This window comes from Geomonas sp. Red32, assembly GCF_023652955.1.
GTDB lineage: Bacteria > Desulfobacterota > Desulfuromonadia > Geobacterales > Geobacteraceae > Geomonas.
In genome coordinates, this window is the sequence record NZ_JAKLOY010000006.1 from 115344 (window position 1) to 173014 (window position 57671).

A 57671-nucleotide genomic window follows, 5' to 3' on the forward strand; every position below is an offset into this window, starting at 1 on the left:
GCCGCGGTGACGGCGTCGTCGGCTTCCTGCTGGGAGATGATGCCATCTCTCAACAGGGAAAGCTCCCTTTTGGCGAAGTTCCTCTTGTTGACCGCGTCGGCCAGCACCGACCGGTACTGGCTAACCAGCTCCGGCGATTCCAGCTTGGCGAGGAGGTCCCCTTTAACGACCTTGTCACCTTTGTCCACCGGGATTTCTTTCAGGTAGCCGCTTACCTTGGCATACATGGTTGCCGTTGCATAGGGGCGTGCTTCGCCGGTAAAGGTGAGGGTACGCTGGGAAGGTCCCTTGTTGGCCAGTGCAACCTGCACCCGGGCGCCCGACGAGATCCCGGCCGCCCTCGCTTTTTCCTCTTTATTCACATCGTGCCGCCTGACCAGCAGAAGGATCACGACGGTCACCAGGCAGACCACCACCGCCGATACGCCGAGGATGTGGATCAGCCTGACCTTGGATTCTTCATTATTCTTTTCCGCCATGATCACCTCCGCCAGCGTGCCCCGCCTGCAGCTCCTTTTCCAATCTCTCGTCCAGCGTGTGTTTCACCGGAAGCTTGGTCCGTACCAGCGAATAGATCACCGGCACCACGAAAAGCGTCACTACGGTGGCCACCAGGAGGCCGCCGATTACCGCTCTGCCTAAGGGGGCATTCTGCTCACCGGCCTCACCAAGAGCCAGCGCCATCGGGAGCATCCCGATTATCATCGCCAGCGCCGTCATCAAGACCGGTCTCAGCCTGGTTTTACCGGCCTCCAGTGCCGCCTCCGCCGGTGAGACGTTCTTTTCTACCCGCAGGTCGTTGGCGAAACTCACCATCAGGATGGAGTTGGAGGTGGCAATGCCGACTGCCATGATCGAGCCCATCAAGGATTCCACGTTGATAGTCGTGCCGGTGAGGGCCAGCATCCAGAGGATCCCGAGCAGGGCCCCCGGCACCGCCATCATGATGATGAAGGGATCGAGCCAGGACTGGAAGAGGACCACCATGAGGAAGTAATCCAGGAGGATGGCGAGCATCAGGCCGAGGGCGAGGCTTTTGAACGATTCGGTCATCACCTCATTCTGCCCCCGCAGGGTTATCTTCATCCCGGCCGGGAGCCGCCCCAGCTTCGTTATCGCCTTCCTTATCTCCTTGGCCACCGATCCGAGGTCCCGCCCCTCCACGCTCCCTTCCACATCCAGCACGCGTTGCACCGTGTAGTGGGTGATGTTTTCGGCACTGACCCGGTGGGTTACCTCGGCGAGGTTTCCGAGCGGCTGGGCCGGGGCCTGCGGCGGGGCCGAGAGATCCGGCGTGGGAAGCGGCTGCAGGACTGCGGTTTGGGACGGGGTCACCGGCATTCCGAGCAGCGACTCCATGCTGTTCAGGTATTGGCGGGGAACCTGGACCGCCACCGTGTAGTTGACGTTGTTGGCGGGGTTGAGGAAGAAGGAGGGGGCGAAGAGGACGCTGGTGGAGAGGGAGACGAGGGCGCTGGTAGCCACGTCCCGCTCGCTCATGCCGAGTTGGGCGGCCCGGGCGCGGTCGACATTCACCTGGAGGGTCGGGTAGTCGAGGACCTGGTTGATATGAACGTCGGCCATCCCGGCGATGCTCTTCATGGCGTCGCGCAGCTTCACCGCGTACGGATACGAGCGGGAAAGATCGGCCCCTTCGATCTGCACGTCGATGGGGGCGGCGAGGCCGAAGTTGAGCACCTGGGTCACGATGTCGGCACTCTGGAAATAGAAACGGGAGCCGGGGAATTCGCCGGGAAGGGTGCGCCTGATTTTGTTGCGATACTCGGAGGTTGGGGCGTGGCCCTTCTTGAGGGAGATGAGGATTTCCGCGTCCATCCCGCCGATGTTTTCCGTCTGCACGAAGACGAGGTTGTAGAAGGTCGGGACCCCGATCATGTCGTTGATGGTGTCGATCTCGTCGGCCGGTATCAGCTGGCGGATCCGTTGCTCGACCTGCTCGACCAGCACCTCGGTTTCCTCAATCCTGGTCCCCGAGGGGGCGCGCAGGTGGAGTTTCATGATGCCCGCGTCGACATCGGGGAAGAAGTCGGTGCCGACCACGAAGAGAAGGCCGGAGCTGATGAGGCCGATCAGGAGGGCGATGAGGATGGTGAAGCATCGATGATGCAGGACGGCGGCCAGCAGGGCGGCATAGCCGTCACGGAAGCGGTCGAAGCCGCGTTCGCGTTTCTCGTTGGCTCGGCGGATGAAACGGGCGGCCTTTGACTTGGTGCGGGACCAGCGTCTACCCCCATCCTCACCCTGTCCCTCCCCTTGAAGGGGAGGGGACCCTACTCGAGACGGCGTCGGCTCGATTCGAGAGGGAACGGGCTCATGTTGAGAGGAAGCGGGTTCGGGGTGCGTCATCTCCTCTGGCGTGTGAGTGTCGTCGTCGAGGGCGTGAACCTGCTCGCTCGGGGTATGGTCCGGCTCTTCACGATGGCCAGGCTCCGGCGCCCCGTTGCGCCCTTTCTCGTGCTCGCCGGCCAGCAGCATGCGCGCGAGCACGGGGACCAGGGTGCGGGAGAGGAGGTAGGAGGCGAGCATGGCGGCTACCACGGCGAAGGCGAGCGGGGTGAAGAGATAGCGCGACGGCCCGTAGAGAAGGACCACCGGAAAGAAGACGATGCAGATGGAAAGGGTGGCGACGATAGCCGGGACGGCAATCTGCTGGGCGGAATCCATCACCGCCAGCGTGGTCGGCTTGTTCATCGCGAAGTTCCGGTGGATGTTTTCCACCTCGACCGTGGCGTCATCCACCAGCATCCCGATGGCGAGCGCGAGCCCCCCGAGCGTCATGATGTTGATGGACTGCCCCGCCAGGTTCAGCGCGATCACCGCGAAGAATATGGCCAGCGGGATCGAGCTCGCGACTACGATCATCGACCGCCAGCTCCCCAGGAAGAAGAGGATCATCAGCGAAACCAGTATGGAGGCGAGGAGGGCTTCCCTGATGACGTTGGTCACCGCCCCCCGCACGAATACCGACTGGTCGAAGTCGAGCTTCAGTTCCAACCCTTGCGGGGCGGCCTGCCGGATGGAAGGGAGAGCTGCGCGGGTGGCGTCGACCACGGCAAGCGTCGAGGCGTCGGCGTGCTTCAGGATGGCCAGGTAGGTCGCGCGCCGGCCGTTGCCCCGCACCACGTTGATCTGCTCGGCGAAACTGTCGGAGACCTTGGCCACGTCCCCGATGTACACCGGTGCGTTGCCGACGACCTTGATCGGTATCGAGGCGAACTGTTCCACCAGTCTCGGGCTGGAGTTGAGGGTGACGTTGTATTCGAGCCCACCCATGCGGGCGGTGCCGGCCGGGATGATGACGTTGGAGGACTGGAGCGCGCTGACCACGTCGGCGGGTGAGAGCCCCCGGGCAGAGAGCGCGGCGGGGTTGACGTCGATCATGATCTGGCGGCTTTTCCCCCCGAACGGGGCCGGCGTCGACAGTCCCGGGATGGTGAAGAGCCGTACCCTGATGAAGTTGAGCCCGTAGTCGAATATCTTCTCTTCCGGAAGTGTCTTGCTGTAGGCGGTGAGCTGGGCCACCGGGACGTTGGAGGCGTTGTACTGGACGATGACCGGCGGCTGCATTCCGGGCGGGGCGATGCGTAGAAGGGTGTTGGATACTGAGGCGATCTGGGAGATGGCGGCCCCGATTTCGGTTCCCGGCTGGAAGTAGATCTTCAGCATCCCGATGCCGGGGATCGATTCGGACTCGATGCGCGAGATGCCGTTGACCGTGGTGGAATAGGCGCGCTCGCTGATGAGCACCACCCGCCGTTCCATGTCTTCCGGGGAAAGCCCGGGATAGTTCCAGGCGACGGCAACCACCGGGATATCGATCACCGGAAAGATGTCGATGATCATACGGCTGGCGGAAAGCGCGCCCAGAACCAGGATCAACAGTGCCATCACGGCAACGGTGTACGGGCGCCGAAGCGCCAGGCGCACTATCCACATCCCAGGACTCTCCAGATAAGGTAAGTTCAATCAGGGCACGAAAAAAGCTTACCATACCGGTGCCGGCGCGTTGCCCCATTCTTGACTACGGCGGCTGGAGTGTTAAAAGGTTTTAAATTGGCAATCCGGCGAAAAGAAAGGGGAAATGCTGGATGCGGGCGAGAGCGATCCGGTCAGCGTTCCACAGGGGTAGAAGGAATACCGGCACACCCCGGCAGGATAGAGTCTTGCCTTGGATGGGCACCAGGACCAGGCAGCCGTCCCGGCGGTGGCCGATCAGGTTCCGCTGGCACCGGAGGATGGTGCGGGCGGGGAAAAGGAGATACGTCAACATGATAACCCAGGAGATCAAACAGTTCGCCGAGTCGGCCGGTCATGCCTTTGTCGCCACTTCCGACGCCCGCGGCAATCCCCACCTCGCGGCCGGCCGGGACGTCACGGTTCCGGCACCCAACCGGCTGGTTTTCGAGGATTGGTTCTGCCCGATGACCATGCAGAATCTCCAGGAGAACCCGAAGATCGCGGTGGCGATCGTCGACCCGGCGACCGGCAACGGGTTCCAATTCGTGGGGCGGGTGGAGAAGACCGAGGAGACCGCCGTGCTGGATGGGTTTCTCCCCGGGACCGAGCCTCCGGGGCTGCCCCAGGTGCAGTGGAGGCTCGAAATCTGGGTGGAGAGCGTGCTTTCCTTTACCGCTGAGGGGCACTCCGACCGGCCACTTGGGTAGCCCGGAAGGTCGTGTCCGGTTTGCCGATCAATTCATGGGCCTTGGGGATGTCCTCCTCGGCCACCTCTATCTCGCCGGCGAAACCGGAGCCTGACTTGGCGGCGGTGACGAAAAATTCGATACCTCCCTTTCTCAATATCTCCTCAACGCGGGCAAGATCCCGTTCATCCTTCGGATCGTAGAACCGTGACATGATTTTTCCTCCCTGCTTCGTATATTCCCTCATGACTGGATGCTTCCTTTCAGGGTGTTGAACAACAACCTCTACCCTATAAGTTTGCCAAAAAATGCCCGCTCCGTTCCATGGTATTTTCACCAATGAGAGGGTACGGATGCTGGTCAGAGGCAGTGGCCGGCAATCACCAGGAGGAAGATAAGTAGCAGGTAAGCGATGGACATCCTGAAAGGGGCGGGCGAAACAGGGCCAACTGAGAGGACGCGGTAGCAAACGAGGTAGTAGAAGAGGGTGACTGCGAAGGAAGCGGTCAGGAAGGAGAGACTGAAAGCGCCGCTTTTGTAAAGGATGAAAAGGGCGGGGAAGAGTGCGGCAACTCCGAGATAGATACAGCCTGCGGTAAAGGGGATCCCTTTTGCAACAGGGAGGACGGGAATGCGGGCGGTGCGGTACTGGTCGAGGTGCGCGAGGGAAAGAAGCCAGAAATGCGGAGGTTGCCAGACCACCATAACCAGGAAGAGTGCCAAGGCGGCGGAATTGATGGCAGGCGAAACCGCGCTCTGGCCGATGAGGACCGGCAGCGCCCCGGGAACGATACCAAAAAGGGCTCCCCACGGGGTTCTCCGCTTCAGAAACACCGTGTAATGAAAGGCGTAACCGGCCGAGGCTGCGACGAGGAGTAGCGTGGTGAGAGGATTCAGGGTGGCGGCGGAGATGGCTATCGCTGTCAGGGCCAGGGCGAAGGCCCAGGAGAGCGCTCTGCCGCTACCTACGCACCTGAGCGCCTCGCTCCTTTTGGAGACCCGCTCCATCTCTTCGTCCATAGCGCGATCGAGGACATTGTTGACGACGGCAGCGGCGGTGGACATGAGGAACAGGCTCGTCAGGCAGGATACGGCAATCTCCCCCTGCGGCGGCCCGTGGGCAGCGGTCACCATGCCGGTGAATCCGGCGAGGGTCAGCGCCGCCGCAATCGCGGGCTTCCCCACCCGCAGCAGGGCGAGCAACAAGGCGGCGGGCGCGGCCTCCTTTACGGGGATGCCGTTATGCTCCGCCGCCTTTATCACGGAAGGGGCTCGACCTGGTCCCGGATCTGGAGGAGCCAGGCCCGCAGTCCCAGGCCGATGATCGTCATGGTCATGGCGAGATGGAGGGCTGTTACCGGGTAGCTGAGGCCGGAGAGGACGGTGGCAGCACCCAGGCCGATCTGGATGGCCACCAGGATGGTCAGCGTGAGGAGGGTGCCGCGTCTTGCTTTCAGCGCCCGTTCCTTCAAGGAGTAGAGGTAGAGGGTAAAGACGGTCAGGAAGGTGGCGGCTGCGACCACGCGGTGGGTGAAGTGGGTCGCGACCGGCCGGTCCCAGACGACCGGAATCAAGGTCCCCTGGCAGGTGGGGAAGTCGGGGCAGGCGAGCCCCGAAGCGGAGTGCCTGAGGTAGGCGCCCAATGACGCCTGGGCGTAGACGAGAATCAGCAAGGAGAAGAGAGCCCCAGCGTAGCCGCTCAATGACATCTCGACGGGAGCCCCATCGCCGTCACAGATGGCCATGAAGAGGACCAGCATGAAGATGGCCAGCCCGATCATGAAGTGGACGGTAGTCACCTGGACGGGAAGCCCCAGGCCGACCACCAGGGCGCCCAAGAGGATCTCCAGCGCGATGAGCCCCACCGCGGTGATCGGTATCGCCTTGGTGAACCCGTGGTAACTCGACATGCGCTGGCGGGCCAGGATCACCAGCGTGACGGTAGCCAGTGCGGCGATCACGCGGTGCAGAAACTCCATCCATACGTCCACCCGCAGGGGAGGGAGGAACTTCCCTTGGCAAAGCGGCCAGTCCGGGCACGCCAATCCCGCCTGCATCCCGGCCACCAGGTTTCCCCAGATGAGCAGAAGGAAGAAAAGTCCGGCCGTCACTCTACCAAGCATGTGGCACCTCCGTCGGTGGCTTTAAGATGGTTTCTCCCTCGCCCCATCAGGGGGGAGAGGGCCCGGGTGACATTCTAGAGCCTGGCCCTTAACTCGTTTCTTTCGATCCGGCAGTCGATGATCCGGTCGATCGACCATTTGCCCGCGCCACCGATCAGGATGGCGAGACTCATGGCGATGACCAGCAGGTGGTACTCGAACCCTTCGCCGGCCTGCTTGCCGCCCCAGTTCATGAAAAAGCCGTTGGGCCAGTGGACGAGGATGATCGCGCCTACCATGTCGCAGAGGATCCCGAAGGCGGCGATCCTGCTCAAAAAGCCCACGATGAGCCCGATGGCCCCCAGCGATTCGGCCAGTATCACCAGCACCGCCAGGGCGGCCGGGATGTGCATCTGGGTCGTGAACATGGCGAGCGCTTTGGAGAAGCCAGGCCCCCCAAACCACCCGAGAACCTTCTGGGCTCCGTGGGGAAAGAAGACCAGCCCGAGGCCGATCCGCACGATGAACTTTGCCAGGCAGTCGTCCGTTGCAAAGATCCGGTTCATGGCGTTCCCCTTAGCAGTTAACGGGTCATGGTGTCGCTCAAGGTGCCGATGATGATTAGCGCCAGGAACAGCAGGGGAAACAGCGCGAAACCGATCACCAGCTTGATCTCGTGGCGAAGATGCATGAAGTAAAGCCCCACCAGGGTTGCCTTGGTGGAGGCTATGACGAGCGCAACGGCCGCATTCCAGAGACCGAGGTTCAGGAAGGAGACGCCAACGGTGGCTCCGGTCAGCACGATGAGCGCTATCCAGACCATCACGTAACTTTTGTAGTAAGCCATAGTCACCTCACCCGATCAGATAGAGCAGCGGGAACAGGTAGATCCAGACCAGGTCGACGAAGTGCCAGTACAGCCCGGTTATCTCGACCGGAGTATGATAGTCGGCGGAAAAGCGGTTGCGCTGCCCCTGCACCACCAGATACAGCATCACGCACATCCCGAAAATGACATGGAGGCCATGGAGGCCGGTCATGACGAAGTAGAGGCCGAAAAAGAGGTTGCTGCCCGGATAGAGGCCGCGGGCGAAGTCCTCGGTCCACTCCATGTATTTGATCGCGAGAAAGGCGGCCGCCAGCACCAGGGTGAGGACGATCCCCGCCTGCATAAGCCGCTTCTTCCCCTGCCTGATGGCTGCGATGGCCACCGCCATGCTGAGCGAGCTCGTCAAGAGGACCACCGTGTTGAGCGCTCCCAGGAGCCGGTTAAGCTTCAGGTGCTCCTGGTGAAAGAGGTCCGGATAGGTGATCCTGAACACCGTGTAGGCCGTGAAGAGGCCGCCGAACAGGAGGAGTTCGGTCGCCAGGAAGGTCCAGATCCCCAGCCGTGCCGCTACCGGCGCGCCTTTGCCCGCCTTTTCCTTACTTGCCACGAGTATCCCCCGTTTCTTTTCCGTAGCTGTAGGGCCAGTCGGTCACCGTCGGGATCACCTCGAAATTCTCCTCGGGAGGAGGGGAGGGGACCTGCCACTCCAGGGTCAGAGCCTCCCACGGATTGGCCGGAGCGATCGCCCCGCGGTTGAGCGACCGGATGAAGTTGGCGAACATGATGACGATCCCCACCGCGAGGAGCCAGGAGCCGACGGTCGCCAGCACGTTGAGGGAGTGGTATTTGGCGGGGTACTCGGCGTAGCGCCTGGGCATTCCCTGCATCCCGAGGATGAACATCGGGAAGAAGGTGACGTTGAACCCCACCACGATCATCCACCAGGCGTGCTTGGCCCACCGCTCGTCGAGCATCCTCCCGGTGATCTTCGGGTACCAGTAGTGAAGCCCAGAGAAGAGCCCCATCACGGTCCCCCCCATCATCGTGTAGTGGAAATGGGCCACCAGGAAGTAGGTGTCGTGGACGTGGACGTCGGTGGCGAGCGAGCCGAGGAAAAGGCCGGTGAGCCCGCCGATGATGAAGAGGAAGATGAAGGTGAGCGCCCAGAGCATGGGGGAGTCGAGCGAGATGGAACCCTTGTAGAGGGTGGCGATCCAGTTGAAGATCTTCATCCCGGTGGGGACCGCCACGAAGAAGGTCAAAAAGGAGAAGATCACCCCGGCGGTGGTGGACATGCCGCTTACGAACATGTGGTGCCCCCAGACCAGGAAGCTGATGAAGGCGATGGCCAGTGCCGAGTAGGCGATTGCCTTGTAGCCGAAGATCGGTTTCCTGGCGAAGCAGGGGATGACCTCGGAGATGATCCCCATGGCGGGGAGGATCATCACGTAGACCACCGGGTGCGAGTAGAACCAGAAGAAATGCTGGAACAGCAGCGGATCGCCCCCCTTGGCCGGGTCGAAGAAGCCGACGCCGAAAAGCCGTTCGGCCACCAGCAGCAAGAAGGTGATCCCGATCACCGGGGTGGAAAGGACCTGGATGACGCTCGTGCCGTACATCCCCCAGATGAAAAGCGGCAGGCGGTACCAGGTCATTCCCGGGGCGCGCAGGGTGTGGATGGTGACGATGAAGTTGAGGCCGGTGAGGATCGACGACATCCCCACCAGGAAGAGCCCGAAGGAGACGGTGGTTACCGCGGCGCTGTTCTCTGCCGAGAAGGGGGTGTAGAAGGTCCAGCCGGTGTCGATCGGCTGCACGAGCGAGATGAGGATGACCAGGATCCCGGAGACGAAGAGGTAGTAGCTGAAGAGGTTCAGCTTGGGGAAGGCGACGTCCCGGGCGCCGATCAGGAGCGGGATGAAGAAGTTCCCGAGCGAGGACGGGATGGCCGGGATGATAAAGAGGAAGATCATCATCGCCCCGTGCATGGTGAAGAGGACGTCATAGGTATGGGCGCTGAAAAGGGCGGGGCCGGGGGAGAGGAGCTTCAGCCGCAGCAGCAGGGCGAGGAAGCCGCCGATCAGGAAGAAAAGGTGGGTGGTGACGAGGTACATGACCCCGATCCTCTTGTGGTCCATGGTCAGCGCCCAGGACTTAAAGCCTTTATGGGCAAGGTAGCTTTCGGTTTGGCTCATGAGTTACCTCGTCGGAATCACTTAAGCGTCTTGATATAGGCGATGATCGCGGCGATGTCGTCGTCCTTCAAGGTGCTCTTGAAGGTCGGCATGATCGGCTGGAACCCCTTGACCACCTGCTCGTTCGGTTCGGTGATCGACTCCCGCAGGTACTCCTCGTCGGCCTTCACCTGCTTACCATCGGCGAGGGTGACGGTACTGCCGAAGACCCCTTTGAGCGTTGGGCCGACCTTGGCGCTCCCGTCGATGCTGTGGCAGCCGCCGCAGCCGCTGCTGTCGAAGAGCGCCTTCCCTTTGGCCTTCGGCGAGGCCCCGGCCGACTGCTGCTTCTGCTTTTCGCTCTGTTCCCAGGCGAGGTAATCGTTTTGCCCCATGACGGTGAGGGTGGCCCGCATGAGAGAGTGGCCGGTGCCGCAGTACTGGGAGCAGTAGATGTCGAAGGTCCCGATTCTTTTGGGGAGGAGCCACAGGTAGGTGTAGCGCCCGGGGAGGACGTCCTGCTTTTGGCGGTAGTCGGGGATGAAGAGGCCATGGATCACGTCGCGCGAGGTCATGATGAGTTTGACCGGCTTGCCCACCGCCAGGTGGAGCTCGTTTGAGTAGGTGCGGCCGTCGGGGTACTTGAAGCTCCACTGGAACTGGGAGGCGGTCACCTGGACGTCGGTGGCTCCCGGGATTGGCGTCCGCATCTTGACGAAGATGATGACGCCGTAAGCGAAGATACCCACCAGCAGGAGGGAAGGGAGGACGATCCACACCACTTCCAGCCACTGCTTGCCGGTGATGTACGGCGTCTTGGCAGGCGGTTCCCCTTTCTTTCTCCGGTAGCGGACGGCGAAATAGATGAGGAGCCCCTGGGTCAGCACGAAGAAGAACGCGGCGATGACCAGGATGAAGATGAAAACGGCATCCACATCGTGGCTTGCCAGCGAGGCCTCCGTTCCTTGCAGGGCGGTTAGGTCCGGCATGATGTACCTCTTAGTGGCAGTTTCACGTTACCCTCTTCCGCGCCTCTCTCTTCCAGAGAAGCCCCAGCACCGTTACGGTCAGTATAAATACCAGCGTCATGGCCGCCGTCATCACCCGGGAAGCGATCAGCACGTACCGTTTGCCCACCGGGTCGTAGTGGAAGCAGTAGAGAAGGGCCTGGTTGATGAGGGGGCTTCCCCCGATCTTCCCCTTCGATGCCTCCACCAGGCCGAGCCTCAGGTCCTGGGGCGACGGCTCGATTCCGTAGAGGTAGCGGGAAACGATCCCGTCGGCGGTGACGATGACGATGACGTTGGGATGGGCGATCTCCCCGCCGGGAAGCTTCGTGTACCGGACTCCCATGCTGGAGGCCAGGTGCCCGATGGTCTCCTTGCTGCCGAAGAGAAAGGGCCAGGCGGTATCGAGGCCCGCCACCTTCCCGATGATTCCGTAGGCCTCCTGCGCCTTGCCGGCTGCCCGCGCCACCGTCTCCTCCGGGTCCAGGCTGACCGTCACCACCTTGAAGTCCTTCCCCACCGCCAGGTTCCCCGCCTTGCTGATGGCGCTGGCGAGGTTCCTGATGAGAACGGGGCAGAGGGTAGGGCACGAGAAGTAGTTCAGGCTGACGATCACCGGCTGTCCGGTGAAATAGCTACCCAGGGTGACCCGGCGCCCCCGCTGGTCGAAGAGGGGGGAGTCGAGCGGAAGCCGTGCCCCGAGTTTTTCGTCGACCCCCACTTGGGCCAGCACCAGGTCCGCCGGGTCGTGGGCCAGTGCCGGAACCGGCCTGGAGGCGAGCGGGACGAGCACGGCCAGGGCCGTGACCAAGGTCGCTATGGCACTAACAGATAATAGTCGCATGGGATTTGGGGGGCTGTTCTCCGGGCTCCGTTTGATGATTTCGCCCCCGCGGTAATGGTGCGGAAGGGGAAACGAGAAAACTTAAAACATTCTAATTCGAGGCACGATAAAAGCAAGGAGGTGATGGCCGCGGTTGCCGTGGCCGCCTTGGCTATATAACGGAGGTCCGGTGATTTCACTGCTGCAAAACACGTAGTTAGGCCGGTGGGGCGGCGAGGTGGCGGGCCACGGCGAGGGGGGAGCGGGGAGGGGAGAAATAGCCCCGTTCCGTAAACAGTAATGATTAGCGATGTTTAGTAAAGCGCTCGGCTGCCATTGCTAGGGGCGCGAGGCGAAAGTTGCCGGTGGGGAGGGTTTGGGCACGATTTAGGCAGTGTAAAGAGACATGTAGCGAGTTAGCCTCCTCGTCTTATCCTGTTTGAGATGTGTCGTTGTCATGCAATGAGGGGCCTTGATGAAGCGCAAAGTTATGATCGTTGACGACGTGGCCGACATCAGGGTGATGCTCCGCTACATACTGGAGAAGGAGGACTATACCATAGTGGCGGAGGCCGCCAACGGTGTCGAAGCAGTCGAGAAATACCGCGAGCACCTTCCCGACATCACCATTATGGATATAGACATGCCGTACATGACCGGTGTCGAAGCTGCCCAGGAGATCCGTGAGATGGCGAGCGATGCCAGGATCATCTTCTGCAGCGCCGGGAATTCCAAGTACGAGGAGATCCTCCGCGGGATCCCCGCCAAGACGATAATCAAGAAACCTTTTATGCCTGCGCAGCTTTATCAGGCAATGGCGATGTGATGAATTCTTTTGATGCGGTGTCATGTAATCTGTTTATGTAATGGGTCCTGTAACTGCACTGATGTAACTTTTTGTAATGCTGTGATGTTCTGTAATGGATTTTCGATGTTGTTATGATGCAAGACCCGATTTTATTGATCTGCGGAACTTGGATGAACATTTAATTTAATTTTATTGCCGCAGTATCAGGGGGAGCCTTAGGCTCCCCTTTTTTATTCCCAACGCCCGGCTTTCCCTCGACCGCAATCGCCCGGCGGGAGGAACGACGGTTCCTAAAATTGGTGGTCTTACGCTGCTTGCTGTGGTAGGGTATCAGACCGTGCGCCCCCGGCGGACCCGGCTTCACGCCGCCGGCGGCAGAACGGTAGTACCAGAGAAGACTTCGGATAGGGACGATGACCACAGCTACCAAACTTCAAAATGTGAACCTTTGCCTGGACCGTTTGTTCGGTTTCGCCTACTTCAAGCCGAGCGGCGCGTTGAAGGCCCGCCTGACCGAAGAAGCGCTCAGGACCCTGGAGGAGGCCCCTTCCGCCGGCGAGCTCGTTATCGAGGCGAGCATCGGCAAACCCGAGAAGGAGGGGGAGGCGACTTTGAGCTTCAGAGTTGCCCATGACGACCAGACAAGCGACCTCGCTATCGACCTCGCCCGGCTGACTGACGCCGAACTGGACGACCTCGTCTCGCTGCTTGACTCGTTTCTCAACCGGCAGGAGACCGGCGGGGCGGTTGCCGCAGGCCCCTCCGGACCGCTCGATGCCCCCGAGGGGGATCATCACGACCACGCCGCCGCCGCGGCCCGGCTCAAGGTCTCCCCGGAATGGCTGAAAAGCGTGGTTCCGTGCAGCGATTACACGTACGAAGAGATCGAAGGGAAAAAGTACATCCGGGATTACTTCTGGTCCAAGGAGCTCATCGAGCGACTGGTCAAGATCAAGTCCAGCAAGACCACCCCGGAGGATCTGCAGTTCGTGGCAAGCGAATGCTGCTACGGCGATACCGACTGGGCCAAGGACCTGATCGCCCGGTTGAAGTCCCCCAACCGTCCCGAGGCGGCCCCCAAGGAGCAGAAGGTCGATACCCGGTTCTCCAATGCCAAAGTTGCCACCCCGAAGGCGGGGCGTCCCGGGCCCCAGAAAGGCGGGACGCCTGCCGCGCCCCAAGGCGGCGGCCAGCCCAAGGGCGGGCAGAATCGCGGTGGCGCCGAGAAGGAAGGGCAGGAGGCAAAAGGCGGGCAGCCGGCTCCCGGCGGGGCCAATGCCGCTAATCCCGGACAGAAGGAGCGGGGACGGCGATCCCGGCACCGGAGGCGGTTTCGCCACGGCAAGGGAGAGGGAGCCAAGCAGGAATCCGGCGAGTCCAAACCGAAAGAATAAAAAAAGGCCGTCCCCATCAGTGAGGACGGCCTTTTTGCGTCTGGGTGGCGGGCGCTATTTCCCTTGTTGCCGGAGGTAAGACGCGAACGCCATGTCGGTTTTCCTGATGTGCTGAACGAGCCAGGCGGCCAGCGTCTTGTTGGTCATGATCACCAGCGAAAGGGTTACCCCCTCGCTTTTGAATTCGTTGGTGAGTTTCGCCACGTCGGTAACGAAGCGGGTGTGCTCGGCACGGTGCGAGGTGTAGTCTGGGTAGGCGCTTCGCATCTGTAGCTTCTCCTCGGCTGCGAAGTGCTCCTTCACGTAATCCTCGAGGAAGATGAGGAGCTGAAGAACCTCCTCCTTCCCTTTTCCTTGGCCGCAGGCGGCAAACAGGCGGTCGAACCTCCTGAAAATCTCTTTGTGCTGGTCATCGATGTCATACACGCCGGTTGCCAGGTCGTCACTCCATGTCACGTCCATCCACGTTTCTCCTGTCTGATTTTAAGATGCCGGTGATACTACTCCTATTTTTTGCCAGATAAAAGGACAAATTAAGTCGTCATGGTGTCCATATCGTTTATGTTTCCCCTTCCAGGTAGCCGGTGGTGGCGAAAGGAACCGGGTGGGAGCGCCGGTGCTCCTTGAGGTAGGCCTGCGGTTTCATCATGCGCTGGGTGCGCCAGAGCACCCGGGCGATGTAGGGGATCTGCCCGGGACGCACCTGGCGGATCCACTCGAGGAGACTCTTGTCGCCCGAGGTGTTGAGGATGGAGCGCCGCCAGGTTTCCGCGTAGAGCTCGAAGAAGCGATCCACCCCGAGGTACGGCTCCCAGAGCAGATGATGCATGTCGAAGTTCCCCCACGGCTGGTCCGGGATGATGGGGGCCTTTTGACGGTAGAATTCGGTGCCGGGGAGCGGGGTGAGGATGGTGAATCCGGCCCGCTGCAGCCCGTAGCGCTCCACGAACTCCCAGAGCTCCCTGAAATTCTCCTCGCTCCAGTCGTGACCGACGACGAAGTTGCCGTTGATGCCGTAGCGCAGTTCGCGGGCGATACGGACCGCCTCGATACTCTCCCCGATGCCGGAATCCTTGGTGATCCCGGAGAGCGCCTGGTCGCTCGCCCCCTCGAGGCCCAGGAAGATGTCGAAGTCCTTGGCGAGGGGGCGCCAAGCCTCCATGAGGGAAGCGCTCTTGCAGATGAGGTCGGTCCTCGTCTGCACCAGGATCCACCGCTTGAAGACCCTGCGCCTTTTTAGCGCCTCTGCCAGCGCGAGGCTTCGTTCCTCGTTATACCAGAAGAGGTCGTCCGCTACGAAGACGGCGTCGCCGGAGGAGGCGAAATCCTCCACCACCGCCTCGATGCTCCGCTCGCGGCAGCTTCGGCCATAGAGTTGCCAGACCGAGCAGAACGAGCAGCGGTGCGGGCAGCCGCGGGCGGTCTCCACCAGCCAGACCGGTTTGAACAGCAGGCAGTGGTAACCGTTCCGGTGACGGGCCACCAGGTGACGTGCCGGGAGCGGGACGCTGTCCAGTTCCGGACGCTCTCCACCGGCCTCCGAAAAGAACCATCCATCCCTGCCGCGCAGTCTCAGCCCCCCGACCCGTTGGAGATGCTCGCCCCTCTCCAGCGTCCTGGCCAGGAGGGGGACCAACTCCTCGCCGTCCTCCAGGCAGATGGCATCGATCTCGGGGACCTCCAGGGGCTCCGGGAAGGCGGCCGCCGCATGTCCCCCCACCACGATGAAGGCCTCCGGTGCCGCCTGCCGGAGCTCGCGGGCGAGCCGCACGACCTGGTCGTACTCGAGCGCGTGGAGGCAGGAGATGGCGATCAGCCGGGGGCGGGTACGGCGGACCCAGGTGGCGGCGCCGGGGCGGAAGCGGAGGTCGGCTATGGTCACCTCGTGCCCTTCGGCCAGCAGGGCGGCACCGATGTACTCCAGCCCAAGCGGTTCAACCCTGAAAAAGGGCCCGAGTCCGAAGCAGTCATTTCCTGGATGCGGGCGGAGGAGAAGGACCTTCATGTGGCACCTCGCGAAAGGCAGCAAGTACCGACGTTGACGGTGGAATGGGTGATCCGGATCCGCTACATGGGTGAAACGTCTGCAGAGATCTCACAGAAGCACCTCCCGGCTGGGTGAGCCCGGGAGGTGCTGTCAGTGACGAAAAGTTATACCTGACTCTTAGAGATAATCAAGGAAGGTAGATATGGCGGGTCCTGCTACAGCCGGCTCATTACCGAGCGGAGATCCTGAACGAGGAGTGCTATGTCGTCCGTCCTGGTCTCCCATGAGCACATGAACCTGGCCCCGCCGGAACCGATGAAGGTATAGAAGTGCCAGCCGGCGGCGCGGAGCCCCTCCAGGGCGGCGGGGGGAAGTTCCAGGAAGACCGAGTTGGCCTGGCTGGGGAACATGATTTTTACACCGGGGATTTTGACGGCCTCGCTTTCCAGAAGGCGGGCGCAGCTGTTGGCCTGGGCCGCGTTCTTGAGCCAGGCGCCGCTCTCCAGCATGCCGATCCAGGGGGCGGTGAGAAAGCGCATCTTGGAGGCGAGCTGGCCGGCCTGTTTGCAGCGGTAGTCGAATTCGAAGGCGAGCTCCTTATTGAAGAAGACCACCGCCTCGCCGACCGCGAAGCCGTTCTTGGTGCCGCCGAAGGTGAGGACGTCCACCCCGGCCTGCCAGCTGATCTCCTTGGGTTCCACGCCGAGAGCGGCCACCGCGTTGGCGAAGCGGGCACCGTCCACGTGGAGGTGGAGGGAGTGTTTGCGGGCCATCTCGCCGGCCGCCTGCATCTCGGCTACCGAGTAGAGGGTGCCGACCTCCGTTGCCTGGGTAATGCTGAGCGCGCGCGGCTTCGGGTAGTGGATGTCGCTGCGTTTGAGCACCGTCTGCTCCACGGCGTCCAGGTCGACCTTGCCGTTTTCGCCCGGGACCAGGAGGACCTTGGTGCCGTTGGAGAAGAATTCGGAAGCGCCGCACTCGTCGGTTTCGATGTGGGCCATCTCGTGGCAGATGATCGAATGGTAGGACTTGCAGAGGGAGGCTAACGCGAGCGAGTTGGCCGCCGTGCCGTTGAAGACGAAGAACACCTCGCAGTCGGTCTCGAAGAGGTCGCGGATGGATTCGCAGGCCTTGCCGGTCCAGGCGTCGTCCCCGTAGGAGCAGGCGTAGCCGCGGTTGGCCTCCTCCATGGCTGCCCAGGCCTCCGGGCAGACGCCGGAGTAGTTATCGCTGGCGAAGTTGTATTTAGTATTGGGGCTTTTGCTGGTAGAGCTCATGACGGTCCTTTCTGCTGGTGGGGTTACTGCTGTTTGATGTGGTCGAACTTACCCAGCAAGGGGTGGGGATGTCAATGTAAATTGCGGGATATCCCCCGTGGCTGGGGCCGGTCGCGCAGAAAGGGGTGTGGTTGCCGCGGGGGAGGTGCCGGGCTATGATTGCTGGAAACATAAGGGGGCTCTTATGAACCAGTCCGGCGGTCTGATACCTCCTCACGGTGGATACCGGAAGCTGCGGAGTTTCGCGGTTGCGCTCGCCGCCTATGATGGGACGGTGATCTTCTGCAACCGGTTCGTCGACCGTCGGTCCCGGACCCATGACCAGATGGTGCAGGCGGCAAGAAGTGGAGTACAGAACATTGCTGAAGGCTCCATGGCCTCGGCGACCTCGAAGAAGACCGAGCTGAAACTGACCAACGTGGCTAGGGCCAGCCTCGAAGAGCTCATCCGCGACTACCTGGACTACCTGCGGCAAAATGGCATGGTGGCCTGGGACAAGGACTCGCCGCGGATGCGCGAGTTGCGGGCCAAGCTGGCAGGGCAGGGGGCTCACCCGGCGCAGCCGGACAGGTCGGACAGGTCGGACAGGTCGGACAGGTCGGACAGGTCGGACAGGTCGGACAGGTCGGACAGGTCGGACAGGTCGGACAGGTCGGACAGGTCGGACAGGTCGGACAGGTCGGACAGGTCTGGCGCCTCCGACTGGGATAAGAGTGACCGCACCGAGGTTCTCGACCCAGCACTGCTGTCCGCCCTGGCGACCCTGAGGACTGCGCCGCCACCGCTTTGCGCGAACCTCCTGCTGAGCCTTGCCAACCAAGCCAGCTATCTCCTCCGCCGCCAGCTCGAGCGCCTGGAAAGAGACTTCATCGAAAACGGCGGCTTCACCGAACGTCTCTACCATTACCGTGTGGAGCATCGCGACGCCGCCCGCGTCAAAGAGCCGCCCAATCCGTCCGACCAGTCCGACCATGACTGAGCGCTTTTCCTCCAATGAGAAAAATTCACTTCCAATGAATAAAACTGTTGACTTCTTTTTCCCGAATTGGTAAAAAGTTCGAGTTCCACGGCAGTACAAAACAGGCGCGTAGCTCAGGGGTAGAGCACTAGCTCGACACGCTAGGGGTCGGCGGTTCGAAACCGCCCGCGCCTACCAATTAAACAGACCTTTTTACGAGGTTCGACAGAGGCATCGGGTTTCGATGCCTCTTTCTGTTTGTGCAAAAGGGGCCCACGATGAACGAGATTATCGTCAAGTTACCGGATGGTTCGGAAAGGATCCTTAAGGAAGGCGCCAGCATCTACGACCTGGCCGCCTCCATCGGCACCGGTCTCGCCAAGGCTGCCATCGCCGGCAAGATCGATGGCCACCTGGTCGACCTGAATGCCAAGCTGAAAAACGGCGCCACCGCCGAGATCGTCACCGAGAAGAGCCCGGAGGCGCTGGAGATCATCCGCCACTCCACCTCGCACCTCATGGCCCAGGCCGTGAAGGCGCTCTTCCCGCAGGCTAAAGTAACCATCGGTCCCGCCATCGAGACCGGTTTCTACTACGACTTCGACCTCGACCGCGCCTTCACTCCGGAAGACCTGGAGAAGATCGAAGCGAAGATGCGCGAGCTGGCCAAGGCCAACCTGAAGATCGAGCGCCAGGAGCTTTCCAGCACCGACGCCATCGCTCTCTTCAAGAAGATGGGCGAGGACTACAAGGTCGAGCTCATCGAGGATCTGGGCGCCGATTCGGTTTCTCTCTACACCCAGGGAGATTTCACCGACCTCTGCCGCGGCCCGCATCTTCCGAGCACTTCCTACTGCAAGGCCTTCAAGCTCACCTCCATCGCCGGCGCCTACTGGCGCGGTGACGAGAAGCGCGCCATGCTGCAGCGCGTCTACGGCACCGCCTTCGGCGACAAGAAGGAGCTGGACGCTTACCTCGCCCGCATCGAGGAAGCCAAGAAGCGCGACCACCGTAAGCTCGGCCGCGAGCTCGACCTCTTCTCCTTCTCGGACGAAGTCGGCGCGGGCCTGGTCATCTGGCACCCGAAAGGTGGGATGCTCCGCACCGTCCTCGAAGACTTCGAGCGCAAAGAGCACATCAAGCGCGGTTACGACATCGTGCTCGGGCCCCAGATCCTGAAGACCGAGCTCTGGCAGCGTTCCGGCCACTACGAGAACTACCGCGAGAACATGTACTTCACCACCGTGGACGAGCAGGGGTACGGCGTCAAGCCGATGAACTGCCTCTCCCACATGATGATCTACAAGTCGCAGCTGAGAAGCTACCGCGACCTGCCGCTCAGGTTCTTCGAGCTCGGCATGGTGCACCGCCACGAGCGGGCGGGCGTCCTTCACGGACTCCTCAGGGTCCGCGGCTTCACCCAGGACGATGCCCACATCCTCTGCACCCCTGACCAGCTGGATGCGGAGATCAAGGGTGTCCTCTCCTTCGTGAAGGACGTCATGGGGATCTTCGGCTTCGACTACGAGATGGAGCTTTCCACCCGTCCGGAGAAGTCGATCGGCTCCGACGAGGCCTGGGAGATGGCCACCAGCGCTCTCCTCTCCGCCCTCAAAGACTCCGGCCGCGACTTCGAGATCAACGAGGGTGACGGCGCCTTCTACGGGCCGAAGATCGACATCAAGCTCCGCGACGCGCTTGACAGGCGTTGGCAGTGTGCTACAATCCAGTGCGATTTTACCCTCCCCGAGCGTTTCGACCTTACTTACGTCGATGCGGACGGCGAAAGAAAGCGCCCTGTCATGGTGCACAGGGTCATTCTCGGCGCCATCGAGCGGTTTATCGGCGTCCTCATAGAGCATTTCGCTGGGAATTTCCCGACCTGGCTCTCCCCGGTGCAGGCCATCGTGCTTACCGTCACCGACAACCAGATTCCGTACGCGCAGGCGGCTTTCGATACCCTGCGGGCGGCGGGCATTCGGGTGCAGAAAGATTTCAGGAACGAGAAGCTTGGGTTCAAGATCCGCGAGGCCCAGCTGCAGAAGGTACCGTATATGCTGGTGGTGGGCGACAAAGAGGTCGAAAGCGGCCTGCTGGCTCCCCGTTACCGCGATGGCAAAAATCTCGAAGGGATGACTCCTGAGCAGTTCGTCTCCTTCATCGAATCGGAAGTTAAAGCCTTTAGATAGGAGGTGGCGTCATAGCTAAACCTACAGTTAACATCAATCAGTCCATCAGGGCCAAAGAAGTAAGGGTCGTTGGTGCCGAAAGCGAGCAGCTTGGAATTCTTCCGCTTCGCGAGGCCCTGGCGCTGGCAGAGAGTCAGCAGTTGGACCTGGTAGAGGTTTCGCCGACCGCCGTCCCGCCGGTCTGCCGTATCATGGATTACGGCAAGTTCAAGTATCAGCAGAGCAAGAAGCAGCAGGAGGCTCGCAAGAAGCAGGTGCAGGTCGAGCTGAAGGAAGTGAAGCTCCGTCCCAAGACGGACACCCACGACCTCGAGTTCAAGATCAAGCACGTGCGCCGCTTCCTGGAAGAGGGTAACAAGGCCAAGATCACCGTGGTCTTCCGCGGCCGCGAGATCACCCATCAGGAGCTTGGCATGGCCGTCCTCGAGAAGATATCCACCGACCTTGCGGATATCGCCAACGTGGAAGTCCGGCAGAAGATGGAAGGGCGCAGCATGTTCATGATCGTTGCCCCCAAAGTCAAAGCCACCAAATAAAGAAAAATCACCCAAAGGAGTAGTAAAACAATGCCTAAAATGAAGACCCATAGGGGCGCCGCCAAGCGTTTTAGCAAGACCGGCACAGGCAAAATCAAGAGAAGCCACGCCTTCACCAGCCACATCCTGACCACCAAGACCAGGAAAAACAAGCGTAACCTCCGCAAGGGTGCCATCGTGGCTGCTTCCGACCACAGGGCCATTTCCCAGCTGATTCCCTATAAATAAACCGGCCTTAGCGCAGGGTGAGAGGTGAAGGGATCGATCCTTCCAAGGGTCTCCTTTTGCCTCGCGCCGTTTGCACCGACCGGTTATAGCAAAGTCCGAGAACCGTGAGGAAACGTCTCCCCTTGCGGATCCGGCAAATAAAAACCACAAGGAGTATGGTATGCCAAGAGTAAAGCGCGGTTTTAAAGCGAGACAGAGAAGAAACAAGGTGCTGAAACTTGCCAAGGGTTACCGGGGCGCACGCTCCAAACTCTTCCGGTCCGCCACCGAGGCGGTGGATCGCGCCCTTAACTACGCGTTCAGGGACAGAAGGGTCAAGAAGCGGGACTTCAGGGCGCTCTGGATCACCAGGATCAACGCCGCCGCCAGGCTGAACGGCCTGTCCTACAGCAAGCTGATCCACGGTCTGAAGCTTGCCAACGTTGAAATCGACCGGAAAGTGATGGCCGACCTGGCCGTCTCCGATCCGAAAGGTTTCACCGCCATCGCCGACGCCGCTAAAGCAAAGTTTTAACACATACCGCGGGCATAAAAGAGAAATGGAATAGCGATATTCCATTTCTTTTTTTTTCCTAAAAGGGTTTATGTCATGAAGGAACAACTCGAAGCACTTTTAAACGATGCGCTGGCCGAATTCGCGAAGGCCTCCACCGAGGCCGAGCTGCAGGATCTCAGGGTCAAGTACCTCGGCAAGAAGGGTCTGGTGACCACCTCCATGAAAGGGCTCGGGGCACTCTCCCCGGAAGAGCGTCCGGCCATGGGGCAGGTGGTGAATACCGTCAAGGCCAAGCTGGAAGAGGTCCTGGAAACCCGTGGCGCCGAGGTTCGCGAGGCCTCCAAGGCCGTCCGGCTCGCCGCCGAAAAGGTTGACGTGACCCTTCCCGGCCGCCGCCGTCCGCTCGGCTCCAAGCACCCGATCACCCTGGTGACCGAGGAGATCTGCAGCATCTTCGGCGCGCTCGGCTTCGCCGTCGCCGAAGGTCCCGAGGTCGAGCACGACTTCTACAATTTCGAGGCGCTGAACTTCCCGAAGGACCATCCCGCGCGCGACATGCAGGATACCTTCTTCGTGGGAGACAACGTCCTCTTGAGGACCCATACCTCGCCGGTCCAGATCCGCACCATGCTGAAGCAGCAGCCGCCGGTCCGCATCATCGCGCCGGGCACCGTCTACCGCTGCGACTCCGACGCCACCCACTCCCCGATGTTCCACCAGATCGAGGGGCTCATGGTGGACAAGGGGATCACCTTCGGCGACCTGAAAGGTATCCTCACCCTGTTCATCAACCAGCTCTTCGGAAAAGACATCGGCGTGCGGCTGCGTCCCTCCTTCTTCCCCTTCACCGAGCCGTCCGCCGAGGTGGACATCGCCTGCGTGATCTGCCGGGGCAAGGGGTGCCGCGTCTGCAAGGAGACCGGCTGGCTGGAGATCCTGGGCGCCGGCATGGTCGATCCCGCCGTCTACGGCCACGTGGGGTACGACGCCGAGCAGTACACCGGCTTCGCCTTCGGGATGGGGATCGAGCGTATCGCCATGCTTAAGTACGGCATCGCCGACATGCGGCTTCTCTTCGAGAACGACCTGCGGTTCCTCAAGCAGTTCTAGCGAGCGGCATTATCCTTCTTCCTCCCCCCTTTGAAAAAGGGGGGGGCGGGGGGGGATTTGATTCTGGCCGGACCAAAGCAAATCCCCCTAAATCCCCCTTTTTCAAAGGGGGACTTTGGAAACCTTAAACCGATAAAAGAGTGGAATAGACCATGATAGTTACCTACAACTGGCTCAAGGAATTCGTCGATTGCGATCTCGCGCCTGAAGAACTCTCCCACCTCCTCACCATGCTCGGCCTGGAAGTCGAGCGGATGGAGACCATCGGTGGCGGGATGGACGATGTGGTGGTGGCCCAGGTCCTCGAGAGGAACCAGCACCCCAACGCCGACAAGCTCTCCCTCTGCAAGGTAGACAGCGGCAAGGAGATCCTCTCCATCGTCTGCGGCGCCCAGAACTTCAAGGCAGGCGACAAGGTGGCCCTGGCCCAGATCGGCGCCACCCTGCCGGGCGACTTCAAGATCAAGCGCTCCAAGATCCGCGGCGAGGAGTCCTTCGGGATGCTCTGCTCCGAGCGTGAACTGGCGCTATCCGACGAGTCCTCCGGCATCATGATCCTTCCCGAAGATTTCCAGGTCGGCACTCCGCTCTTCGACGCGCTGGGGACCAAGGACACCGTCTTCGAGATCGGCCTGACCCCGAACCGCGCGGACTGCCTGAGTGTTGTCGGCGTGGCCCGCGAGATCGCCGCCAAGCTCGGCAAGAAGGTCCACTATCCTGGCCACGAAGTGCAAGAGAAGGGCGCCGCCATCGAGACCATCGCCTCGGTGGCCATTAACGCCCCCGACCTCTGCCCGCGCTACACCGCGCGCCACATCACCGGCTGCAAGCTCGCTCCCTCGCCGGCCTGGATGGTGGAGAGGCTGAACGCCGCCGGCATCCGCTCGATCAACAACATCGTCGACGTGACCAACTACGTCCTCCTCGAGTACGGCCATCCGCTGCACGCCTTCGACTTCAAGCTCGTCGCCGGGGGCAAGATCGTGGTCGCCGCGGCAGGGGAGGGGGAGACCTTCACCACCCTGGACGGCCAGGAGAGAAAGCTCACCGCGAGCGACCTGACCATCCGCGACGGCGAGAAGGCCGTGGCGCTGGCCGGTATCATGGGGGGCGGCAACTCCGAGATCGGCGACGGCACCACCGAGGTCCTCCTCGAAAGCGCCTACTTCAACCCCTCCGCCGTCCGCAAGACCTCCAAGCGGCTTGGGATTCACACCGAGTCCTCGCACCGCTTCGAGCGCGGCACCGACGTGGCCGGGCTCGTGCGTGCCCTTGACCGCGCCGCCCAGCTGATCGCCGAACTCTCCGGCGGCGTGGTGGCCAAGGGGATGATTGACGCCTACCCGCAGCCGATCGAGCCGCGGGTGATCACCGCCCGGCTCTCCCGGATCAACCTGGTCTGCGGCCTGTCGCTTTCCGCCGCCGCCGTGAAGGATATCTTCGAGCGCCTCGAGTTCGAGATCATCGAGGAGAAAGACGACGTCTTCAAGGTCCGCGTGCCGCTCTTCAGGGTCGACCTGGAGCGCGAGATCGACCTCGTAGAAGAGGTGGTCCGCCTGAACGGCTTCGAGAAGGTACAGGCGACCCTGCCGACCGCCTCGGTCTTCTCGGATCTCCCTTCCGACGAGCAGCGCCTCACCAGCCGCATCAAGGACCTGCTGGTTTCCCAGGGGTTCTCCGAGGTGATCAACTACAGCTTCGTGGCGCCCGCTTCCTGCGAAAAGGTGCTGCTCCCCGAGGACGACTTCCGCGTCAAAGGGGTGAAGCTCCTGAATCCGCTCTCCGACGAGCTCTCCGTCATGCGCACCACGCTCTTGCCGGGGCTTCTCGACACCGCGGTGAAGAACATCAGCTTCCGCACCCTTAACCTCCGCATCTTCGAGATGCGCCGGGTCTACCTCCCGGTCCCCGAGCAGGATCTCCTCGACGAGCCGCTCTACGTTGGCGCCCTCCTGACCGGCAACCGCGAGGCGGAGGGGTGGAACCAGGCCAAGGGGGAGATCGACTTCTTCGACGTGAAGGGGATCCTCGAGAACCTCCTGGCCGACCTGAACGTCCCCGGCGTGAGCTACTCGACCGACAACCTGGATCCGTACTTTCACCCCGGAAAGGCTTGCCAGGTCAAGATCGGTAACCGCGTGCTCGGCTCCCTCGGCGAGCTGCACCCGACCGTCCAGGAGAATTACGGCATCGCCACCCCGGTCTACTACCTGGAACTGAACTTCCAGGCACTGGTCAACGCCAGGAAACCCAAAGGGAGCGCCCAGGTCCCCTCTCGCTTCCCGTCCACCTTCCGCGACATCGCCATGCTCCTTCCGCTGGAGGTCGCCGCCGAAGAGGTCGTCAGGTGCGTTAAAGGGGTGAAGGCGCCCGAACTGGAAGGGGTGGAGATCTTCGACCTCTACACCGGCGGCAACATCCCGCAGGGTCAGAAGAGCCTCGCCATCCGTGTCCGTTACGGCTCCAAGGAGCGTACTCTCACCGACGACGAGGTGACCCGTCTCCACCAGCGTGTGGTCGATGGTCTGCAGAAAAAATTAAATGTTTCCTTTAGATAAAAAGGGGTTGCGAAATTCAAAACCCTATGGTAAATAACTAAGCCGCTGTTGAGAACGGCACACCACTGAAATGTTGAAGCTGTTGAGGGGGTTATGACCAAAGCGGACATCGTAGAGAGAATTTATGAGAAGGTCGGGTTTTCCAAGAAAGAGTCTGCTGAACTGGTGGAGACTGTATTCGACCTGATCAAGTCCACTCTGGAAGATGGCGACAAAATCAAGATCGCCGGCTTTGGGAACTTCGTCGTCAAGGAGAAATCCGACCGCCGGGGCCGCAATCCCCAGACTGGCGAAGAGATCACCATCGTCGCCCGCAAGATCCTGACCTTTAAACCGAGCCAGGTACTGAAGAGCGCGATCAACAGCCAGAGCTGATGAATCACAACATCCCGGATAAGCTTTACCTGAGGATCGGCGAGGTCTCCAGCATCACTGGACTTCCCGCCTCGGTACTGCGCTACTGGGAGTCGGAGTTTACCTCGCTGTCGCCCAAGAAAAGCTCCACCGGGCAACGGTTGTACACCAAGAAGGACATCGAGCAGGTCGAAGAAATAAAAAAGCTGCTGTACGCCGAGAAGTTGACCATCGAAGGTGCCAGGAAACGCCTTCAGATGAAGAAGAGACAGCAAAAGCCCGAACAGTCGACGGAAACGCTGGCTGCCATTCTCGAAGATGTGAGAGTGGAACTGAGGAACCTCCGGGATCAGCTGTAATATTTGTAAAACGGTGCGTAGCGCAGCCTGGTAGCGCACTAGACTGGGGGTCTAGTGGTCGCTGGTTCGAATCCAGTCGCACCGACCATAAAACGAGCACTTACGGAAACGTAGGTGCTCTTTTTTTTGTCCGCACTGCCGTCGGGTTGACAGTGTTCACCGCGGGAGGTATACCTAGTCCATTAAACCGATGGAGTAATAAATGATCTCCAAGAAGACGAAATACGGACTGAAGGCCCTCATTTACCTGGCGCGCCAGTACGACCGCGGTCCCATCCTGATCGCGGACCTGGCCCGTGACGAGAACATACCGAAGAAGTTTCTCGAGGCGATCCTGCTGACCCTCAAAAACAGCGGCATCCTGCAGAGCAAGAAAGGGAAGGGCGGGGGATACTACCTCGGCAAGCACCCCAAAGACGTCACCTTCGGCCAGGCGATCCGCGTCATGGAAGGGCCGCTCGCGCCGGTCCCCTGCGTCAGCGAAACCTCCTACGCCAAGTGCGGCGAGTGCGGCAACGAATCAACCTGCGGCATACGCCTGGTCATGAAGGATGTCCGGGACGCCATGGCAACCATCCTCGACAGCACCACCCTCGCCGACGTCCTCGAGCGGATCGACCGGGCCGAGGAGGCCCAGCAGGGAGTCCTGAACTTCTGCATCTAGCCGCTCTTTTGGAGCCCGCATCAGGAGGGAAGCGATGAAGTACACGTTGATCGGTGCCCTGCTCGTTACCCTGTCGCTGTCCCTCCCCCTGGAGTCCTTCGCCGCCCAGGAGCTTCTCAACGTCTCTTACGATCCCACCCGGGAACTGTACCAGCAGTACAACATGCTTTTCGCCAAAAGGTGGAGGCAGCCGGTCACCTTCAAGCAGTCCCACGGCGGCTCGGGAAAGCAGGCTAGGGCGGTGATCGACGGGCTGGAAGCGGACGTGGTCACCCTGGCGCTCGCCTACGACATCGACGAGATCCAGCAGAGGGGAAGGCTCATTGCCGAGAGCTGGCAACGTCGCCTGCCGTACAACAGCTCCCCCTACACCTCCACCATCGTCTTCCTGGTCCGGAAGGGAAACCCCAAGGGAATCCGGGACTGGAACGACCTGATCAAACCGGGTGTGCAGGTGATCACCCCCAACCCGAAGACCTCCGGCGGGGCCCGCTGGAACTACCTCGCGGCCTGGGCCTACGCGCTGAAGCGCCCCGGCGGCAACGAGGCGGGCGCCAGGGCGTTCGTCACCGCGCTCTTCAGGCACGTCCCCGTGCTCGACTCCGGGGCCCGCGGCGCCACCACCACCTTCGTGCAGAGGCGGCAGGGCGACGTGCTCCTCGCCTGGGAGAACGAGGCCTTCCTGGCCGTCAACGAGCTCGGCCGCGACAAGTTCGAGATCGTCGCCCCCTCGGTCAGCATCCTCGCCGAGCCGCCGGTGGCGGTGGTCGACAAGGTGGTCGACCGGAAGGGGACCCGCAAGCTCGCCGAGGAGTACGTGAGGTACCTCTACTCCCCCGAGGCGCAGGAGCTGGCCGCCAGGCACTACTACCGCCCCCGCGACCCGAAGGTGGCGTCCCGCTACGCGAAATTCTTTCCCCGGCTCAAGCTGGTGACCATCGACGGCACCTTCGGCGGGTGGCGTAAGGCCCAGAAGACCCATTTCGCCGACGGCGGCATTTTCGACCAGCTCTACGCCGGCGGCAGATAGCTTTACCGGGCAAAGCCGTTGCAAAGGGTACCCGGACGAGACCGCCGCCGGTTTGCCTATCACGGCGGCGGTTTACCTTATAACCAGCGGGTTTTCCTGGATAATTTTAAAACGCTGTGGTATCATTAGAGAATTGAAACTGCCGGTCGGCCATTCCGCCGACCGTTGTTGTGAGGACCCCCAGCCGATGGCGACCGAGCCGGTAAAACTGATTGCCTGTCATGACTGCGACCTGCTGCAGCGGGAGATCGACCTGAAGCCGGGTTGCACCGCGACCTGCAGACGCTGCGGCTCCGTTCTTTACCGCCGCGCCACCGACAGTATCAACCGGACGCTCGCCTTCACCGTCGCCGCCTCCGTCTTCTTCCTGATCGCCAACATCTTCCCCATCTTCGCCATCCGCGCCCAAGGGGACTACAGCGCCATCACCCTTTTCGAGTCGGTGCAGTCGCTCTGGAACCAGGGGATGAAGCCGGTCTCCACCGTGGTGTTCCTGACCGCCATGGTGGCGCCCGCCGTCGAGCTGGCCTCCATGGGATATCTCCTCGTCCCGATCAAGCTCGGACGGCTCCCGCGCCGCTACGTCTTCCTCATGCAGACCCTCCGCTACGTCCAGCCGTGGGGGATGATCGAGGTCCTCATGCTCGGCGTGCTGGTATCCATCGTGAAGCTTACCCAGAACTTCAAGGTGATCCCGGGAGTCGCCCTCTGGTCGTTCGGGATCCTTACCCTCCTGCTGGCCGCCGTTGCCGCCTGCTTCAGTCCCCGCGACGTCTGGGAGCGCCTGGATGAGGGAGAGCGGGCGAAAAACGCAGCCGCCTCCGGACGCCAGCTCCAGCCCGGGGAAAAGACGAGGGCCGCCCATGGCTGACGGCAAGCCCACCAGCGCAGCAGGAATGGGTCTCTATTCCTGCCATGTCTGCAGCAAGGTCTCCCGGGCCCCCTCCTTTTCGCGCCCTGCCCATTGCCCCCGCTGCGGAACTCTGCTACATTTCCGCAAGCCGCGCAGCATCGCCCGCTGCTGGGCGTTTCTTCTGGCCGGCTACATCCTGTATATCCCGGCCAACGTGCTGACCATGATGGAAACCGGGTCGCTGATCAGCTACCGCAAGGACACCATCATAAGCGGAGTGATCCACCTCTGGAATAACGGCAACAAGGTGATCGCCCTGATCGTCTTTATCGCCAGCATCACCATCCCGCTATTGAAGCTCATTTCGCTCACGCTGCTGCTCGTCACCGTCCAGCGCCGCTCGACCTGGCAGCCCAGGCAGCGCACCCGCCTGTACCGGATGGTCGAGCTGATCGGCCGCTGGTCGATGCTGGACGTCTACGTGGTCACCCTGCTGGCCGCCCTGGTGCAACTCGGGAACATGGCGGTAGTCAAGGCAGGCCCGGCCGCGGTGGCCTTCGGCGCCGTCGTCGTCCTGACCATGCTGGCGTCGATGGAATTCGACCCGCGCCTGATCTGGGACCCAATTCAGAAAGAGGAAGTGCATGACTGACCAATCCGAACAGCCTACCATACCCGATATCCCCGAGGCGGTAAGCGAACCCAAGAGGCGCTTCTCGATCCAGCTCGTCTGGATCATCCCCATCCTGGCCGCCCTCATCGGCCTCTCCCTGGCTGCCAAGGCCTACCTCGAGCGCGGGGAGATCATCACCATCACCTTCAACACGGGCGAGGGGATGGAGGCCGGCAAGACCAAGATCAAGTACAAGGACGTCGAGATCGGCGAGGTCAAGGGACTGGCCCTTTCCCAGGACCGCTCCCACGTCATCGTGACCGCCGAGATATCCAAGAACGCCAAGGGATTGCTGGTGAAAGACACCCGCTTCTGGGTGGTGCGGGCCAGGATCTCCGGCGGTAACGTCTCCGGCCTCGGGACCCTGCTGGGAGGGACCTACATCGGGGTGGACGCAGGCTCCTCGCAGGAGTCGCGCGAGGATTTCACCGGGCTGGAGGCGCCGCCCCCCGTGTCGCTCAACATGCCCGGGCGCTACTTCGTGCTCCATGCCCCCGAGGTCGGTTCCCTCGACCCCGGCGCTCCCATCTTCTTCAGGAAGATCCAGGTAGGGCAGGTGACCTCCACCGAGCTCGACCGCGACGGCAACGGCGTCACCATCAAGACCTTCGTCCGCGCCCCCTACGACAGCTATGTCCGCACCAACACCGTCTTCTGGCAGGCCAGCGGCGTCGACGTCACCGTCAACACCAGCGGCATCAAGGTGAACACCGAATCGATGGCCGCCATGTTGCTGGGAGGTCTCGCCTTCCAGAGCCCCGACGGCACCACCTACCCGCAGGCCCCCCCCAACGCCGGCTTCGTCCTCTATGGCACTCGCGACGAGGCACTCAAGCATGCCGAGCCGACCCAGGCGTTCCTGCTCATGTTCCGCGAGCCGGTGAGGGGGCTTTCGGTCGGTGCACCGGTCGACCTGCGCGGAGTGACCGTCGGCGAGGTGACCAAGATATCGATCACCCTCGATCCCAAGCGGACGAGCTTCGCCATACCGGTCGAGGTCGTCCTCTTCCCGGAACGCCTCCGCGCCCTCAGAAACGGCAGCAAGGATGTCGAATTCCACGCCCTGATGGACGACCTGGTCGCCCATGGCCTGCGCGCCGACATCAGGAACGGGAGCCTTTTGACCGGCCAGCTCTACATCGGGCTCGACTTCAACCAGAAGGCAAAGTCCGCCCGGATCGACTGGAACACGAAGATCCCCACCTTCCCGACCGTGCCCGGTTCCATGCAGGAGCTGCAGAGAAAGCTCATGCACATCGTCGAGAAGATCGAGTCGCTCCCGATGGAGGAGATCGCGGGCGATGCGCGCAAGACCCTGAAGAACCTCGACGACACCGTCAAGAGCGCCGACAAACTCCTCAACAGCGTCAACGGTTCGATGCCCGAGGTGCGCGGCGTGCTGGGCGATGCCCGCCAGTCGCTGGACGAGCTCCGTAAAACGCTCGGCGAGGCACGGAAGAGCCTCGATGGCGCCAACCGTACCCTGGCCCCCGACGCACCGCTGCAGGTCGACCTGCGCGACACCCTGAGGGAAGTCTCGCGGGCGGCACAGTCCCTGCGTGTCCTCGGCGAGTACCTCGAGCAGCACCCCGAATCGATCATCCGGGGAAAGAAGGAGGACGTTAAATGAGAGGCTCCATCCGCCACCCGCTCTCCATGCTGGTCCTGGTCCTGTTGGCCTTCTCCGCCGGCTGCGTCAGGTCTCCCCAGGTGAGCTTCTATACGCTCGATTCCTTCGCCGCCGCGCCGGTCCCGCAGGGTCCGGCAGGCCGGAGCGTGGCCATCGGCCCCATCACCCTTCCCGAACTGGTCGACCGCCCGCAGCTCGTGGTCCGGACCGGGGCGAACCGCGTCGAGATCCTGGAGACCGAGCGGTGGGCGGAGCCCCTCAAGAGCGAGATGCCGGGCTTTCTGGCCGGGCAGGTCGCCCGCGAGCTCGGCTCCGATCATGTCTTCTCCTACCGTCACGTCGCCGGAGCGTCGGCTGAGTATCGCGTCGCGGTAGACGTGGTCCGGCTGGACGCGGTGGCCGGGGATGCGGTGACCCTCGAGGCCAACTGGTCGGTGCGCCACACCGGCCCCGCCGGAAAGAACCGCCACTCCCTGGTCCGTGAAACGGTGCAGGGCCCGGGCTACGATGCCGTCGTCGCCGCCTACAGCCGCGCCTTAGCCTCGCTTGCCCGGGAAATTGCCGCCGCGCTGCGTGAAGAAGGCGCCCTCCAGCCCCCGCAGTAATCCTTCGTTCCACTATCCTCCCCTCGCGTCCAAAGGCGCGGGGGGAGCTGACGATAATCCCCTCGCCTCCATAGGGGAGAGGGCCGTCTCCCCGCACTCCCCGGTTGCAAAGCCCATCCCGGACGATACACTGTCTGCGTCGTCCCCTTTCCCAATGTATCCATAAAAACAACATCTCTTTCCGGCGCCGAAACCCGCCGTCCCCTGCCGAAGGTCTCCCATTCGCCGCGGGCCAACGGACCGTTTCGTCGTGCAGACGGTGGAGGCATCAATGCAGATCACCCTGGAAGGGAAGCGTGCGCTGGTGACCGGCGGCAACACCGGCATCGGCCGCGCCATCACGCGGAGCCTGGTCGAAGCCGGTGCCAAGGTGGCCATCAACTACCTCACCCATCCCGAGACGGCGTCCATGCTCCTCGACGAGACAACCGAACGCGGCGGTACGGCGATCTCCATCCAGGCCGACGTCTCCGATCCCACCTCGGTGGCAGCGATGTTCCGCAAGCTCGACGAAACCTGGGGAGGGATCGACCTGCTGGTCAACAATGCCGGCATCGACGGCGTCCGGTCCGCTACCTGGGAGAGCGAAGTGGCCGACTGGCGCAAGGTCCTGGAGGTCAACCTCTTCGGCGCCTACTACTGCGCCCGGGAGGCGCTGCGCAGGATGGTTCCCCAGAAAGGGGGCGTGGTAATGAACATAACCTCCGTCCACGAGGAGATCGCCTGGTCGGGGTACAGCGCCTACACCGCCTCCAAAGCGGCCCTCGGCATGCTCACCAAGAACATCGCCCAGGAAGGAGCCCCCTACGGCATCCGTGCCGTTGCCGTGGCCCCCGGGGCGGTAGAATCCGACATCAACCGCTCGGTCTGGTCGGATCCCAAGGGAAAGCAGGACCTGCTGGACAAGATCCCCCTGCGGCGGCTCGGCTCCCCGGAAGAGATCGCTTCCCTCGTGGTCGTCCTCCTCTCGGACCAGGCCTCCTACCTCACCGGCCGTACCGTCTACATCGACGGCGGGATGACCGACTTCCCCGACTTTACCCACGGCGGCTAAGCCGCCTCCAGGAGTTTCAGATGGATCAAGAAGAGCGTCGAGCCCCGGGATGGCCGGGAATCCCCGGCCGGTGGACATCCAGTGCCAAATCGGCGGTAGGTACCTCGCAAAGCCCCTTGAGTACCGTTTGGTTTACCTTGAGCCACGGGATCTTCAACGAGATCTATTTTCCGAGGATCGACCAGGCATGCGTGAGGGACATGGGGCTTCTCGTGACCGGGCCGGAAGGGTTCTGCTCGGAGGAGAAACGCGATGCCGACCACCGGACCAGCTGGGTCGACGACGGCGTCCCCGCCTTCCGGGTGATCACTGAGTGCCGCCAAGGCCGTTACCGGATCGAAAAGGTCGTCCTGACCGATCCCGCCCGCGAAACCGTACTCCAGCAGACCATCTTCACCCCTCTCCAGGGGGAACTCTCCGACTATCGGCTCTACGTCCTGCTGGCCCCGCATCTCGCCAACCATGGCGCGGGCAACAACGGCTGGGTCGGCGACTACAAGGGCGAGCCGATGCTCTTCGCCGAGCGCGACGGGGCGGCCCTGGCGCTCGGCTGTTCCGCTCCCTGGCTCAAGCGGAGCGTCGGGTACGTCGGCACCTCCGACGGCTGGCAGGACATCATGAACCACGGCGAGATGCAGTGGGAATACCTGACCGCGCCCGACGGCAACATCGCCCTGGCCGGCGAGATCGATCTGGTGAGCTGCGGCGGAAAGTTCCTGCTCGCCCTCGGCTTCGGCCACCGTGCCACCGAGGCCGGCAACCGGGCCCGCGCCAGCTTGCAGGACGGCTACCTGCCCGCCCTCGAGACCTATCTCGAACAGTGGAAGAACTGGCAGCGCACCCTGCTGCCGCTGGACGACAGCCAAAAGGGAGCGGGGATCAACTATTACCGGGTCAGCACCGCCGTCCTGCGCAGCCACGAGGCCGTCAACTTCCCGGGGGGGATCATCGCCAGCCTCGCCATTCCCTGGGGATTCGACAAGGGGGACGACGACTTGGGAGGGTATCACCTGGTCTGGCCGCGGGACCTGGCCGAGTCTGCCGGTGCGCTCCTGGCGGTCGGGGCCCACGACGTGGTGCTGAGAGTCCTCCGCTATCTCCAGGCGACCCAGGAGGAGGACGGCCACTGGGCGCAGAACATGTGGCTGGACGGCTCCCCCTACTGGAACGGCATCCAGATGGACGAGACGGCGCTGCCGGTGCTGCTGGTCGACATGGCCCGGCGCGAAGGGGCGCTCGACAAGGAAGGGGTGGACCGTCTCTGGACGATGGTCCGGCGGGCCGCCTCGTACCTCCTCTGCAATGGGCCGGTCAGTCCCCAGGACCGCTGGGAGGAGGATCCCGGCTACTCTCTTTTCACCGTCGCCACCGAAATCGCCGCCCTTTTGGCAGCAGCCGACCTGGCCGATACCCAGGGCGAATCCGAAATCGGCCGCTACTTCCGCGAGACCGCCGACGTCTGGAACGACAGCATCGACCGCTGGATGTACGCCACCGATAGCGACTGGACCAGGAAATACAACGTTCCCGGCTATTACGTACGGATCACCCCCGCCGATACCGAAGAGCCGGTCTCCCGTTTCCTGGAACGGGTGATGGTGAAGAACGTCCCCGACGGCAGCGGGATGCTCCCCGCCAACCACCTGGTGAGCCCGGACGCACTGGCCCTCGTGCGTTTCGGCTTGCGCGAGGCGGACGATCCCCGCATCGCCGGTACGATCAAGGTCATCGATGCCCTGCTGAAGTTCGATACCCCCAAGGGGCCTCTCTGGCATCGCTACAACGACGACGGCTACGGTGAAAGGGAAGGGGGGGAGCCCTTCGAAGAGGTGGGGATCGGGAGGGCGTGGCCGCTTTTGACCGGCGAGCGTGCCCATTACGAACTGGCCGCCGGCCGCAGCGACGAGGCGCTGAGACTCGCCCGCGCCATGGAGAATTACGCCAGCAGGGAAGGGCTCATGCCGGAGCAGGTCTGGGACGCGAACGACATTCCGGAGCTTGAGCTCTTCAAGGGCTCGCCTTCGGGTTCGGCCATGCCGCTCGTGTGGGCCCATGCCGAATATCTGAAACTGCTCCGCTCCCTGCGTGACGGCAAGGTGTTCGATCTGCCGCCGCAGACCGTACAGCGCTACCTTAAGGACAAGACCACCTCACCCCGGCTCGTCTGGCGGTACAACCACAAGCTCCGTACCATTCCTGCCGGCCAGCAGCTCCGGATCGAAACTCCCACCGCCGTGATGGTCCGTTGGAGCGGGGACGATTGGGAAACCTTCTCCGATATCGACAGCCGCGATACCACGGTCGGCATGCACGTCGTCGACCTCGACAGCTCAGGAGTTTCGCCCGGTCGGCGGATCGTCTTCACCTTCTACTGGTTTCACGCCAATGTCTGGGAGGAAACCGACTATTTCGTCGAGGTGGACGCGGGGCCGTAGGGCGGGAGCTGTGGTTCGCAGCGGCCCTCCCATCGCCCCGCGGGCCCCTGGCCGGTAGATGGAGCCCAAGTCCCCCTTTGAAAAAGGGGGACTTAGGGGGATTTCTCCCTGCTGCCAACGTCATAAATCCCCCTTTTCCAAAGGGGGGGACCTGCTATACCGAGTATTTCCCGATGAACCTTTGCGGAAAGTGTGCGGCGCCGGAAGGTTCCACCTTGACGATTAGCATTCTTTATGGCAGACCTGTTGCCGGAGGTAGTTGATATGATTGTCCTTGCGGGAGACGTTGGCGGCACCACCACGCGGCTCGCCTTTTACGAAACCGGAGACGGCAAGCTTGTTTCCCTCGCGGAAGGATTTTATCCGAGCCATGAGCACGGAAGCCTCGTCGAGATCGTCAGCCACTTCGTTTCCCAGCACCGGTTCTCCGCCAAGAAAGCCTGTTTCGGAATCGCAGGCCCGGTCCTGGGGGGAAGGGTACAGACTCCCAACCTCCCGTGGAACATCGAGAGCGTGGAACTGGCCGAGCTCCTGGAACTTGCCTCGGTTCGTCTGATCAACGACCTCGAAGCCAACACCTACGGGATTGCCGCGCTCGGAAAAGAAGATCTCTGCACTCTCAACGCCGGTACCCCCAAGCCCAACGGCACCATCGCCGTCGTTTCCGCCGGTACCGGCCTCGGCCAGTCTCTGGCCTATTGGGACGGCACCACGCATCGACCGCTCCCCAGCGAGGCCGGGCACGCCGACTTCGCTCCCCGCAACCAGCTGGAATCGGAGCTCTTGCTGTACCTCCAGGCCAAGCATGGACGGGTCAGTTACGAGCGGGTCGTTTCGGGACCTGGCCTGCTCGATATCTATCGCTTCCTACGGGACCGCCACTATTACAGCGAACAGGCCGACGTCATCGCCGCCATGAACGCCGGTGATCCCCCGGCCGTCATAACCCGCGCGGCCCTGGACGACAGTTGCCCCCTCTGCGCCAAGGCACTCGATATCTTCGTCGAGGTCTACGGGGCCGAAGCAGGCAACGCCGCCCTTCGCTTTCTCGCCACCGGCGGCGTCTATCTCGGAGGGGGAATCGCTCCACGCATCCTTCCGCGCCTGAAAACTCACACCTTCATGGTGGCATTCGGTTCCAAGGGGCGCCTGAGCGCGCTCGTTCAATCGATACCGGTCCACGTCATCCTCAACGAAAAGACCGCCCTCCTTGGCGCCGCCCGCGGAGCTATATTCCTGCCGTAGCGTCGCTTTTTCCCGCGCCCTCCCTCGCTTCTGTCCCGTTGTTTCCCTCTCTTTATTCGAAAAGTAAGGTTTTATCTTACCTGGCCTAAGGTCTTTACCTTTGATTTGCCCGTTAATAGGTGGTTATAGTGCGCCCAAAAGTGGCGTTTACACTATACGGCGATAAGGTTTTCTGGAAATCAGCTACAACGAGGAAGTTGTTGTAGGAAAAAACGGGAAGAAACTCTCTCGATTTTAAATCTCGAAGCCAGAATGATGTGCAGTATTTTGTTAAACACGACTGGGTGTAGGATATACAAATACACTTTTTATTGACAAATTTACCGCGTCTGTTATTAATCAAAACAGGTGACATCATTAAGGAGGATTTTAGATGGCTACTTTAGTAGAAATCGCAGCACAGTTGGTATCGTCGCACGCTTCCAGCACCCCGATGACCTCGGACGAGCTTCTCGCTGAAATCGCAAAAGTCCATGCCGCACTGAAAAATCTGGAGGCGGGCCAGACCCTAGATGCAGTCGAAGAGGCGAAGCCTTCCATCACCGTTAAGGATGCCTTCAAGAAGAACGAGGTTGTTTGCCTTCTGTGTGGTAAAGGCGGGTTCAAAACTCTTGCCCGTCATCTGACCACCGCCCATGGAATGAAGCCGGGCGCCTACAAGAAACAGTTCGGGATTTCCAGCAAACAGGCGCTTTCCGCCAAGAGCTATTCCGAAGCAAGAAGGAAGATGGCACAGGACCGCGGGCTGGCCGATAATCTTGCCAAGGCTCGCGAAGTTCGCATGGCCAACATCGAGGCCAAGAAGACCGCTCCCGCCAAGCCGGGCCGTCCCCCCAAGGCTGCTGCCGCTAAAGCCGCCAAGCCTGCGAAGGCTGTCAAACCGGCCAAAGCCGTCAAGGCTGCGAAGTAGCGTCAGGGCAGGAGTCATCCGCTCCGAAATTGGCACCCCCAGGTGGGGTGCCTTTTTTTTTGTGGTATACTCGCTTGTTATTACATCTCATGAGTGGAGGAACCATGCGTACTTTACTGTTTGCCGTACTTGTAATTCTCATTGCCGTACCAGCCTTTGCTTCCGACGACCTGAAGACTGAGGATGACAAAACCCTGTATGCCATCGGCCTGGTAATGGCCCGCCAGGTTTCGGTTCTCAACCCGACCCCGGACGAGCTGGAGACCATCATTCGTGGGCTTCGTGATGGGAACTCCGGTAAGAAGACGCTGGTCGATCTCGAAAACTACAAGGGAAAGATTGAGCATTTCGCCAGTGAGCGCCGTGACGCGCGGGGCGCCCGCTTGGCCGCCCAGGCCAAAAGTTACCTCGACAAGGCCGCCCAAGAGAAGGGTGCCGTGAAGACCACTTCCGGCCTTGTTTATATCCCGACCCAGGAAGGGACCGGAGCCAGTCCGGTGGCCGCCGACAAGGTGAAGGTCAACTACCGCGGGACCCTGATCGACGGGAAGGAATTCGACAGTTCCTATCTCCTCGGCCACCCGGTCGAATTCGAGCTCAACAAGGTCATCAAGTGCTGGACCGAAGGGGTCCAGATGATGAAAGCCGGCGGCAAGGCGAAGCTTGTCTGCCCGCCCGAGCTTGCCTATGGCGAACGCGGCAACGGACTCATCCCCCCCAACTCCACCCTCGTCTTCGACATCGAGCTCCTCGGTGTAGAGAAGAAGTAGGGGAGGGACTGGGTGAGGATGGGGTTGATCAGTTGCCACGAAGACTGAACTAGAGTGTATTTTTTGTTTGACAAAGAAGCCTCTCTAGACTATAAAGGGAAGCTCTTGAGGCGCCGAGCTCGAAAGAGTAGGGCCGCAGAGAAAACAGTATAATTCAGAGCTTGGCGGTGTAGCTCAGTTGGTTAGAGCACACGGCTCATATCCGTGTTGTCCGGGGTTCAAGTCCCTGCACCGCCACCATTTCTAAAGAAGCCCCCTGACGAAACTCAGGGGGCTTCTTGCGTTTGTCAGTCCACCTCAGCCTCAACGCTTCTTACTCCTTGCACCCCACGTATCCTCTCCATCAACACTCCCGCCCGTGCTACCATATCCTTCGTGGCCACTACCTTCGACATCACCCTTACTCATAACGTTAGGACAAAGGCAGAAGTCGCTGCGGTGTTGGCCTTTGCCGAGCAAGCGGGAGGAAAGATAGTCCAGCCCGCCCAAGACGTCTTCTGTTACTGTAAAAAAATTCACTCTGTGAAGAATTTTACAATGACAGAATTCGCCCCAGATTCAACCAGTTATGTGACTTTCCTTTGTCAGGGTGTAAAAAAACGAACAGTAAAAATAATTTAATTATACAATCGGCTAGGACTTTCCTTTTCTAAAATGCCGATTTTTCGCCGGTTTTCACGCACTGTTAGTTTAGGCACGCACTTTGTAATGTGGAGGAGATGTCCTTTTGGCGACAAGGGGAGCAGGCACTGCGAATTTGTTATTTCCGATCGAGGAGGGGAGCATGAAGAAACTATCTCTGTTTTTTGTCCTTTTTCTTATGCTGGTTGGTTTGAACGGGTGTGGAGGCGGCGGAGGCGGGGTGGCCGTGCCCCAAAATCCCACCGGTACCATCAAGGTCCAGCTTGACCTCCTTTCCCTCGCTCCCCCCACCGCCGCTCGAGCTCTCGCGGTCACCGCGCCCACCATCACCTCCGCCAGCGTCGTCTTAACCCGTACGGGGTACAGCGACATCACGCAGGACCTCACCATTGTTGGCAACGTCGCGTCCACCACTATCACCGGGCTGGAACAAGGGTACTGGCATGTCGCGGTCAGTCTTTACAGCGATCAATCCCTGACCTACGACGGCTCGGTCGACGTCAACGTCGTTGCGGGAGCTACCGTCGCCGCCGACGTGCTCTTCGATCCCTCCAGCGGGGTAACCACCCCGGTGACCACCGGCAGCGTCGCCCTCACTGCCGGGTTCAACAAGTATCCCGGGTACACCAAGATCCGGCAGTTTGTGAGCACCATCCTCCAGGACAAGGTGAACGGCAAACTGTATATCTTCGATAGCAGTGCCGGAGTGATTGGCGTCTACAATGCGGACACCATGGTGCGCGAGAAAGATCTCACACCTCCCGCAACGCCCCAGGCGCTGGCCGTCGATCCGGCCGGCGGGTCTATCCTGCTGGGCTATTCCACCGGAAGGATCTATCGCCTGCAGGTAGCCGACGGCAGCGTCAGCCTGTTGGCCGACGCGTTGATGTCCGTCACCGCGCTGGTCCCGGTTTCGTCGAACATCCTGCTGGTGTGCAACGACACCAACTGGGGACCCACCAACACCTACGTGAGCATCAACCTGTCCAACGGGCAGATTGTCAGCAGCAAAACCGACTGGTATCCCCTCAACAGCTTCACCCTCGATCCCGTGACCGGTGTCACCTACGCCCTCGATAGCGGGCTTTCCCCGGCTGATATCCACCGTATCGTCGTCAATCCCCAGACCGGGTCCATCGACGCCATCAGCGATTCCCGTTACCATGGCGACTACTATTTCGGCTCCCCCATCAGGGCGATCAACAAGGGAAGCCGGATCGTCACCGGTTCGGGCAACATGTTCATCTCCTCGCCGCTAGCCAGCGAAGACATAACCTACGCTGGCAACATCGGCCATCCCTTCGTCGATCTGGCATCCGACGACACCTTGGGCTATCTCTACATGCTCAACAGCGACAACGTGATGAAGCTGCTGGTCATCGACCAGAGCAGTCTCTTCACCTCGCTGACCCTGGACCTGATAGCCAACCCCAAGCAGCTCTTCATCACCCCCAGCAGCATCATCGTCTTTGCCAAGCCCGACTCCGACTACTACGTCAAAGTCATCAGCAAAACCTCCCTCGGTCTTCAATAAGCTCATCGGTCGTAGGACTGGCACCAGCGGTGCCAGTCCATGCTGGTCTTATGCCTGTAGCTTATGCGAAGTGGTCTATTAAGGAGATATTACGAGCGATTTGAAGTTTGGGGGCAATGAGGACACGAAAGTATAAATGGAGAGAGGGCTGGGCCTGGGTGGGGGCAAGAAACGCATGCAACGCATGACCGTCCCCCTTTTGCCTTTTCGTCCCTAAGTTACCTACGTCCGTTCGGGGGAGACAATGGGGGCAGCCATTGATATGTTGATATCTCGAGGCGTGGCACACGAAAAGTTATCCGGTTATCAATGCCTGGCCTCACAGCCCTTTTCAAAATGATTGCTGATGTGGTAATTACAACAAAAGCTATTCCGACAGATAGGCGCTGTTGAACACCATGGTCACGTAATCGGGGTGGTAGGGGTAGTTACGCTGTTTTTGGTGAAAAATATCTTTGTAAATTATTTATTTCTAAAGGAGCGCTGTATGGATAACTTCACTAGTCTCGTTAAGTATTTTAGGGGGGGGAGCGCTGAGGCAGAGAAGGAAATTAGAGGGGAAGTGTTTGTTCCACCCGGTAATATGAACACCTTACTAGGTTTTGATTTCCATTCCAGCGTAGTTCTTTTAGGAAACAAGGGTGTCGGCAAGTCAATTTTCGTCAATGTACTTCACGAGGCCTACCTTGAGAATAAAGAACTTTCAGTGCTAATTACCCCCGATGAACTTGAATGTGATCCAATCCTATCCAAGAAAACGCTAGCCGATCGTAAGAGTGCTGCTTATGGTCAGCTGTTAAAGGCTGTTGCTGGCATAATTGGCAAGCATTCTAACGAAAATGAGATGGCTATATCGTCTGATGTTGTTGCATTGCAGAAACTTGCTGTTACTGAAGGTTATTCCAAATCGGATCTCGTAAGTCACTTCGCAAGAATAATGACGAAAGTAACTCCGCACGGTGGAAAGGTTGCGGACGCATTACTGGCAGAACAGGGGCGAGCCCTCAGTAAAAATAACTTAACAGGGGTTGTAGATCGTTATCTGACATCTCGTAATAAGACTTTGTGGTTATTCATTGATGATATTGACGCAGCTGTTGCAAAAAACGCTTCCGGTGTTTTCGATTATGCAGCGTGCTGGGCTATTGTCTCAGCTGCAATTGAACTTTCAGAAGACATTTCCTCTATAAAATGTGTCATTTCTGTAAGGTCTGATATATGGCATCTTATGACCAGAACGCATGGACATGGAACAGAGCGAAAGGATAAACTTGGCCAAATACACGAATTGAAATTCAGTGAAGATGAACTTCAAACCATTTTTAACAAGCGTATAGAATTGGCTGCAAAGGACGCGTCTTCACGACTAGGCCTGGGTACCTTCTTTCTGCATAGCAATATCACATTGCCGGGACAAGTCGGAGATAAGCGGCCTTGGGCGCACTGGCTTGGAAAAATTGCAAGAAATAGACCTCGTGATCTTGTAAAAGCCGTTCAAATGTTGATTTCCTCTGCAAAAGACTCAGGAAGTGACCATATTGGTGACTCACATGCTCATTCAATACTTTATCAATACGGTTCTGATCGGGTTGATAATATTGTGGATGAATATGGTCAGATATGCCCTCAAATAAAGGATGTTATAGATGATCTTGCGTTACAAACTCACTACTCTTTTCGAGAGATCATTGATGAGCTTAAAAAGGTGCCAAGTCGAAGGGCGACACAAATAGATGGTATTGCAATGCAACCGACTAACGAACACGTCATCAACCTTCTTAGGCTTTTACACATGGCGTGTTTTATTAATCCACGAATAGATACAGAAGACGAATATAAACATTTTAATTATCAAGAATATCCTAATCTAATAGAACTTAGCAAGTTTAACGATCTTCAAAAGTATACGTGGCAAATTCACCCTACATTTCACACGTATATGGCTGAATTAAAAAAGAAGCGTACATTCGCTTGGTAGGATGCTAGAACTGGCAGAAACGGCAAACCGGCGACGTGCTCTCGGGCTTGAAATAAAAAGGGGACAGGCTGTTTTTTGAAGGAGTAACCAATGCCGAGAAAAGCACGAGTGTTTAACGACAGGTTCGTTTTCCACGTGCTGATCAGGGGTAACGGACGACAGGAAGTCTTTCATAAGGAAGACGGCTACCATTCCTTCCTCTGTTTTGATCATTGAAGCAGTTGCCCCCTTGCTTCTTCTCGGAGGCAGGTGACAGTGGTGGCGGTGACCCGCGTCGGCGAGGGCGCTAGATCCTATGGAGCTAAGTGTAAATATGGAACTAGATAAAGTGGTAGTTGAGAAACTTATTGAAGTCATAGTCGGCAAAAGCCTTGAATTTTTTTATAAAAAGATAAGTGATTGCAAAAGAAAAGAAGATGTTTCAGCAACCATTAACCAAGGCCTCAAAATCCAAATAACAAAAGGACTTAACTTTTGTAATAGCACAACTATGTTCAAGCTTCCATCTGAAGCAAGTACAGCTGATTACACGGTTGCGCTACATATAAAGAACCAACATCGCCATTTTTACCGAGGAACTGCAGGCAGTGCAAAAATATCCGAAGAAGATTTGATAACCGATTGCAATAATCACATCATACTCGGAGACCCAGGTGCAGGTAAAACTACCACGATAAAACGATTAATGATGCTCACGTATGACAAGTTGTTTTCCAGTGAGTCGCAAACCTTTCCTTTTTCCTTTCCAGTCGTGGTGAGACTTGGAGAAATAAAACCAGGCGAAACGTTTTTCACGTTTTTATGTAATGAACTTGGCATTAAATATGACACAACTGAATATGGAATTCAATGTGACGAAACAGTAAATATTATCAATTATGAACATCCCCACAGAGACTATGAAAATTTAGAAAATAACGACTATATAACGACATCGTCAGAGGTCGTTATTTCAAAAAATAGAGTCATAAGGAAACATACAATTAATGATTTTGCAATTGAAAACGCTGTTTCTGATTACATGAATGAACTTAAAATAATATTATTTGTTGACGGTTTAGACGAGGTTCATTTCGAACTAAAAGAAGATATTTTTACAGATATAAAAAAACTATCCAATTTAATATCTGCATCAAAAATAATCCTCTCATCGCGCTACATGCCGGATATATACACTTTCAAACAGTTTAAAAAAAATGAAATATTGCCACTGACTGACGAAGAAGCTCGAACCATAGCTGAATTGTGGATAGATGATGTAAATGATTTTTTTACCAAGTTACATTCATTGCCTTATAGAGATCTTGCTGACAGACCTTTGTTTTTGTATTTGCTTTTGGTGTTATACCGCAACAACAAGCGGGAACTGCCCGAACAGTCAATTGATATTTACAGGCAGATAGTTTTATTAGTTATTAGAGAGTGGGATGATGATAGAGAATATCCAGCTTTCAGGCATTCAAAGTATAAAAAGTTTGACACCTACAAGAAAGAGGACTTTTTGTCAGAACTAGCTTTTTACCTGACTTATAAACTTAATGCCAAAAAAGTATTTAATCTAAATCAGTTGAATGAGGCTTACAATAATATCTATTCTAGATATCCTGGGCTAAAAAACGATGACGGCAAAAGCGTTATTGAAGATATCGAAACACATAACGGTCTCGTAATAAAATCCAGTGGGGTCGACTACGAATTTAGTCATCTGTCATTACAAGAATACCTGTGCGCCAAATATATTTTAAATGTACCATTCACTCGTAAACACTACCAATACTTTAATGTATATCCAGCGCCATTAGCTATTGCAAATGTTTTATCGCCTGCACCAGGCGAATGGTTCTCGACTCTAATTTTACAAAACATCGATGACCAAAAGTATAAAACCAGATTTAGGTCAGATAAAATGTTTGAGTTTTTAGATAGGTTGATTTTAGAAAATTTGGCATTGCATAGGCCTGAGGCGGAAATTGGTCTGTCCTTACTTTATCTATTTGACCAGTTCTATAATAATATCGATGTTACAAACGTTCTAGGCAAGTTCTGCTCGTTACGATTCATGAGTGAATCAATAGATCTGATGAAACCATGGTTAGCTGTTGAGTCGCATTCTGATATTACAAACCATGTTGTTTTAAGAATAGCAAAAAATACCAGTACTGAACAGTATATTAATATACCAAAAACAATTTGTTTATTACCAAATATTTTAGATAGATTTCATATCCGTCATTGAGTCAGACGGCAGCCTCAATAGTGGCGAATTCAGTTCGTAAGTGCACCAGGGGTAACAGCAGGACATGATGGGATTTTCTGGTAGTGTGAGAAGCGCGACCAACTCACACCAGAAAGGAGCCCACCATGTCCTACACCCATCTTACAGAAAAGGAGCGCTATGTCATCAGCCATCTGAAGATGGCGGATTATCCTCTGAGGGAGATAGCTAGGCGACTTGGCCGTCACCACACCAGCATCAGTAGAGAAATCAAACGCAATTAAACCAGACTGCGCTGACGACGCCGTGTACTGGTATACCGCCTCCCAACCAATAGCAGAGAAGCGCAACACAGGGGAAGGAAAAGGGGACAGGCTACTTTTTGAAGGAGTAACGAATGCCGAGAATAGCGCGAGGGCTTAGCGACGGGTTCGTTTTTCATATCCTGAACAGGGGCAACGGACGACAGGAAGTCTTTCATAAGGACGGCGACTACCATTCTTTCGTCAGTTTGATCAAGGAAGCCGTGGACGAATTCGACCTTGCCGTCCTGGCGTATTGCCTGATGCCAAACCATTTTCACTTTCTATTACAGCCCGACAAGGCTGAGGTGTTAAGTAAGTTCATGCAATGGCTGATGACCTCGCACGTGAGACGGTATCACCAGCACTACGGAACGAGCGGGCATGTGTGGCAAGGACGGTATAAAAGTTTTATCGTTCAGGAAGATGACCATCTGCTCACCGTCATGCGGTATATCGAGGGGAACCCCGTGCGGGGAAATCTTACCAAAAGTAGCAAGGAGTGGAAATGGTCCTCACATCAGGAACGCCTTGGGCGACAACCTGAGAATATTATTGCTGAACCACCTATCGCTCTTCCTGGTGACTGGACTGGCTTCATAGACGAGCCTATGACCGCAAGTGAAGTTGAACGTCTTCGCAGGAGTGTCAACAGGCATACACCTTTTGGAGCCGATTCATGGGTAGAAAGGGGCTGCGAAACGCTCGGACTCGAATCCACGCTGCATGCTAGGGGCCGGCCGAAGATGGAAAAGTAGCCTGTCCCCTTTTCTTCTTTTCTTGAACCTTTTCTTGAACCGATGACCAGACGTTTGTCGCCTGTCACCTGCACGGATTCTATCAAAGGGGCTTTACTCACCGATCAACCTCCGGGGGATGTGACGTGCCGTTCTCACCTAGGCTGCTAAGGCGCTTTACGCGCTCTGGCAGGTTCGGCAGAGGGTTTTGCCGTCGAAGCGCTCCTTGTTTATCTGGCAGAAGTAGGCCACCTTCTTGTCCACTGGAGATCCACATTTTCCGCAGGTTCCGTGGCTTTTCCCTTCGACCCTTTCCACCATTTCCGTTAGCTCGATGATTTCTGGCTCAAGGACGGGGACAGGCTTTTTCTGGCAGGGCTGGCAGAGGATCTTCCCGGCGAACTTGGCGGCGTTCATCCTGCAAAAGTAAACAACCTTGCTCTCCACCTCGACGCCGCACGTTTCACAGATCGTGTTTCTTTTGGAGTGGGTGGCTGATTTTGAAGTAGCGGGCAGTTCTTTGGGGGCCGGTTTAGCGTCCTGGATGGTCACTCCAAATTTTTTCGCGTAGTCGATTTTCCCGGGACGATGCAGCCTGGCCAGAGAACGGGCAAAGCCTTCAAGCGTTTCCCAAGAAACGATCTTGGCAGCGGAAGCAAAAGTCTCGACGACCCCCATCGCATCGACCCGCTTTTCGATTGCTTCTAACAGCGCATCTGCCTTAATCACCATCTTGGAATCAAACATCTTGGCATTAGGTCGATCAATTCTGGAAGTAGGCGCCACAAGCACGTAATTGTGATAGGACGCGGGCATTGGAATCCCCAACCTCGTTGGAAGCAGTCCCGTTTTCGTAACGACCTTCTCCAGTAGGCGAATATGACGCCGATTTTGTTCAATGGGGGATTCAATGCCCACGTACCCCTTGCCATTCCAGGCCAAAAACTCACTTTCAGGAGTGATTTTTATGCCGTAATAGTAATTTTTGGATTCCAGTACGTAGACATCTAGGCACCTGTTAATCAGTAGGTGATCGATCTGGGCAACGAAGCCCTTATCCTCAATTCGCAAGTCATGGATGACTGCCCACCTTCGGCTGTCATGTAAATGGAAATCGATGTAATAAGCAGATGTATCTTCTCCACGAACGCCCGATCCGATGCACTTGATTTCCCGCTCTATAAGAAACCGCTGTTTCGCTGCAATCTGGCATCCAAGGAGCCGTTGTAGCTCCAGGACATCGGATTTGCGGTTGTCGGCTTTTTTGATAATCATCCCCACCTCCAGTTGGTTGGTAACGCCAAGGCAGCATAGCATTTTTTGTCGGCGGCGGCCAAGGGGGCTTCCGAAGAGGGTAAACATTGGAGGGGCAACCGAGGGGCAGTAGGGAAACGAGGGCTATCGCGATCGGCTTGTAAAGTTCCGTTTTGGCCCTTTGTAGCGAGCAACTGGCGCCGGAGACGGAAGTTGTCCAAGGTGAGGATTACGATAAGGAAAAAACGCGACGCCCTCTTACATCACACATTGCCCATCTACCGTCCGATGGCCGGCTTTGGCGTCAGCGTTTCGTGCCTCAACGCGACGTACCATCTCGAATCCACGCTGCATGCCAGGGGTCGGCCGAAAAAGTGGTGAGGCTGGGGTCAGGCTTGCATAGTTGCAATCTCAACTGACGAAACCATACCTTCCTGTCTATTCGAATCGTTAGCCTGTACGTCGCGTTGAGGAAGCGAAACGCGACGCCCTCTAACATGAAACGTTGCTCCATCAACCGTCCCCATGGTCGGCATTGGCGTCGCGTTTCGTGCCTCAACGCGACCTAACATCTTATCCTCTACCATAATCCCAAGAGAAAGAGCGGCCTCGGGGGGCGGTTTCAATGCTGCGCGTAAGATGGTACTATGCCGGCCATCTGAGGGGACAACGGAGAATCTCAATGAAATTTCTGATGGTTTTGGTGTGCCTGGTAATCTGCGCCGATGCCTGCGCTGCGGAGAGCGGTTACCGCATTCTCAAGAGGCTCGCGGTTGGTGGCGCGGGGGGCTGGGATTATTTGACCGTAGACGGTCCCGCCAGAAGACTGTATGTCTCCCGCGGAACCCACGTCATGGTTATCGATCTTGCCGCCGATAAAGTTGTCGGTGACATACCTAACACCCCCGGCGTACACGGCATCGCTGTGGCTTCCGATCTGAACCGCGGCTTTACGAGCAACGGACGGGGCAACTCGTCGACCATCTTCGACCTGAAATCTCTGAAGGTCCTGGGCCAGGTGAAGACCGGATCCAACCCCGATGCCATTACCTATGACCCGGCCTCGAAAAGAGTGGTTACCTTCAACGGGAAGAGCCACGATGCCACGGTTTTCGAGGCTGTCTCCGGCAAAGTGGTGAGAACCATTCCTCTTGGCGGGAAGCCGGAGTTCTCGGCTGCGGACGGCAAAGGCAAGGTTTTTGTCAATATCGAGGATAGCAACGAGGTAGCTGAGCTCGATCTCGTCGAGGCCAGAGAAATCAGGCGGTTTTCTCTCCAGCCTTGCGTTGAACCATCGGGGATGGGGCTCGATGTTCAGCACGGAAGGGTGTTCTCGGGGTGCCACAATAAAATCATGACGGTTCTGGACGTCAACTCCGGTAAAGTCATCGGCGCCGTTCCCATCGGCGCAAAGGTGGACGGAAACGGATACGACGCAGAAACCGGTCTGGCCTTCAGTTCCAACGGAGATGGAACCCTGACCATAGCCCATGAAGTCTCTCCCGGTAGATTCGGTGTCCTGCAAACAGTCCCGACCCAACGGGGCGCCCGGACCATGGCCATCGACCCGACAACCCACAACGTCTACCTGCCGGCAGCGCAGTTCTCGGAAGCGAAGGCGACAGGGGCAACAGGGGCAACGCAGCGACCAGAGATGATTAAGGACACCTTCGAGATTTTGGTCGTCGGGAAGTAAGGGGCACCTTCGCGAGGCGATTAGGTGACGCCTGGGCCTATGCAGGCGAGCTGCACTGTTTTCGGGATCGGCTTCGAACCTGACGCTTACCCCATCCTCACCCTAACCCTCCCCTTGAGGGGGAGGGGACAGTTGGGGAAGATGGGGCAAATGCTGTGATTGTATGGGCGATCTGGTGCTGATCGGGATGCGACCCGGTCGGTGAGGGATTCGTTACGACGATGGCTGGGCGGCGAGGAGGTCGTCCAGGTGCTTGAGTACGGCGTCGATGGTGGACCGGGCGGTCACCATGTCGTCTTTCATCGATTGGAGCTGAGTCGGCTTCAGTTTTCCCAGCGCTACCCCGTCGACTTTCTTCGAAAAGGCGGACACGAACGACACGTCTACTTCCTTCTCCTCTGCCTGCTTAGCCGGCTGCACTTCCTTCTCGATCACTTCCCCGGTAATCAATCCCTTGTCCTTATACTTCTTGTACAGCGCCACCATCTTCGCTCGGCTCTCCGCCTGGGCGATCTTTGACAGGACCTCAATCGGCGCGCCAGGATTGTTCCGAAGGTCGTCCTTTACGCTGTCCGGCAGCTTGTTGAGCGACAGTAGGGCGTTCGTTTGCTTTGTCCCCAAATTGATCCTGTTCAGCAGGTCGGCAGGCTGGTAGCCATGCTTAACCCTGAGTGCTTCGAGCGCTTCGGCTTTTTCGATAGCGGTGCAGGGCTCACGCACCAGGTTTTCCACCAGCATGACCTCTTCGGGTTCGCCATCGGTCAAGATGGCCGGTATTGTCGATAGCATGGCTAAGGGCGCCGCCAGGCAGCGCCGATACCCGGCCGCGACGCAGAATGTTCCCGGTTGATCGGGGTCGGGGTAGACCACGATGGGCTCCATTACCCCATGAACGGCAATGGATTGGGCAAGGTTCGCCAAGGCCTCCTCGTCGAAGTGTGTCCGCATCTGTTTGGTGTTCGGATGGATGAGGGCGAGGGGGAGGTTGTAGAGCTTCCCCTTTTCGTATTGTTCAACCGTGGTCGTTGCCATACATGCCACCTCCTGTTTGGGTGATTGGTAACTTTTAACATTTCTATGGCTGCTGTCAAATCCGAAGTAGGAAAAGTGCATTTTGGGTAGGACCTTCCAGAAAATGGACTAACGATCCGGAATCGTGGAGGAATTTCTCAAAAACCCTCACCCCCCCCTGGCTGGCAGTCGGAGCGGGAGTAAACGGGGTGGTTGCGGCTAATGTGTCGGAATTGCAACGTAATTTGCCATCGCCAAGAGCTCGCCATGGTCCGTGCCGGTAGTGGACATGCCCCTCCGGGACCGTGAATTGGGTACACCTTACGGTTGCCGGCGAGGGGGAGGCTGGTAGACTTCCGGCATGCCTACCCTCGCTCGCATAGACCACGTCGAACTTCTCCAGCATGTCATCGTCAAAGCCGTCCCGGGCCAACGGCTCTTCGAGGACGATACCGACCGTGACCTCTTCCTCAGGATGCTGGAACCTCTCCTCGCCCGGACGGGGACCAAGTGCCTCGCCTGGGTCCTGCTGCCCGACCACTTTCACCTGCTGCTTCGCCCCACCACGCAACGGCTCACCACCTTGATGCTTCCGCTCCTGGTCGGCTATGCTCGCGGCTTCAACAAGCGGCACGGCCGGCGCGGACGCCTGTTCCGCGGGCGCTACAAGTCGGTGGCCTGCGAGGACCACTCCGTCCTCAAAGAGTTGGTCCGCTACCTCCACCTCCACCCGTTGCGCTCGGGTGATGTGGCGAAGTACAAGGATCTGGAGCGTCACCCCTGGTGCGGCCACGGTGCGATCATCGGCTCCTCGAGGCTGGCATGGCAAAGCGTGGGAGAGGTGCTGGAGCGTTTCGGCAGGAAAAGGGAGCGCTGCCTGCTGTCTTACCGCCGCTTCGTCAAGGCTGGTGTGGGGCAGGGCGAGCGAAGGGAGTTGGCCGGGGGAGGAAAGCGGCGGGTGCGACGGCTAGGCGTGGAGGCGCACCCGACCCGGTGCGACGGGCGCATGCTGGGGACCAGCGCGTTCGTGCGGGGAATAGAGGAAGCGCAGGAATGGAGCCGGGCGCCGGTGCGGGGGAGGGCGGAGAGCATCTTCGGACCCCGTCCCACGGTGGTTCCGGTATCGGACCTGGTCGAGAAAGTAGCCGCGGCGGTCGGGCTAAGCCCGGAGCAGGTGCGAGCCCGGAGCCGCGCTCCGGATGTCCGGAGGGCGCGCCGCGTCGTCTGTTACCTGGCGTACATACGGAATTGCCATCCCGGCAGGGCGGTAGCCGCCGAATTGGGCATGGCGCACGCAACCATCTGTGCGGGCGCCAGTGCGGGGGAGACGCTCCTCCGTTACGATTTCCGGCTGCACCATCTCGTGCGATGAAAGTTTACCCCATCCTCACCCCGACCCTCCCCTTGCAAAGGGGGGACAGGGGGGATTTTTGAGCTGCGGACGTTAGCAACTGGAAATCCCCCTAAATCCGCCTTTTTCAAAGGGGGACTTTGAGCTTCCCCGGAATTTCCCGATGAACCTCTTCTTGAAGGGGAGGGGGAGTAAGGGGAGGGGAGAGGTTATTTCCTCTCTTTCAAGTAGTCGTACAGGACCCCGCCGTAATCAACACCGCCATCGACTACCAGGTACTCGGCTTTTATGATTTTCGCGATGGGTATCTCTCCCAACGGGTCGACGGGAGTGCTGCCGAGTTCGAGGCTGGCTTCTCCGTTGTAGAGTTCCTTGATCTTGGTTTCCTGCTTGTAGGAAACGATCTGCATGACGTCGGGTGGGCCGTCTTTCGTGGCTGAGGGGATGTACTTCAGGTTGTACCTCGCACGGGCAGGCCTGGCCGGAATGTTCTCCACTTTTGCCGTCTTCTTGAAGGTGGCCTTCACGATGGGTACTCCCAGCCTGTTCACGTTGAAGGTTATCTTCCCCTCCTTTTCGGTCATGACAATGTCCGCGTCCTTTTTCGGAAATCCCCAGATCTCCCTTCCGCTGATCGCCGGAGCAACCTTGTTCAGGTAAAGAAAGAGCGAGTATCCGCCACCTTCTTTGAACAACGAGACAGGTGCCACCAGGCCGGTCTCTTCGTAGGATTCTCCAGGAAAGTGGAAACTTCCCCTGTCATAGGCGGGAGCCTCAAAGTGCCCGAAGTAGAGGGTGATGATGCCTTCCTTATTCGGCACCATCGGCTTCGGAACGAGCTTTTGCAGTACATCCGGTGAGGTCTTGAAGGTGATGATGACCACCTTTGAATCGTGATAACTGCGGGGCGGGGCACCGTACGCCGGGCCAATCCGAGGCATGCCCAAAACAGCGGGATTGTCGGAGACAGCGAGTGCAGGGGAGATGAGAGAAAAGAAGAACGCGGTTATGAAACCAAGAACATTGACACGCATACAACCCTCCTTTGAATGAAGCAATATGACCCAATTCTCCGATGAAACTGCACTCTATGCTAATTTATAACGTCAATCAATAAAATTTTCTAACAGCGTTACAAAAAGTAGCTACCGGCACAAAACAAACGAGGAGAGGACGAGATGTTTTCTTTGATCTGCGAGGGAAATTGAGGGGTGCGTGGAAAGGTTTGGCGTGGCGTTTCGTGCCTCAACGCGACCTACCTTCTTTCTTGGATAAGGCGGACACGAACGAGTAAAATTTCTTGACATATCCGCTCATCCGGATATATTCGGCGGCATGAAAGTTACCGTACAGTACTTTAGAGCTCTTGCCGATGAAACCAGACTCAGAATAATGGCGCTCCTCCTTGCTTCGGGGGAACTCTGTGTCTGCGACCTCACTGCGACTTTGCAACTCCCGCAATCTACCGTGTCGCGGCATCTCTCCTACCTCAAGAATGCGGGATGGGTTAACGACCGCAGGGAAGGGGTGTGGATCAACTACACGGTTGCCGCAGACAACTCCCTGAAAATGCAACTTGCTTCCGTACTCAAAGAGCGCCTTCCCGAGTTAGCAATCGTGGCGGAAGATATCAAACGGCTTGCCTCGTTTTCCGAGGATGCCGGCTGCGCCTAATTTTTTTTGTCCGGCAGATATCCGTCCATTCGGATGAAAAGAAACGTCCGGAGAGTTGCTGCTTTTTGATCTGAAAGGGGCATTGGATGCTGAAAAGCTTTGCCGATTATCTGGTATTCGTGGCCATGGGGCTGGATCCCAAAAGCCATCTTGGAGCGGCTCTCGATTTCTTCGTCTACGACACGGTCAAAATTTTCCTGCTGCTGACGACTATCGTTTTCGTGGTGGCGGTAATTCGCTCCTATTTTTCCCCGGAGCGGACCCGGCGCATCCTCTCTCACAACCGCGAGTACGTCGGCAATGTGCTGGCCGCTCTCCTGGGCATCGTTACCCCATTTTGTTCCTGCTCCGCAGTCCCGCTCTTCATCGGGTTCGTCGAGTCCGGTATCCCTCTCGGCGTTACCTTCTCTTTCCTCATCTCATCCCCCATGGTGAACGAAGTGGCTCTAATCATGCTATGGGGGCTTTTCGGGTGGAAAGTCGCGTCTATATATATTGGGACCGGTGTGCTGGTGGCAATCTTCGCCGGCATAGTTATCGGGCGGCTAAAGATGGAGAGGTATGTCCAGGATTTCGTTTGGGAGGTCAAAGTCGGGGCGGCGGAGGTACCGGAGCAAACTCTTAAGGAAAAGCTTTCTTACGCACGCGACTATACCGTGGAGCTCCTGAAGAAGATCTGGCCCTACGTCATCGTCGGCATCGGGCTTGGGGCCTTCATCCACGGCTATGCTCCTGAGGATTTTCTCGTGCGGTACGCGGGGAGGGATAATCCTTTTGCCGTGCCGCTGGCGGTACTCATCGGCGTCCCGCTTTACAGTAACGCTGCCGGAATCATCCCCATCGTGCATGCCCTCATGGAAAAGGGGCTTCCTATCGGGACGGTGCTGGCCTTCATGATGGCGGTGACTGCCTTGTCGTTTCCGGAGGCGGTCATTCTGAAGAACGTTCTCAAGGCAAGGCTGCTGGCTACCTTTTTCGGGATCGTCGCAGTAGCAATTATCGTTGTCGGGTATCTGTTCAATGCCATTCTATGAAAGGAGAGAGATCATGAAAATCGAAGTGCTGGGAACAGGATGTGCGAAGTGCAAGACCTTGTACGAGAACACGAAGAAGGCGTTGGAGGAGAGCGGCAAGAGCGCCGAGGTGGTGAAGGTCGAGGATATCGCTTCCATCATGAAGTATGGCGTCATGAGCACACCGGCGCTGGTCATCGACGGCCAGGTGAAGTTTTCCGGTAAGGTGGCTTCCGTTGCCGAAATCCTGGGGATGCTGTCATGAGGTGGCTTCTTGCCGCGGCACTTTTGCTTGTTGCCGCTACCGCCCGTGCCGAGCTTCCTTCCGCTTCCGACGCTGTTATCCGCCAGGCTCTCCGCTCGGGGAGGCCCACCGTGATCGACCTGGGGTCGCGGACCTGTATCCCCTGCAAGAAGATGGCTCCCATCCTTGAGAACCTATCGAATGAATACCGCGGGCGGGCATCGGTCCTCTTCATCGACGTGCATGCGGACGATGCAGCTGCGCAACGGTTTCGTGTCCAGATGATTCCCACGCAGATTTTTTTCGATGCCAAGGGGCGTGAGGTGAAAAGGCACATCGGGGCGATGGAAAAAGCCGACATTATCAATTACCTGAAGGCAGCGGGACTGCGGTGACCTTCCTCGATAATGCTGAGCATCTCATTGCCGCTTACCCGATAATTGCCTTCGGAGTAGTTTTCCTGGCCGGGGTGTTATCGTCCGCTTCTCCCTGCGTCTTGGCAACTATTCCTCTCGTGGTCGGTTTTGTCGGCGGCTATGCCGATGGCGACCGTCGCCGGGCGTTCAGGTTGTCGCTAGCCTTCGTAATGGGACTGTCGGTGACGTTCACCGCATTCGGTGCGGCTGCCGGTTTGTTCGGGACCATGTTCGGAACGTTGGGGGGGCGGTGGTATCTTGTCGCCGGGATAGTTGCGCTGGCGATGGGCGGTCAACTCATGGGGCTTTACGAGTTACGATTTCCTGTGAAATTTAATTACCGGCCGAGGCGGGGAGGGGCGATCGGTTCCTTCCTGCTCGGCCTTTTCTTTGGTGTCGTTTCGTCTCCCTGTGCAACTCCGGTGCTGGTAATTCTTTTGACGGTGGTTGCGACGAAAGGGAAGGTGCTCTACGGAATGGCGTTGCTGTTCACGTACGCCGTTGGTCACTGCCTCCTTATGTTGTTGGCTGGCACTTTTACCGGGTTTGTCGAATCCCTGGTTAAGGCCAAGGGGATCGTGAATTTCTCGACCTGGACGAAACGGGTCGGTGGCGGCGTTGTCGCAATTGCCGGGATATATCTGCTTCTGCAATCGTTTTAATGCGGCTCTTCTTTTCTCTCATGTTGTAGCCGGGGGGGGAAGGGGAGGGCGGGCTCGGTTTTCGGGGGGGGATAGTCAAAGCATTTACGCGGCCGTCTAAACTTTTTATAGCTTTGAAGGGATTTTGAAATATCCGAAAGGGATCTCAACAGATTGGCGAGGTACTTTTACAAACTCGAGCGGTAGTTGCGCAAATTAGAGTGGTACTTTCACAAATTAGAACGCCGCCATAACAGCAGATGATGGCAAACTTTAAAATGCTGCCGGAACTTTCGTTGATCCCGCCGGAAAAATCTTTTTACCTGCCCAGCCCTGATAAAGTTGCTCTCTAATTTTCACAAATTAAATCACCACTTCATAACATTAAGAGAGAATCCGAAGTAATTTTGGTGAAAACCCTTTCAAGGACTGACGCCACCGTAAAAAGTTCCTTGCCCACCTATTGTATTTTGCCCACAACTTTAACAGCTGCTTCCAGCAGTTGTAAAACTGCTGCACCAACTTTGGAAAATTAATAACCAACTTTTGCAACCGCTGCGCACTTTATAGAAATCCTGGCAGAGCTTTCGGGAGGGGCCGCGTATTAGCCGCCTCTCCCGGCGTTTTAACGACGCATCTCCCGCACGACGACCCACGCCTCCCCGTAACGCCATCATCCCGCCTTCTCCTTCGACAAAAACAATATACAGGAATTCACTTAGTTACAAGATTCATGAGTAATTATTTGAGATACCGTTACCCGCGGCCCGAATATTGCTAAATCATTAGCTATTTTGGCCGCGCACCTTGGATGGCCGTGGCCCATTCCTAAAGAAGGAGGTGGAAAGGGAGGTAGTGAGGACGTGTCGGATCTTTCATTACATTTTATTGGAGGCAAAAGAATGAAGTCGTTGATGCAAAGTATTTCGATCCTACTGAAACGCCAGCTCGCGGTCGTTGTGGCCATGGCAATTGCCGGTACGGCCATGAGCGCCATGGCAGCGGGTCCATCGGTGAGTTGGACAACGAAGGCGGACTTCGAGAGTAACGCCAGTACTCTCGGTACGCCGACCAACAGGAACAACATCGACACTACCAGCATTCCGGACAGTATCAAGGTAGGGATCCCCAGGGATTTCGTCACCACGGCTACCATCACCTGCGTCACTTCCTCGAAGATCTACACCTCGGGGGTCACCCGCACCTCCCTCTCCGTGATCGATGCCGCTACCGGCCAGGTGACCGGGTCTATCCCGCTCCCCAATCCTGCGGCAGGGATCGTGTACGACTCCGCCGACAACAAGCTGTACGTTGGACAGCAAAACAGTAACACGGTCCTGGTGGTGGACGCGGACTCCGGCGCGATCATCAAGACTCTTACCATCGGTGCTGCCACCAACGGCGTTTATGCTGCCACCTATAACTCCGCCAACAACAAGGTGTACCTTGCCAACACCGGCGACCAGACCGTTTCGATACTCGACGCCCCCTCGGATACCGTTTTGCAGACGGTAACCGTGACGGCCGGAGCGACCACCGCCACGATCAAAGCCGACAATAAGGTCTACCTGACCGGTAAATCCAACAATTACGTCACCGTCATCGACGGTACCACCAACCTGGTGCTGCAGGACATCCAGGTCGAGCCGGTGCTCGGCATCCTCGGCGGGTCCGCTCCCGGCAATGCCGGTTTGCGTCTCTACGCGCCCAACCTCGGCCTCACCGGCGCCTCTACGATCCTTCTGAACTGGAACGCGGACCCCTTGCTCACCGGTCAGAACATCCAGCTCCAGATGCGCGCCGCTCCCGACGTGGCATCTCTCGACACGGCTCTCTATCTCGGCCCCGACGGCACCGCGGACACCTGGTATGAGGCCTCCACCGCTGGCGCGTCGGCCGTGACCGAGGCCGACGGTACCGTCACCACGACCGTCCCGGTGTCCGCTCCCTTCGCCAATGCGGCTGAATTACAGGTAAAGCTCACCTGGGACGGCATCACCTCTCCAGTGCTGCATGACGTGGGTCTCACCTACGCCTTCACCATAACCGCATCGGCAGGGCCGGGCGGCGTTATCACCCCGTCGGGTGCGGTTCTGGTGGCGGCAGGTGCGAGCCAATGCTTCACCATCACCCCCAACCCCGGGTATCATGTCCTCGATGTCAAAGTCGATGGCGTCTCCCAAGGGGCGAACACCAGCTACTGCTTCAACAACGTCAGGGCCGACCACACCGTCGAGGCCAGCTTCGAGCGTAACCGGTATACGATCACCGCCTCCGCGGGGCTCAACGGAACCATCTCTCCCTCCGGGGCCGTCACCGTCCTTTACGATGACAGCGCGACCTTTACCTTCACGCCTGCTACCGGCTACCACGTCGATCACGTCTACGTTGACAACGCCGACAAAGGTGCCTTGCCGAGCTATACCTTCGATCACGTCAACGCGGACCATACCATTCATGTAACCTTCGCCATCAACACCTACACCATCACCGCCACCGCCGGTCCCGGCGGCAGCATTTCCCCGCCGTCGGCAACCGTCAATTACCACGACAGCCAGACCTTCGCCATCACCCCGTCCACGGGCTACGTGGTGGTCAACGTCTATGTCGACAACCAGACCGTAGGGGCGGTAACCAGCTACACGTTCCAAAGCGTGGAAGCGGATCATACCATCTCTGCCGTCTTTGGGCCTGCGCTTCCCGACCTCGTGGTGACCTCTCTGACTGCGCCGGCGACGGCGATTCCGGGGACGACCATTACCGTCCCGGCCACCATCAAAAATATCGGGTACAGTTCGACCGGCACCTTCTACGTCGGTTTCTATCTCTGCCCGACCAACAACATAAACACCACCTGCATGAACCTTGCGACCAAGATGTTCACCTCGCTTGCCCCTGGCGGCCAGACGACCATCAATTTGAACGCTCCCCTGGGAACCGTGACGAGCGGAAACTACTACATCGGCGCGATAGCAGACCCGTCAAAACAGGTAGTCGAAGCCGACGAGACCAACAACACCCTGGCGGCGGCGACACCGACCACCGTTCTTAAAGGACCCGACCTCGTCATGACGCAGGTGACTGCACCGGCGTCCACCTCCGTGGGACAGCAGATTTCGGTACCCGTGACGGTGAAAAACCAGGGGATCGGTCCCGCAATGAATAGCTACTACGTCGGTCTCTATCTCTGCCCGACCAGCAACATCACCACCAGCTGCACGAGCCTGCGGCAGAGCCTGGT

The 57671-nt window shown here is 58.5% G+C and carries 52 protein-coding genes, 3 tRNA genes and 1 pseudogene (2 of these 56 cut by a window edge); 39 read left to right on the forward strand and 17 right to left on the reverse strand.

Going from position 1 to position 57671, the window contains the following annotated elements; all coding sequences use genetic code 11:
* Together L4X63_RS16170 and L4X63_RS16175 are read right to left on the reverse strand one after the other, a co-directional pair.
* Positions 1-479 carry the 5' portion of an efflux RND transporter periplasmic adaptor subunit gene (locus L4X63_RS16170; RefSeq protein WP_250679683.1) on the reverse strand. The gene continues 667 nt to the left of window position 1, outside the view, so the window shows 479 of its 1146 coding nt (coding positions 1-479); the start codon lies at positions 477-479; the stop codon falls past the left edge of the window.
* Positions 463-3957, reverse strand: a complete 3495-nt coding sequence (locus tag L4X63_RS16175) for an efflux RND transporter permease subunit (protein ID WP_250679684.1) — start codon at positions 3955-3957, stop codon at positions 463-465. Before L4X63_RS16175 ends, L4X63_RS16170 begins: the two co-directional genes overlap by 17 nt.
* 236 nt (positions 3958-4193) lie before the next feature.
* Between L4X63_RS16175 and L4X63_RS16180 the strand changes: the two genes are divergently transcribed.
* Positions 4194-4685 (forward strand): pyridoxamine 5'-phosphate oxidase family protein, encoded by a 492-nt coding sequence (locus L4X63_RS16180; protein WP_250679874.1) that lies wholly within the window; start codon positions 4194-4196, stop codon positions 4683-4685.
* On the opposite strand, the gene L4X63_RS16185 is transcribed toward L4X63_RS16180, so the two are convergent.
* From L4X63_RS16185 to L4X63_RS16225, 9 genes are all read right to left on the reverse strand, one after another.
* Complete coding sequence (locus L4X63_RS16185; protein WP_250679685.1) at positions 4648-4878, reverse strand: hypothetical protein; 231 nt, start codon at positions 4876-4878, stop codon at positions 4648-4650. The genes L4X63_RS16180 and L4X63_RS16185 overlap by 38 nt on opposite strands.
* Positions 4879-5024: 146 nt before the next feature.
* A complete protein-coding gene (locus L4X63_RS16190) occupies positions 5025-5927 on the reverse strand; it encodes a protoheme IX farnesyltransferase (protein WP_250679686.1) in 903 nt (300 codons plus the stop codon).
* Entirely contained in the window at positions 5924-6787 is an 864-nt protein-coding gene (locus L4X63_RS16195) for a COX15/CtaA family protein (protein WP_250679687.1), read from the reverse strand. Before L4X63_RS16195 ends, L4X63_RS16190 begins: the two co-directional genes overlap by 4 nt.
* A 74-nt stretch (positions 6788-6861) precedes the next feature.
* Positions 6862-7332, reverse strand: coding sequence for a DoxX family protein (locus tag L4X63_RS16200; RefSeq protein ID WP_250679688.1), 471 nt, complete (start codon positions 7330-7332; stop codon positions 6862-6864).
* A gap of 17 nt (positions 7333-7349) precedes the next feature.
* Positions 7350-7613, reverse strand: a complete 264-nt coding sequence (locus tag L4X63_RS16205) for a cytochrome C oxidase subunit IV family protein (RefSeq protein WP_250679689.1) — start codon at positions 7611-7613, stop codon at positions 7350-7352.
* A 7-nt stretch (positions 7614-7620) separates the two neighbouring features.
* Positions 7621-8202, reverse strand: a complete 582-nt coding sequence (locus tag L4X63_RS16210; protein ID WP_250679690.1) for a cytochrome c oxidase subunit 3 family protein — start codon at positions 8200-8202, stop codon at positions 7621-7623.
* Complete coding sequence (gene ctaD / locus L4X63_RS16215; protein WP_250679691.1) at positions 8192-9790, reverse strand: cytochrome c oxidase subunit I; 1599 nt, start codon at positions 9788-9790, stop codon at positions 8192-8194. The genes L4X63_RS16210 and ctaD overlap by 11 nt, the downstream gene beginning before the upstream one ends.
* A gap of 17 nt (positions 9791-9807) precedes the next feature.
* Positions 9808-10758 (reverse strand): cytochrome c oxidase subunit II, encoded by a 951-nt coding sequence (gene coxB, locus L4X63_RS16220; RefSeq protein ID WP_250679692.1) that lies wholly within the window; start codon positions 10756-10758, stop codon positions 9808-9810.
* Positions 10759-10780: 22 nt separating this feature from the next.
* On the reverse strand, positions 10781-11587 hold the full coding sequence (locus L4X63_RS16225; RefSeq protein ID WP_250679693.1) for an SCO family protein: 807 nt from the start codon (positions 11585-11587) through the stop codon (positions 10781-10783).
* A gap of 487 nt (positions 11588-12074) precedes the next feature.
* Between L4X63_RS16225 and L4X63_RS16230 the strand changes: the two genes are divergently transcribed.
* Positions 12075-12425 (forward strand): response regulator, encoded by a 351-nt coding sequence (locus L4X63_RS16230; protein ID WP_250679694.1) that lies wholly within the window; start codon positions 12075-12077, stop codon positions 12423-12425.
* Between the two features lie 422 nt (positions 12426-12847).
* Entirely contained in the window at positions 12848-13801 is a 954-nt protein-coding gene (locus tag L4X63_RS16235) for a hypothetical protein (protein WP_250679695.1), read from the forward strand.
* A gap of 54 nt (positions 13802-13855) precedes the next feature.
* On the opposite strand, the gene L4X63_RS16240 is transcribed toward L4X63_RS16235, so the two are convergent.
* The 3 genes from L4X63_RS16240 to L4X63_RS16250 form a co-directional block, all read right to left on the reverse strand.
* Complete coding sequence (locus L4X63_RS16240) at positions 13856-14263, reverse strand: bacteriohemerythrin (protein WP_250679696.1); 408 nt, start codon at positions 14261-14263, stop codon at positions 13856-13858.
* 97 nt (positions 14264-14360) lie between these two features.
* Positions 14361-15806 carry a B12-binding domain-containing radical SAM protein gene (locus L4X63_RS16245; protein ID WP_250679697.1) on the reverse strand — a complete coding sequence of 482 codons (1446 nt, stop codon included), beginning with the start codon at positions 15804-15806 and terminating at the stop codon, positions 14361-14363.
* 197 nt (positions 15807-16003) lie between these two features.
* Positions 16004-17065 (reverse strand): threonine aldolase family protein, encoded by a 1062-nt coding sequence (locus tag L4X63_RS16250; RefSeq protein ID WP_250679698.1) that lies wholly within the window; start codon positions 17063-17065, stop codon positions 16004-16006.
* A gap of 184 nt (positions 17066-17249) precedes the next feature.
* Between L4X63_RS16250 and L4X63_RS16255 the strand changes: the two genes are divergently transcribed.
* The 28 genes and pseudogenes from L4X63_RS16255 to L4X63_RS16390 all read left to right on the forward strand — a co-directional run bounded on the left by L4X63_RS16255 (position 17250) and on the right by L4X63_RS16390 (position 45151).
* Positions 17250-18044, forward strand: coding sequence for a four helix bundle suffix domain-containing protein (locus L4X63_RS16255; RefSeq protein WP_250679699.1), 795 nt, complete (start codon positions 17250-17252; stop codon positions 18042-18044).
* A gap of 102 nt (positions 18045-18146) precedes the next feature.
* Positions 18147-18221: transfer RNA gene (locus L4X63_RS16260), tRNA-Val, on the forward strand.
* 80 nt (positions 18222-18301) lie between these two features.
* Complete coding sequence (thrS, locus tag L4X63_RS16265) at positions 18302-20212, forward strand: threonine--tRNA ligase (protein WP_250679700.1); 1911 nt, start codon at positions 18302-18304, stop codon at positions 20210-20212.
* A gap of 11 nt (positions 20213-20223) precedes the next feature.
* Positions 20224-20748 carry a translation initiation factor IF-3 gene (gene infC / locus L4X63_RS16270; RefSeq protein WP_250679875.1) on the forward strand — a complete coding sequence of 175 codons (525 nt, stop codon included), beginning with the start codon at positions 20224-20226 and terminating at the stop codon, positions 20746-20748.
* A 30-nt stretch (positions 20749-20778) separates the two neighbouring features.
* Positions 20779-20976 (forward strand): 50S ribosomal protein L35, encoded by a 198-nt coding sequence (gene rpmI / locus L4X63_RS16275; protein WP_250679701.1) that lies wholly within the window; start codon positions 20779-20781, stop codon positions 20974-20976.
* Positions 20977-21136: 160 nt separating this feature from the next.
* Positions 21137-21490 carry a 50S ribosomal protein L20 gene (gene rplT, locus L4X63_RS16280; protein WP_250679702.1) on the forward strand — a complete coding sequence of 118 codons (354 nt, stop codon included), beginning with the start codon at positions 21137-21139 and terminating at the stop codon, positions 21488-21490.
* 75 nt (positions 21491-21565) lie between these two features.
* Complete coding sequence (gene pheS, locus L4X63_RS16285; protein WP_250679703.1) at positions 21566-22582, forward strand: phenylalanine--tRNA ligase subunit alpha; 1017 nt, start codon at positions 21566-21568, stop codon at positions 22580-22582.
* A gap of 152 nt (positions 22583-22734) precedes the next feature.
* Positions 22735-25140, forward strand: a complete 2406-nt coding sequence (gene pheT, locus L4X63_RS16290) for a phenylalanine--tRNA ligase subunit beta (RefSeq protein WP_250679704.1) — start codon at positions 22735-22737, stop codon at positions 25138-25140.
* A 93-nt stretch (positions 25141-25233) separates the two neighbouring features.
* Positions 25234-25515, forward strand: a complete 282-nt coding sequence (locus tag L4X63_RS16295; RefSeq protein ID WP_250679705.1) for an integration host factor subunit alpha — start codon at positions 25234-25236, stop codon at positions 25513-25515.
* Positions 25515-25853 (forward strand): MerR family transcriptional regulator, encoded by a 339-nt coding sequence (locus tag L4X63_RS16300; protein ID WP_250679706.1) that lies wholly within the window; start codon positions 25515-25517, stop codon positions 25851-25853. The genes L4X63_RS16295 and L4X63_RS16300 overlap by 1 nt, the downstream gene beginning before the upstream one ends.
* Before the next feature lie 11 nt (positions 25854-25864).
* Positions 25865-25941, forward strand: a tRNA-Pro gene (locus L4X63_RS16305).
* 114 nt (positions 25942-26055) lie between these two features.
* Entirely contained in the window at positions 26056-26517 is a 462-nt protein-coding gene (locus tag L4X63_RS16310) for an RrF2 family transcriptional regulator (RefSeq protein ID WP_250679707.1), read from the forward strand.
* 34 nt (positions 26518-26551) lie between these two features.
* Positions 26552-27547: a sulfate ABC transporter substrate-binding protein gene (locus L4X63_RS16315; RefSeq protein ID WP_250679708.1), complete on the forward strand. Its 996-nt coding sequence runs from the start codon at positions 26552-26554 to the stop codon at positions 27545-27547.
* Between the two features lie 133 nt (positions 27548-27680).
* Complete coding sequence (locus L4X63_RS16320; RefSeq protein WP_250679709.1) at positions 27681-28418, forward strand: paraquat-inducible protein A; 738 nt, start codon at positions 27681-27683, stop codon at positions 28416-28418.
* Complete coding sequence (locus L4X63_RS16325) at positions 28411-29052, forward strand: paraquat-inducible protein A (protein WP_250679710.1); 642 nt, start codon at positions 28411-28413, stop codon at positions 29050-29052. Before L4X63_RS16320 ends, L4X63_RS16325 begins: the two co-directional genes overlap by 8 nt.
* Positions 29045-30703 (forward strand): PqiB family protein, encoded by a 1659-nt coding sequence (locus L4X63_RS16330; protein WP_250679711.1) that lies wholly within the window; start codon positions 29045-29047, stop codon positions 30701-30703. The genes L4X63_RS16325 and L4X63_RS16330 overlap by 8 nt, the downstream gene beginning before the upstream one ends.
* Positions 30700-31308 carry a PqiC family protein gene (locus tag L4X63_RS16335; RefSeq protein ID WP_250679712.1) on the forward strand — a complete coding sequence of 203 codons (609 nt, stop codon included), beginning with the start codon at positions 30700-30702 and terminating at the stop codon, positions 31306-31308. Before L4X63_RS16330 ends, L4X63_RS16335 begins: the two co-directional genes overlap by 4 nt.
* A 271-nt stretch (positions 31309-31579) precedes the next feature.
* Positions 31580-32362, forward strand: a complete 783-nt coding sequence (locus L4X63_RS16340) for a glucose 1-dehydrogenase (protein WP_250679713.1) — start codon at positions 31580-31582, stop codon at positions 32360-32362.
* Positions 32363-32382: 20 nt separating this feature from the next.
* Entirely contained in the window at positions 32383-34797 is a 2415-nt protein-coding gene (locus L4X63_RS16345) for a glucan 1,4-alpha-glucosidase (protein ID WP_250679714.1), read from the forward strand.
* A gap of 264 nt (positions 34798-35061) precedes the next feature.
* Complete coding sequence (glk, locus tag L4X63_RS16350) at positions 35062-36042, forward strand: glucokinase (protein ID WP_250679715.1); 981 nt, start codon at positions 35062-35064, stop codon at positions 36040-36042.
* 373 nt (positions 36043-36415) lie between these two features.
* On the forward strand, positions 36416-36952 hold the full coding sequence (locus L4X63_RS16355; protein WP_250679716.1) for a Ros/MucR family transcriptional regulator: 537 nt from the start codon (positions 36416-36418) through the stop codon (positions 36950-36952).
* Positions 36953-37056: 104 nt separating this feature from the next.
* Positions 37057-37722, forward strand: coding sequence for an FKBP-type peptidyl-prolyl cis-trans isomerase (locus tag L4X63_RS16360; RefSeq protein ID WP_250679717.1), 666 nt, complete (start codon positions 37057-37059; stop codon positions 37720-37722).
* 163 nt (positions 37723-37885) lie between these two features.
* Positions 37886-37962: transfer RNA gene (locus L4X63_RS16365), tRNA-Met, on the forward strand.
* A gap of 544 nt (positions 37963-38506) precedes the next feature.
* Entirely contained in the window at positions 38507-39898 is a 1392-nt protein-coding gene (locus L4X63_RS16370) for a hypothetical protein (protein ID WP_250679718.1), read from the forward strand.
* A 487-nt stretch (positions 39899-40385) separates the two neighbouring features.
* Positions 40386-41876 carry a P-loop ATPase, Sll1717 family gene (locus tag L4X63_RS16375; RefSeq protein ID WP_250679719.1) on the forward strand — a complete coding sequence of 497 codons (1491 nt, stop codon included), beginning with the start codon at positions 40386-40388 and terminating at the stop codon, positions 41874-41876.
* Positions 41877-42189: 313 nt separating this feature from the next.
* Positions 42190-44112: an NACHT domain-containing protein gene (locus L4X63_RS16380; protein WP_250679720.1), complete on the forward strand. Its 1923-nt coding sequence runs from the start codon at positions 42190-42192 to the stop codon at positions 44110-44112.
* A 125-nt stretch (positions 44113-44237) separates the two neighbouring features.
* Positions 44238-44369, forward strand: a pseudogene (locus L4X63_RS16385) (helix-turn-helix domain-containing protein); the annotation flags it as partial.
* Between the two features lie 119 nt (positions 44370-44488).
* Complete coding sequence (locus tag L4X63_RS16390; protein ID WP_250679722.1) at positions 44489-45151, forward strand: transposase; 663 nt, start codon at positions 44489-44491, stop codon at positions 45149-45151.
* Positions 45152-45307: 156 nt separating this feature from the next.
* On the opposite strand, the gene L4X63_RS16395 is transcribed toward L4X63_RS16390, so the two are convergent.
* Entirely contained in the window at positions 45308-46405 is a 1098-nt protein-coding gene (locus tag L4X63_RS16395; protein WP_250679723.1) for a nuclease-related domain-containing protein, read from the reverse strand.
* A 661-nt stretch (positions 46406-47066) separates the two neighbouring features.
* On the opposite strand from L4X63_RS16395, the gene L4X63_RS16400 reads away from it, so the two are divergent.
* Entirely contained in the window at positions 47067-48080 is a 1014-nt protein-coding gene (locus L4X63_RS16400) for a YncE family protein (protein WP_250679724.1), read from the forward strand.
* A 213-nt stretch (positions 48081-48293) separates the two neighbouring features.
* Here the strand turns inward: L4X63_RS16400 and L4X63_RS16405 are convergent, their stop codons facing one another.
* Positions 48294-49112: a ParB/RepB/Spo0J family partition protein gene (locus L4X63_RS16405; protein WP_250679725.1), complete on the reverse strand. Its 819-nt coding sequence runs from the start codon at positions 49110-49112 to the stop codon at positions 48294-48296.
* Positions 49113-49452: 340 nt separating this feature from the next.
* On the opposite strand from L4X63_RS16405, the gene L4X63_RS16410 reads away from it, so the two are divergent.
* Positions 49453-50463: a transposase gene (locus tag L4X63_RS16410; RefSeq protein WP_250679726.1), complete on the forward strand. Its 1011-nt coding sequence runs from the start codon at positions 49453-49455 to the stop codon at positions 50461-50463.
* Between the two features lie 188 nt (positions 50464-50651).
* Here L4X63_RS16410 and L4X63_RS16415 read toward each other — a convergent pair whose 3' ends face one another.
* A complete protein-coding gene (locus L4X63_RS16415; protein ID WP_250679727.1) occupies positions 50652-51476 on the reverse strand; it encodes an acetoacetate decarboxylase family protein in 825 nt (274 codons plus the stop codon).
* Between the two features lie 301 nt (positions 51477-51777).
* Here L4X63_RS16415 and L4X63_RS16420 point away from each other — a divergent pair, with 301 nt between their 5' ends.
* The 6 genes from L4X63_RS16420 to L4X63_RS16445 all read left to right on the forward strand — a co-directional run.
* Entirely contained in the window at positions 51778-52116 is a 339-nt protein-coding gene (locus L4X63_RS16420; protein WP_250679728.1) for an ArsR/SmtB family transcription factor, read from the forward strand.
* 86 nt (positions 52117-52202) lie between these two features.
* Positions 52203-53150, forward strand: a complete 948-nt coding sequence (locus tag L4X63_RS16425; RefSeq protein WP_250679729.1) for a permease — start codon at positions 52203-52205, stop codon at positions 53148-53150.
* A gap of 13 nt (positions 53151-53163) precedes the next feature.
* Entirely contained in the window at positions 53164-53394 is a 231-nt protein-coding gene (locus tag L4X63_RS16430; protein ID WP_250679730.1) for a thioredoxin family protein, read from the forward strand.
* Positions 53391-53768 carry a thioredoxin family protein gene (locus L4X63_RS16435; protein WP_250679731.1) on the forward strand — a complete coding sequence of 126 codons (378 nt, stop codon included), beginning with the start codon at positions 53391-53393 and terminating at the stop codon, positions 53766-53768. The genes L4X63_RS16430 and L4X63_RS16435 overlap by 4 nt, the downstream gene beginning before the upstream one ends.
* Positions 53765-54451: a cytochrome c biogenesis CcdA family protein gene (locus tag L4X63_RS16440; RefSeq protein ID WP_250679732.1), complete on the forward strand. Its 687-nt coding sequence runs from the start codon at positions 53765-53767 to the stop codon at positions 54449-54451. The genes L4X63_RS16435 and L4X63_RS16440 overlap by 4 nt, the downstream gene beginning before the upstream one ends.
* A gap of 881 nt (positions 54452-55332) precedes the next feature.
* Positions 55333-57671, forward strand: partial view of a CARDB domain-containing protein gene (locus tag L4X63_RS16445; protein WP_250679733.1) — the 5' portion only. Its footprint extends 169 nt past the window's final position; 2339 of the gene's 2508 nt are visible here — the first part of the coding sequence; the start codon lies at positions 55333-55335; its stop codon lies beyond the right edge, outside the window.

Excerpts from the sequence above, each read along its gene's own strand:
- L4X63_RS16175 (WP_250679684.1), bottom strand. The coding sequence starts at position 3,957 with ATGTGGATAGTGCGCCTGGCGCTTCGGCGCCCGTACACCGTTGCCGTG.
- L4X63_RS16180 (WP_250679874.1), top strand. The coding sequence starts at position 4,194 with ATGGGCACCAGGACCAGGCAGCCGTCCCGGCGGTGGCCGATCAGGTTC.
- L4X63_RS16185 (WP_250679685.1), bottom strand. The coding sequence starts at position 4,878 with ATGTCACGGTTCTACGATCCGAAGGATGAACGGGATCTTGCCCGCGTT.
- L4X63_RS16195 (WP_250679687.1), bottom strand. The coding sequence starts at position 6,787 with ATGCTTGGTAGAGTGACGGCCGGACTTTTCTTCCTTCTGCTCATCTGG.
- L4X63_RS16200 (WP_250679688.1), bottom strand. The coding sequence starts at position 7,332 with ATGAACCGGATCTTTGCAACGGACGACTGCCTGGCAAAGTTCATCGTG.
- L4X63_RS16205 (WP_250679689.1), bottom strand. The coding sequence starts at position 7,613 with ATGGCTTACTACAAAAGTTACGTGATGGTCTGGATAGCGCTCATCGTG.
- ctaD (WP_250679691.1), bottom strand. The coding sequence starts at position 9,790 with ATGAGCCAAACCGAAAGCTACCTTGCCCATAAAGGCTTTAAGTCCTGG.
- coxB (WP_250679692.1), bottom strand. The coding sequence starts at position 10,758 with ATGCCGGACCTAACCGCCCTGCAAGGAACGGAGGCCTCGCTGGCAAGC.
- L4X63_RS16230 (WP_250679694.1), top strand. The coding sequence starts at position 12,075 with ATGAAGCGCAAAGTTATGATCGTTGACGACGTGGCCGACATCAGGGTG.
- L4X63_RS16240 (WP_250679696.1), bottom strand. The coding sequence starts at position 14,263 with ATGGACGTGACATGGAGTGACGACCTGGCAACCGGCGTGTATGACATC.
- L4X63_RS16245 (WP_250679697.1), bottom strand. The coding sequence starts at position 15,806 with ATGAAGGTCCTTCTCCTCCGCCCGCATCCAGGAAATGACTGCTTCGGA.
- L4X63_RS16250 (WP_250679698.1), bottom strand. The coding sequence starts at position 17,065 with ATGAGCTCTACCAGCAAAAGCCCCAATACTAAATACAACTTCGCCAGC.
- L4X63_RS16255 (WP_250679699.1), top strand. The coding sequence starts at position 17,250 with ATGAACCAGTCCGGCGGTCTGATACCTCCTCACGGTGGATACCGGAAG.
- thrS (WP_250679700.1), top strand. The coding sequence starts at position 18,302 with ATGAACGAGATTATCGTCAAGTTACCGGATGGTTCGGAAAGGATCCTT.
- rpmI (WP_250679701.1), top strand. The coding sequence starts at position 20,779 with ATGCCTAAAATGAAGACCCATAGGGGCGCCGCCAAGCGTTTTAGCAAG.
- rplT (WP_250679702.1), top strand. The coding sequence starts at position 21,137 with ATGCCAAGAGTAAAGCGCGGTTTTAAAGCGAGACAGAGAAGAAACAAG.
- pheS (WP_250679703.1), top strand. The coding sequence starts at position 21,566 with ATGAAGGAACAACTCGAAGCACTTTTAAACGATGCGCTGGCCGAATTC.
- pheT (WP_250679704.1), top strand. The coding sequence starts at position 22,735 with ATGATAGTTACCTACAACTGGCTCAAGGAATTCGTCGATTGCGATCTC.
- L4X63_RS16295 (WP_250679705.1), top strand. The coding sequence starts at position 25,234 with ATGACCAAAGCGGACATCGTAGAGAGAATTTATGAGAAGGTCGGGTTT.
- L4X63_RS16300 (WP_250679706.1), top strand. The coding sequence starts at position 25,515 with ATGAATCACAACATCCCGGATAAGCTTTACCTGAGGATCGGCGAGGTC.
- L4X63_RS16310 (WP_250679707.1), top strand. The coding sequence starts at position 26,056 with ATGATCTCCAAGAAGACGAAATACGGACTGAAGGCCCTCATTTACCTG.
- L4X63_RS16315 (WP_250679708.1), top strand. The coding sequence starts at position 26,552 with ATGAAGTACACGTTGATCGGTGCCCTGCTCGTTACCCTGTCGCTGTCC.
- L4X63_RS16325 (WP_250679710.1), top strand. The coding sequence starts at position 28,411 with ATGGCTGACGGCAAGCCCACCAGCGCAGCAGGAATGGGTCTCTATTCC.
- L4X63_RS16330 (WP_250679711.1), top strand. The coding sequence starts at position 29,045 with ATGACTGACCAATCCGAACAGCCTACCATACCCGATATCCCCGAGGCG.
- L4X63_RS16335 (WP_250679712.1), top strand. The coding sequence starts at position 30,700 with ATGAGAGGCTCCATCCGCCACCCGCTCTCCATGCTGGTCCTGGTCCTG.
- L4X63_RS16340 (WP_250679713.1), top strand. The coding sequence starts at position 31,580 with ATGCAGATCACCCTGGAAGGGAAGCGTGCGCTGGTGACCGGCGGCAAC.
- L4X63_RS16345 (WP_250679714.1), top strand. The coding sequence starts at position 32,383 with ATGGATCAAGAAGAGCGTCGAGCCCCGGGATGGCCGGGAATCCCCGGC.
- glk (WP_250679715.1), top strand. The coding sequence starts at position 35,062 with ATGATTGTCCTTGCGGGAGACGTTGGCGGCACCACCACGCGGCTCGCC.
- L4X63_RS16355 (WP_250679716.1), top strand. The coding sequence starts at position 36,416 with ATGGCTACTTTAGTAGAAATCGCAGCACAGTTGGTATCGTCGCACGCT.
- L4X63_RS16360 (WP_250679717.1), top strand. The coding sequence starts at position 37,057 with ATGCGTACTTTACTGTTTGCCGTACTTGTAATTCTCATTGCCGTACCA.
- L4X63_RS16370 (WP_250679718.1), top strand. The coding sequence starts at position 38,507 with ATGAAGAAACTATCTCTGTTTTTTGTCCTTTTTCTTATGCTGGTTGGT.
- L4X63_RS16375 (WP_250679719.1), top strand. The coding sequence starts at position 40,386 with ATGGATAACTTCACTAGTCTCGTTAAGTATTTTAGGGGGGGGAGCGCT.
- L4X63_RS16380 (WP_250679720.1), top strand. The coding sequence starts at position 42,190 with ATGGAACTAGATAAAGTGGTAGTTGAGAAACTTATTGAAGTCATAGTC.
- L4X63_RS16390 (WP_250679722.1), top strand. The coding sequence starts at position 44,489 with ATGCCGAGAATAGCGCGAGGGCTTAGCGACGGGTTCGTTTTTCATATC.
- L4X63_RS16395 (WP_250679723.1), bottom strand. The coding sequence starts at position 46,405 with ATGATTATCAAAAAAGCCGACAACCGCAAATCCGATGTCCTGGAGCTA.
- L4X63_RS16400 (WP_250679724.1), top strand. The coding sequence starts at position 47,067 with ATGAAATTTCTGATGGTTTTGGTGTGCCTGGTAATCTGCGCCGATGCC.
- L4X63_RS16405 (WP_250679725.1), bottom strand. The coding sequence starts at position 49,112 with ATGGCAACGACCACGGTTGAACAATACGAAAAGGGGAAGCTCTACAAC.
- L4X63_RS16410 (WP_250679726.1), top strand. The coding sequence starts at position 49,453 with ATGCCTACCCTCGCTCGCATAGACCACGTCGAACTTCTCCAGCATGTC.
- L4X63_RS16415 (WP_250679727.1), bottom strand. The coding sequence starts at position 51,476 with ATGCGTGTCAATGTTCTTGGTTTCATAACCGCGTTCTTCTTTTCTCTC.
- L4X63_RS16420 (WP_250679728.1), top strand. The coding sequence starts at position 51,778 with ATGAAAGTTACCGTACAGTACTTTAGAGCTCTTGCCGATGAAACCAGA.
- L4X63_RS16425 (WP_250679729.1), top strand. The coding sequence starts at position 52,203 with ATGCTGAAAAGCTTTGCCGATTATCTGGTATTCGTGGCCATGGGGCTG.
- L4X63_RS16430 (WP_250679730.1), top strand. The coding sequence starts at position 53,164 with ATGAAAATCGAAGTGCTGGGAACAGGATGTGCGAAGTGCAAGACCTTG.
- L4X63_RS16435 (WP_250679731.1), top strand. The coding sequence starts at position 53,391 with ATGAGGTGGCTTCTTGCCGCGGCACTTTTGCTTGTTGCCGCTACCGCC.